This window comes from Marinifilum sp. (assembly GCF_965230805.1).
Lineage (GTDB): Bacteria > Bacteroidota > Bacteroidia > Bacteroidales > Marinifilaceae > Marinifilum.
On record NZ_OZ246019.1, the window covers coordinates 1,557,128 to 1,614,798 of the forward strand.

Sequence of the window (57,671 nt, forward strand, 5' to 3'; positions counted from 1 at the left end):
CAAAAACTCCATTCTCTACAATATAAGCAGGCGAATGAAGTTCTATCAGCTTTTCAAAATATTCCTGAACAGTATGTACGATTTGATCCTCAAATTCATCAAAGTGAAAAGGAATTTCAAATTTCATTGATTTTTTCACATGAATCATTCTTAAATCCGTACAGAGGTTGTTTGCCAAGTTTAACGCAAACTTTAAAGCCTTAAGCGAATCACCCGAAAAATCTACCGGAACCAAAATACGTTTCATTTTGCAAAGTTTTTCATTAATCTGCGATCAAAAGCAATTCCCAATTTCAACAATACCCAAAATTGGCAACAAAAAGAGAATCCTTTTCTAAACTCACTCAAAATCAATACTTTTCAAATAGCTGAATTTGCGGGATAAAAATACACAAAATTATTTAGCAACAAACACTATTTTCTCCCCAAAGCAATCTTAAAAAATGCGTCATGAGTGCGATCATAAAATTTATCAGTACAATTAAATTTACGAATTTATCACTTAATCCTATTGATCTATTTTTATCATCAAAGTTTCTATAATTCCGGCATTAGTCTAAAACGCGCATGATTAAAATAATTCTTAAACAAATACACTAATGATTATTTTGATCTTGCGACTTTCATCTAACAAATGGGAAAAACTATAAACAGAAATGCGTCATCCGCTTCTTGCCAATCAATTGAGATAATGTAACTTTGCCCGAAATTTTAAACTGAGGATATCAGAATGAGCGAAATAAGTAAGAAATTGTTTTTGGAGACCTATGGATGCCAAATGAATGTAGCAGATAGCGAAGTAGTTGCTGCAATCATGCAACATGATGGATTTGAAATTACCAAAACAAGAGAAGAAGCAGATGTAATTCTAGTAAATACATGCTCTGTTCGCGAGAATGCAGAGCAAAGAGTAAGAGGTAGAGTTCAGGGATTTTCAGAACTAAAGAAAAAGAACCCAAAATTATTAATTGGTGTTATTGGCTGCATGGCTGAACGTTTAGGCGGTAAACTTTTTGAGCAAGAAAAAAATGTTAATATTGTAGTTGGTCCTGATGCATACATGGATTTACCCATGCTAGTTGAAAAAGCTGAAAAGGGAGAAAAAGCAATCAATATCGATTTATCGCTCACTGAAACTTACAAAGACATTTGTCCTTCCAGAATAGATGAAACTGCTATTTCTGGATTTGTTTCCATCATGCGAGGATGCAATAACTTCTGCACCTACTGTATTGTTCCTTACACCAGAGGTAGAGAAAGAAGTCGCAATCCTGAAAGCATACTCAAAGAGTTGAGAGACTTGTCTGGGAGAGGTTACAAGGAAGTTACTTTGTTAGGACAAAATGTGAACTCATTCAAATTCAAAAACTCACTTGCTGAAGTGAATTTCCCGGAATTACTCGAAATGGTTGCCAAGGCCGAACCCAACATGAGAATTCGTTTTGCCACTTCGCATCCTAAAGATATGAGTGATGATACTTTAAAAATAATCGCCAAATATCCTAACATTTGTAAACACATCCATTTACCTGTTCAATCAGGAAGCGATTCGGTGTTAAAAAATATGCGCAGAAAATATACACGCGAGTGGTACATGAACAGAATCGAGGCCATCCGCCAAATTGTGCCAAATTGTGGTATTTCAACCGACATTTTCTGTGGTTTCCACAACGAAAGTGAAGAAGATTTTAATCAGACTTTGGAATTGATGAAATGGGCTAAGTACGACTTGGCTTTCATGTTTAAATACTCCGAAAGACCCGGAACTTTTGCCTATAAAAATCTGGCTGATAACATTCCTGAAGAGGTTAAAAGTGAACGTCTAACCCAGATGATCGAGCTCCAGAATCAATTGTCGCTGGAAAGCAACCAAAAAGATATTGGACAAGTTTTTGAGGTTTTGGTTGAAGGTGTTTCAAAGAAATCGGATCAAGAGTTATTCGGAAGAAGTTCTCAAAACAAAGTAATCGTATTCCCTCGCAAAGACTATAAAATTGGTGATTTGGTACAAGTAAAGGTTAGCAGTTGCACGCAAGCTACACTACGGGGAGAATCCGTATAACAACTGCTTTATAATGATTTCATGCTAAAACTGGTATAAAACCTTGAGTCATGCTTTCGCATGACTCTACATTTATTTTTTATAATAACATAAGTAAATGTTCTCCGAATGCTTTTATGGCTTTACAATTGGCCTAAAATCCTACTCAATAGTTTAAGGAACCATTGAGTATCCAAATCATTTAATGCAGTATCAGAATCTCTAGTTCTTTCCTATCGAAAATGGTTCTCTCATCCCAACAAGATCGACTAACTCCAGTACATTTTCTGAACAGTTTGCTAATGAAAAAAGTCGTTCGTTGGCCTGAGCAAGCTCAGCCATTGCTTTAAGGGCAGTTAAACCTTGTGAATCGGTAAAACTCACCCCCTTTAGATCCAGGACAATTTGCTTTCCTGATTTCTCAATAAAATCAATGATTTCCTTCTTCACCATTTCCGAAATCATAGCATTTATTCTGCGCGTTCCTTCTAAAGAAGCGATAACAGATTGTTCTTGTGTCCGAAAATTCAACATACAATTCTAATTGATTTTTAGCAATTTAGTACAAAACAAAGAAAACGGAATTTCTTAAATAATCAAGCTTAAGCTTCTTATTTATAGTTGATCCGATTTAAATATCTTAGTACGATAACGAACATGATTTTGTTCACATTCGAACAACTTTTTCATAAAAAATATACAAATTATCCTGATAACCTTGCCCTTACATTTTTTGGTATAGTATCTGATACCAAAGTCTAGTCTATAAATAATCTAATCACAATTTAAAAATTTTAATATCAGACCAATTCATTATGATTAAAAAATTATTTTTCCTCACTACATTTTTAATTGCACTTGCAAAAAGTTTACTCGCAATGGATACACCTCTATGGTTAAGGTATCCTGCTATCTCACCAAATGGTGAAACCATTGTATTCGAATATGGTGGCGATTTATTTACCGTTTCCTCTAAAGGCGGAGTAGCCTATCCGCTTACAACAAATAAAGCATACGATTACAAACCAGTTTGGTCTCCCGATGGCTCAAGCATCGCTTTTGCATCAAATCGATTTGGCAATTTTGATATCTATAAAGTTGCTGCCAATGGTGGAACTCCTGAAAGATTAACCTTTTATTCCGGGGGAGAATCTCCATCTTCGTTTACCCCTGATGGAAAGCACATTTTATTTTCTGCATTGATTAGTGATGACACTAAAAATGTAATGTTCCCTTCGGGTGCACTTTCTGAACTGTACAGTGTGCCAAGCGATGGTGGAAAAATTTCTCAGATTTTAACCACTCCTGCTCTTGACGCTCGCTACAGCAATAACATGGAATACATCCTGTATCACGACAGCAAAGGTTATGAAGATCATTGGAGAAAGCACCATACATCAGCAGTAACACGGGACATTTGGTTATACGACACCAAAAACAAAAAGCACAGCATGTTCTCTACATTTAAAGGAGAAGATTTGTATCCTGTATTTAGTGCAGACAATAGAGAAATATATTACTTATCAGAAAAATCGGGAAGTTTTAATGTTTGGAAAGCCCCTGTTTCTGATAAATCAAATCTTACCCAAATCTCAAACTTCGATACACATCCGGTTCGATTCCTAAGCATTTCGAATGACGACAAACTGTGCTATTCATACCATGGTGAAATTTACACTCAAGAAAAAGGCAAAAAACCTGTAAAACTGCAGGTAAGTTTGGCAGTTGACAACAAAGAAAATGCGGTAAGTTTTGAAAAGTTTAGCAGTGGAGCAAGCGAAATGGAAGTGTCGCCTAATGGCAAAGAGCTTGCTTTCATAGTGCGTGGTGAAGTCTTTGTTACTTCGGTTGAATACGGAACTACCAAAAGAATTACCAACACCCCCGAACAGGAACGTTCGGTTAGCTTTAGCCCCGATGGGAAAGCATTATTATACGCTTCGGAACGCAATGGAACCTGGAATCTTTATCAAACAAAATTGGTGCGCGAAGGCGAAACTCAATTCTCTAATGCTACTATTCTAAAAGAAGAAGCGATTTTGGAAACAGAAGCCGAAACTTTCCAACCTAAATTCTCGCCTGACGGAAAAGAAGTGGCCTTTCTTGAAGAAAGAGTTATCCTTAAAGTGATCAACTTAAAAACAAAGAAAGTTCGTGAGATTCTGGGCAAAAAATACAACTACTCCTATTCTGATGGCGATCAGCACTACGATTGGTCTAACGACGGAAAATGGTTCTTGGTTGATTTTTACCCCCATACTTTATTCATGTCGGATGTTGCCATTGTTGATGCCCAAGGAAATGGAAAAATGCATAACCTTACCGAGAGTGGTTACAGCGACACTAATGCCAAGTGGTCGTTAAATGGAAATGCCATGATTTGGTTTACCGATCGCCGTGGATATCGTTCTCACGGTAGCTGGGGTTCTCAATCGGATGTTTACATTCAGTTCTTCAACCAGAAAGCTTTTGACGATTTTAAATTATCGAAAGAAGAAAGAGAATTGCGTAAAGAAGAAGAAAAAGCAAAAAAAGAAAAAGACAAAAAAGAAGAAAAAGAAAAGAAAGATAAAAAAGACAAAAAGGATAGCAAGGATAAGAAAGACAAGGAAAAAGAAAAAGATCTTGATATCGAATTTTCAGGCATGGAAGATCGTCAGATTTGTTTGACAATAAATCCATCGAACCTATCGGATGCAATTTTAACTCCTGATGGAAAAAAATTGTTCTATCTAAGTAAATTCGAAGATGGTTATGATCTTTGGGTAAACGATTTGGAAAAGAAATCGACTAAAAAAATATTGGATTTGAAAGGTGGCGGTGGAGCCATGCAGTTCGATAAAAATGCAAAGAACTTATTCCTGATGTCGGGAAGAAGCATTATTAAGGTAGATGTTGCTTCGAACAAGCGCAAGAACATTAGCTATTCAGCTGAGATGTATCTCGACAAATCGAAAGAACGCGCATATATGTTCGAACATATATATAAAACCATGCTTAAAAAATTCTACGATCCGGAAATGCATCAACTCGACTGGGATTTTTACAAATCGGAATATGAAAAATTCTTGCCTCACATTAACAACAACTTCGACTATGCTGAAATGTTGAGCGAGATGTTGGGGGAATTGAATGCATCACACACTGGTTCGGGATATCGATACAGTGCAAAAAATGCTGACAAAACTGCCAAATTAGGCGCATTCTACGATTGGAACTACGAAGGCGACGGCTTAAGAATTACCGAAATCCTTGAAAAAGGACCCCTAAACCAAGCCGACTCAAAAATTAAACCTGGCGTTATTATCGAAAAAATTGATGGCACTCCCATAACAAAAGACAAGAGTCATTATCCTTTACTAAACCACAAAACAGGCAAAAAAGTTCTGTTAAGCCTTTACAGCCCTTACACGAAAAAACGTTGGGAAGAAATTGTAAAACCAGTATCAAGCATTTACAACTTACTTTACGAACGTTGGGTTAAAAGTCGTCAGGAAGAAGTAAAACGCTTGTCGAATGGTAAGATTGGTTACGTTCATGTTAGAGGAATGAACTCGCCTAGTTACAGAAAAGTTTATTCTGAGATGATTGGCAAATACGCCAACTGCGATGCAATTATAGTTGACACCAGATTTAATGGTGGTGGCTGGCTTCACGACGACTTGGTTACCTTGCTAAGTGGTAAGGTTTACTCAACCTTTTCGCCACGAGGGCAGGATCTTGGAACTGAACCCATGACCAAATGGAAAAAACCTTCGGCTGTGTTAATTAATGAAGGAAATTACTCTGATGCTTGCGGATTTCCTTATGCATATCAGACCCTTAAAATTGGCAAACTAATTGGAATGCCTGTTCCGGGAACCATGACTGCTGTTTGGTGGGAAACACTTCAGGACAGAAGCCTGTATTTTGGTATGCCAATGGTTGGCATGAAGGATATGAATGGCCATTATATCGAAAACCAACAAATTGAACCAGATATTAAAGTTCGTAATGATTACGAAATGGTGGTTCAGGGACGCGATCAGCAACTTGAAAAGGCAGTAGAACACCTGCTTGAAGAAATTAAAAAGAAATAGTCTGTGTATTTAATGATATCCTGCAAAGCACATGAAACGTTTGATTGTGCTTTCAGGAAATCATAAGGGCTAACAAAAACATGCGAGGCAGGGCTCAATACTTCTCAATTCACCTCAAATGAATTGAGCCTTGTTCTCGTTTTATTCCAATTATATAATCTCATTTGCTACCTCCGCTGCTTGTTTTTAGATGAGAAAAAAGTCAAATCAATTATACCACTTGCAAGTTTAACAGGAAACACATCGAAATTATTGGTTTAGAAATCGTATGATCCCTAAATAACGTGAGTTCGACATAAAATTCGTTCACAGTTTGATCTGATTTTGAGTAGAAATTTTCTCAGATTTTCGAAGGAATATCGGGATATTTCAAGAAGATTTGAGGAAATTTATGCCGAAAGCAGGCAAATAATGGAAAGTTCTCTTTACGACATCTTTACATTAAAAATTCCTCAAAATAGCCCGCTATTCTTTCCAAATTTTTAATGCAAATCTATCCCAAATATAACTTCCTGTGGATAGAATGTTACGTCGAAATCACGTTAAATAGGCATTCCAAAATTTCAATTCTTTGCTTTGCCTAAACTGGCATCAACTAAAAAATCATTTTTTTGCTTTGCCTAAACAGGCACGAGGCAAAAAATCAATTTTTCGAGCTTTGCCTAAACTGGCATTGCTTAAAATATCATTTTTTGCTTTTCCCATTTAGGAAATCAGAAACAAGCATGATTAAAAATATGCGGTAATGATTATTTTGATCTTGTAACTTCCATCCGACAAATAGAAAAAAATCATAAACAGGAATAAATTATTTACCTCGAACTCACGTTAGTTATTCAAGCATTTTTCGCCACAAATTGGCAATACTTTTAAAAACTTTAGGTCTGTTTTGATTTTGGTTCGAGAAAGTATCCTTAAAACTTTTTCCAAAACGTTTTGATGCAAACAGAACCGTGCCATCGTTTAAAGTGAGCTGCAACTCCTTGTGATTGTATCGTAAAATATATTCCTGATTTACCAGCAAAGAATTACTAATTGGATAGAAATTATAATCCATCATCAGCATTTCTTTATAATATCCCAAGTTACGAGTAGTAGTCAATCTATCGCCATTATTCAGATAAACGTAAGCAACAACACCGTCGGCTTCCAGATATTTTATCTCGTCAACATTTACAAACTCAACAATTCCGTTGTGCAAGTGCAATGCAATCTTATTGGTTTTGTTCAAATTATCGCCTCCTACTCTATCCAGTAAGAGTTTAATTTGACGATTAAAATATTGAGTTTTCAGTTTATCGGTTGCTTTATTCACAGCATGAATAAGATCAGTATCATCTAATGGCTTGTAAAGAAAATCGAGAGCTGAATATTTAATGGCACGCAAAGTAAATTCCTTTGCACTCTCACCAGTAATAAAGATAATCTCGAAATCGATTTTCCCTTCATCAGATAATCGTCGCAAGAGATCAAAACCTGTTCCTTTCGGCAACTGAATATCGAGAAAAATAATATCAAAATGTCGAGAAATAATATTATCGTAAGCTTCTTGAATACTAAAAGCTTGCTGAATATCCTTTATTGCTGGGCATAATTTTTCTATTCTTTGTCTGATATAGTCTGATGTATCTTTAACATCCTCAACTACTAATGCTGTGTAAACTTCTTGCATAACCAATTAGTTTAAAAATTTTACTCGAACCTCTGTCCCCTCTTCCGAATCAACATACTCAATATTTATTTGGTAATCGAGATCGTTCAGAATCTCAATCTTTTTATTAATCAGTTCCAGTCCTCTCGACTGATATAGTTTTATCGATTCTTTTTTCATTTCCTGAGATTTGGCACGACCAATTCCATCGTCTTTTATCAAACACTCTACCCCTTCGTTCAATTCTAAAAACTGCACTTGCAAAAATCCTTTTTTTTCCATAGGCTCTAAACCATGCTTAATTGCATTTTCTACCAAAGGCTGTATTATCATAGGAGGTATAGTTCTGTTTAAAATGGCATCGGAACAAATGTCAATGGCAAAATCGAATTTTTCATTACCATGTTTTACTTTCTCCAATTCGATGTACATTTTCAGCAATTCAATCTCCTCTTTTACACTAATTTCGCTACTCACAGAAGATCCCAAAAGTACTTTGGAAGATTTTATAGATGCTTCCATATAGGAACGTATCAATCGTGAAAACTTAATGAGGTATTCATTTGCCTTTTCCTGCTTGTGCAAACTGATTAGGTTCTGTACTGAAGAAAGGATATTGAAAATAAAATGTGGATTTAATTGTGCTTGCAGGGTAGCAATTTCGAGCAACTTGATCTTTCTTTCACGATCGATCATTTTTAATTTGATATGGAAACGGGAATGCACGAAAAAGCCCAGTATCAGAACCAAAAATAAAAAGCCAAAAAAGGCATGCTGGTAAAAACGAGGCTCTTTGTAGAAAGGGTTAGAAACCATTAACCTGATCGAGTCCTCTTTGTAACTGATAATATTTGGATTGCCACCTGCACGTGCCATTACATGAAAGTGATATTTGCCTGATGATAAATTCCTGTAATTTGCATAGGTTTTGGTGGTCCATTCGCTCCAATCCTCATCTACACCACTTAATTTATATCTAAAAACTGGTTTTGTAGGTAAACCGAAGCCTACTGTTTCGAAAGAAAAATCCAACTCGTTTTGCCCTTTCTCAAGTTTTATTATGGGTCGATCAAGCGAATCGGTATACCGAATACCAATATCATTTAGGGTGGAGATTCTAACATTATAAAATTCGGGCTCGAAATCAATTTTCTCTAAATCGAGTACCGATGTACTTGTTGTTGAAGGAATAAACAAGCGGCTTCCATCCAGCATAAAGCCATTCTGACAAACCTCTTCGGACAAGAAACCATTTCGGAAGTTGAAGAGGCGCATCCTGATCTCTCCCGACTGATAAAATGCCTTCAGGTCCATGACATAAATTTCCAGTGAGGTTCCAATAACCAGGTAGTTTTGATTGGGGATGATAATGCCGGTAATATTTGAATTGATAATGCCCTTATCAACCCTTTTACAATCGCGGCTGAGCTCATCGAAAAGCCAAAGTCCATCTTTCCCTCCCATCCAAATATTATTGCGGAAGTCGCGTTGAATAACAGTGGCTGCCCTCGACGGACATGATATTGCCTGGCTAAATTCCTTCTTCTTTCTATCCCATTTACAAAGGCTGGCTTTTGTGCCAATCCAGATGTTACCATCGCTATCAAACTCTAATGCAGAAGGATGGGATGTCACAAAATTTTTCGTGCTATCGTGCAGGTAAGTAATCTTTTCGTTCTCATCAATCAATCCTAATCCATGCATTTGTCCAAAAACAATCTGGCCCGATATGCTATCGTATTTGCTAATTAAGGAAATACCCGTATCAAATTTCCTGGTTTTCCTGTAATCATATTTTACAAGACCATAATGTGTCGGAAAATACAAGTTTCCCTCTCCATCTTTTGATGATCCATAGTAGTAATCAGTCTCTTTTCTGCCAAACTGCCCCGGGGCAATAATCTCTGTTTTCTTTTGGCTTTCCAGGTGGTATTTGTAGAGTGCTTCCTTATACACGGCACCATAAATTTCATTGTCACGCCCCTGAATTAAAGTCCAGACATCATTCATAAAGCTACGAGGATAATTCTTTACTGGACCATTAAATATTTGGTACAATCCATTATCCGATCCTGACCAAATATTATCATCCTCATCAAAAATTACAGGGTATGGTGCTTTGATAAAGTCGAGCTCCACCTTTTTCCCTGTGTTTGTCAGACTATCGATTAGGTAGTAGGAATAATCATTAAAATGAACATACCTTTTTACAGGTAGTGATTTAACGCTTATACTATCAACTATATTATTGGTTTTATAAATGGTGAAATACTCCTCTTTTGTTTCCGGATTGATCCATTTTAAATTGCTGTCATAATACTCGATAAACACCAATTGATCGCCCAAAGAGTTAACTGCGATATCATCTGCTTTTGTTTGAAAGTTGACTGTTTCAATTTTACCATTACAGATACTAATGATCTTATTTTGATCCTTCACACCAAGATACAACTTCCCTTCCTTCTTGCTCCAGGCAATGGAATTCATTATAGCGGGAATATCTTTTTTGTAATGATAGCTTTGTAAGGCCAGGGTATCCCTGTAATGTACCAAAGAATCCGGCGATAAAACCCAATATTCACGATCATCAGCCAATCGAACCGCCGACTGATACCTGAACTTAGTCATCAACTTCATTTCTTGTCCGTCGTAACGAAAAAGCTCATCGTAGGTTTGTACATATACCCTGCTGCGCTCATCGCTGTAAAGGTTGTAGATTCTTTTTTTAGAAAGGAAATGTTCGAACATTTCACCATTGAACTTTACCAGTCCCGACTTGGTACCTGCCCAAATGTAACCTGTTTTATCCTGATGCACTGCCATCACCTGTATTTGTGGCAAACCATCGTGAGTTGTGTAATTAATATACGGACGCTGCTGCCCCAATACCACGAGGTTTATACAGGTTAATATCAATACAAAACAGAAGTGTCTCATTTAAGTGTGAACAGATGGGTTTGGGAATAACATGCTCAAGATAAGAAATCTATCCCGAAATCTGATTTACGAGATAACAAGTGAGCAAATAGCATAACAAGTGGACTTGAACAATTAGCAATGAGTAATTAATAATTAACTATTAACTACCAATTTCCCACTTATTATCAAATTCTCCCACTTATTATTTTTTGCTATTTCCTCTGCTTCGATCAAGTTATTTTAGTTACAAATTATAAAATCCAATAAAACCGTAAACATGAAAAAATCTCTACTCTTAAGCGTAATTATTGTAACAATTTCTTTTGTTTCTCAGGCTCAGCAAAAGGTGTTACTCCAACATGCAGGAACTCCAAGTCTGCACACTACAATTTCCGATGCAATTTCGGCAGCAGTAGCCAACGACACCATCTATATTCCAGGTTTTACCTATAATGAAAGTATTACCATTGATAAGAAACTTACCATTATTGGAGCAGGACATTATCAGGATTCTACATCGGCATCGGGTATGACTCAGATTAAGGGATCAATCAATTTTAACACGGGTTGCGACCAGACTAAGGTAGAAGGAGTTTATCTCAGTAGTTCTGTAAACACAAGCAGTCAAACGATTAATGAAATCAAATTAATCAGATCACGAATTGGTGGATTGGTTTCACTAACAGGCACAATCGACGGATTTACAATCTCAGAATGTGTTCTTATTGGTGGAATCAATTCAACTTCGAATGGAACTGCAACAAATATTCTTGTTGAAAATTCTATTGTCCAGGGAAACATCAGGTATTTTAGAAACACCTCAAAAGTGCAACATTGTGTACTGCTGGTTAAGAATAGTGGAAGTTCCACAGCAGGACATAATTTCTACAGTTGTGAAGGAATGAATATCAATTCCAATGTAATTCTCGATCAGTACGCGAGCATCCCTAACACTTGCACTTTCACAAACAATTTGTTCCGAGTAAATTATGCTACTCATATGGATGTGGATGATACCAATAACATCTTCGATCAGGACATCACAAGCATTTTTGAACATCTTGAAACCGATCAGGAATACAAGTTTCATTTTGGAAACGATTATCATCTGCAATCTTCATCGCCAGGTGTAGGTGCAGCTTCTGACGGCACCAACATTGGAATCTACGGAAGTGCAATTCCATATAAAGCATCTGCAGTACCATCTAATCCACATTTTTTTAAGGTGAACATTGCCACCGAAAATGATGCGGATGGCAAACTAAGTGTAGAACTAGGTGTGCAGGCTCAAGAGCGCTAATTCCTTTACAGTCGATGTATCGAAACATCGAAAGATACCTTTTAAACAAATATGATAACATGGTATACAATGGAGGAAATTAGCATGAGAAAAATACTATATCTCTGCATTCTGTGGCTCATCACTCTGCCAGTGATGGCTCAGAATCAGATTAGAGAATATGAATATTGGATCGATGGTGATATTGCCAATCGTCAGCTTGTAGTATTGTCTTCTCCCTCAAGCGAAGTCAATATTAGCGAACTGCTGGATATCAACGCCCTGGTTGATGGTTTGCATTCGGTAGAAATTCGGTTCAAAGATTCAAATAATGCCTGGAGCAGTGTTGTTAACAAGCAATTTGTAAAAAGAACTGCAAGTACAGCATCGCATCAACTTTCCAAAATGGAATATTGGTTTGATAACGACATTGCAAATGCAGTAACAACAAGCTTTACACCAACGGATCAATTGAATCATAGCGAACTGATCGATTTATCGTCGCTAAGTGATGGAGTACACCTGCTTAGTTACAGGATTCAAGATGAAAGCAAAGCTTGGTCGTCGGTTGTTTCCAAACAGTTTATCAAGCGCGAAGCAATTACCACTGCTCAACAACTAAATACAATCCAATATTGGTTCGATAATGACATTGAAAATTCAGTAACAAGCACTTTTGTTGCAACAGACGAATTGAATCATTCCGAACTGATTGATTTAACAGGCCTAAGTGATGGGATTCATTTGATAAGTTATCGAATTAAAGCCGGGTCGAATACCTGGAGTACTGTTGTTTCCAAACAATTTATCAAACGAGAAGGAAATACACAGGCACGTCAACTTACAAAAGTACAGTACTGGTTCGATAATGATATCGAAAATGTGGTAAGCAACAATATTGCTTCCACAGATCGATTAGACATGAATGAACTAATTGATTTAGCCGATTTAACAGAAGGATTACACACGATCCATGCCCGTGTTATGGACGAAAGCAACATTTGGTCTACGGTGGTGAGCAAGCAATTTGTAAAACGTCCTGCGCTGATAGCTGCAAAGCTTCAACAATATAGGTACTGGCTCAACGATGATATTAAAAATGCGGAATTGATAAATATTGATCCGCTTACCGAACAGTTTTCAGTCAATGAAATGGTGGATATCTTATCCATCCCTCCCGGAGCGGATCAAAGCATTTGCTACCAGTTTAAAGATGATCAGGGCAATTGGAGTGTACCAGTGAGCCAAACCATTAACCGAATAGCTGTTGTTAAAGCAAGCTTTACCGCCGACATTACAGAGCACTGCGGACCAACAACGGTTCAGTTCACCAACAATTCTACCGATGGTGAAACTTACCAGTGGGATTTCGGCGATGGCAATACAAGTACAGAAGAAAATCCAAATCACACATATGAAGCATCCGGTTCGTTTACCGTTTCGTTAACCACTACAAACGACACTTATTCCAAATCGGATGTTTCTACTATGACCGATTTTATTACCATACATACAATCCCAACAGTTGATTTAGGCGCTGATATTCAAATATGCGAAGGCAGCGAACATACCTTTAGTATTGCTAATAGTTTTGAGCAGTACTTCTGGAACGATGCAAGCGGAAGCAACGAATTCACAACCGGCATAGCAGGTGATTACACGCTACGTGTAGTAGATGCCAATGGCTGCGAGGCCAGCGACCTTGCCAACTTGTCCTTCTTTACTACCCCAACAGTCGATTTGGGTGCTGATATTCAAATCTGCGAAGGCAGTGAACATACTTTTAGCGTTGAAGACAACTTTGTTCAGTACTTCTGGAACGATGTAGAAGGAAGCAATGAGTTTACAGGCTCGACCGAAGGCAATATTACCCTTCGAGTGGTGGATGCCAATGCTTGCGAAGCCAGCGATATGGTGAACCTTTCCTTCTTTCCTGCTCCCACAGTTAATTTGGGTGCCGATATTCAAATCTGCGAAGGCAGTGAACATACCTTTAGCGTTGAAGACAACTTTATTCAATACTTCTGGAACGATGTGGAAGGCAGCAATGAACTGATTGCAAATGCTGAAGGAAATTACACTCTGCGAGTAGTAGATGCCAATGGCTGCGAGGCCAGCGATGTGGTGAACTTATCATTCTTTTCTTCTCCAACAGTTAATTTGGGTAATGATATTCAAATCTGCGAAGGCAACGAACATACATTTAGCGTTGAAGACAACTTTGTTCAATACTTCTGGAATGATATAGAAGGTAGCAATGAACTCATTGCTAATGTTGAAGGTAATTATGCCCTAAGAGTTATTGATGCAAATGGATGCGAAGCTACTGATGCGGTTAACCTTTCGTTCTTCACAAATCCTATTATTGACTTAGGTGATGATGTAGCCATTTGCGATGGGGATGAACACACATTTAGTGTAGAAGACAATTTCGCTCAATACTTCTGGAATGATTTGGAAGGAAGCAATGAACTGATAGCAGACACCGAAGGGAATTACACCCTTCATGTAATAGATGCAAATGGTTGTGAAGCCAGCGATCAGGCCACACTTAGTATTAACGATCTGCCAATCGTTGATTTAGGTGATGACCAAACAGCTTGCAAAGGCGAAGAAATAGTTTTATCAGTTGAGGACAACCACTCTAAATATTTCTGGAATAACACAGAAGGATCGAGCCAGATAACGGTAACTGCTAATGGAGATTATCAATTGAGGGTAGTAGATAATAATGGATGTGAAGCTAATGATGCAGTTACCGTTACTTTTCTGGATGTTCCGGATATTGATCTGGGTAACGATGTGGATGTTTGTGAAGGAGAAACTTTCTCGTTCAATGTATCAGATCAATATGCCCAATACTTCTGGAACGATGTGGAAGGAAACCATACTTTCGATGTGTCTGCCACTGGAACATACACGCTAAGAGTGGTGGCCGATAATGGCTGTTCGGCAAGCGATGAAGCCAGTGTAACTTTCCAGGATTTACCTGTACAACCTGTGGTAAGCTATTTAGATGGTATTCTTTCCTCTAGCTATGAAGAGGAATACCAGTGGTACCTGAATAATGAAATTTTAAGTGGGCAAACTTCGCAGGAATTTACTCCTGAGCAGGATGGTAATTACTCGGTGGAAGTTTGGAGTCAATATGGCTGTAAATCGGAACGGTCTGAAAAAGTTGAAGTTATCCTTGTAGGCATTGAAGATTTAATCAAAGAAAACATCAGTATATATCCAAACCCAACCAAGGGTAAAGTGGTTATTGATTTAAGTAAAAACTTCGATTACAATACCGATATTCAATTGAAATTATTCGATGCAAGTGGTAAACTAATTATTCAACAGAAATTAAACCCTATAACCACAATTGACTTAAGTTCGTACTCGGCCGGTCTGTACTTTATTCACTTTATAAACCAGAGCGAAATCCTAAGCTTTAAAATCATTAGGCAATAGCTAGTAGTAGTACATTTTAAGTTAGCTCGAAAGGAATCTGTTGTTTAGTGACAGGTTCCTTTCTTTTTAAATTCAATTCCTATGGGGTTCTTATCCTTAGTACTCCAAACCCCTTGCCCTTATACGGAAGAACAATCGAACCTTATAAGGAAGGACAATCAATCCTTATAAGGAAGAACAATCGAACCTTATAAGGATAAGGTGTAGGTAGAATACAGATATGATTTTTGCGTTAAACTTTTAGGGGCTAATCATTGTTTATAGAAAAGTAGTTTTCAAAATGCAATAATATAATTACCTTAAAGTAAACCTTAAAATGCTCATATGAATCCGACACAATATATCGATGGCCGTTACCTCTACTTCGCCTTTCTGGCTGGTGCCAATAAGTTGATTAAAAACCTGAATGAGCTGAATCGCATAAATGTGTACCCAGTTGCCGATAAAGATACGGGTAGCAATATGGCTTCTACCATGCGATCGGTAATGGATCGCATATCACCTAATGTTTCCTATAAACTAATGGTTGATCAGATTGCAGAAGCGGCACAAGTGGGTGCAAGGGGGAATTCAGGAATCATTATGGCTCAGTTTCTATTCGGATTAAGTTGTGAAACATCGCAGAAGAAAAGCATCAGTTTCCTGGAGTTTGTAGAGAGCATTCAGTCTTCCATTCCCTACATGTATGAATCTATCGGCAATCCGGTTGAAGGAACCATGCTCACGGTAATCAAAGACTGGTCGGATTTTCTCTATTCGAAACGAAAGCAGCTCGAAGAGTTCAAACAAGTGCTGAACGAGTCGATGCAGGTATTGGATACATCACTTAAAAAAACAACAGATCAGCTGGCTGTTTTAAAAAAGCACAATATTGTTGATGCTGGTGCCAAAGGTTTTGTGGTATTTATCGAAGGAGTTATGGATTTTGTAAATCATGGCATTATTGATAGAATAAAAGCACCTAAGCTCATCCCTTCGCTAAGCGAATCCTTCGATCATCTTGAAGATTTAAACTACAGGTATTGCACCGAAGCAATCATAAAGAATTCCACCCGATCACTATCTGAAATAAAAGGTGTTTTAAACAATCATGGCGATTCCATTGTAGTTAACGGAGGAAAGAGTAGCTGTAGAATTCATGTGCATACCAATAAGCCTTCCGAACTTTTTCACAACTTGGAGAGCTTTGCCACCATTACAGCACCCAAGGTGGATGATATGATCAAACAGAGTGAAATCAGTAAGAACCAGAAATGGAAAATAGGGATTGTTACCGATTCAACTTGTGATTTGTCTCAGGAACTCATCGATTTCTACCAAGTGAATGTAATGCCTATGCACCTGGCATTCGGCGACAGCCAATACCTTGATGGGGTAACTTTAAAAGCCAAAGAGTTTTATGAGCTTTTAGATCAATCGGAACATTTTCCGAAAACTTCTCAAATCAATGAATATAGTTTTGTAAACACCTACTCTCAAATGGCTCAAAACTACGATGCCATTATCTCCATTCACCTTTCTGAGAAATTTAGTGGAACCTTTAGAAGTGCTCAAAAAGCTGGGGAAAGGGTTCAAAAAGAATTGCACATTCCCATTCATGTAATCAATTCAAGAAATGTTTCCGGGGGATTAGGTCTGGCTGTTCTGCGTATCGCGAAAGCAATTGAGAAAGGAGAAAATATTAATACAATTCTTTCGAATGTAGATTCCTGGCTAAACAAAACCAAAATATTTGTAAGCGTAAAAAGTTTGAACGCTATGATTAAAGGAGGTCGTGTTCCTGCTGTCGTTGGGAAATTTGCCATGTTTTTACGAATCAATCCAATAGTATCACTAAACGAATTGGGCGAATCTAAATTGTTTGGACAGGCCATCGGACAGAAAGCGAATATCAATAAAGTAATTAAGCATGTACTAAAATTGCAGGAAGATCAGAAAATCTGGAATTATATTATTCTACATGCCAATAATTACGAGGTGGCACAAAAATATGGCAATCGTTTAAACATTCTCTTAGGCAAAGCTCCGGTTGAAGTAATCAACATTTCGCCTGTTATTGGTATGAATGCAGGCGAAGGTTCCGTTGCTGTTGCTTTTCAGTATGAATAAAATTCAAAGCGAAAACAAAATCAATAACTTATTTGTTTAAAAGGAGAACATTTAGCTAAAGAATTATGATTTTATATCTCAATGCAAGCATCTTGATTATCGTGTTGGTAACACTTCTGTGGATGTACAGTGTATCCATTAAAAATGTAAGTATCGTTGATATTTTCTGGGGTTTTGGCTTTGTGGTAATCGCAACCTATCTGTTTTTTACGACCGAAGCAATATCCTTGCGACAAATGATTTTATCGATCTTGGTTGCCATTTGGGGGTTGCGACTCACCATCCATTTATTCATAAGGAATGTGGGCAAACCTGAGGATTTCAGGTATCAAAAATTCAGGAAAGATTATGGTGCACATCGCTATTGGTGGTTCAGTTATTTTCAGGTTTTTCTTTTGCAGGGAATACTAATGCTGATGATTGCCTCTCCTCTGTTTGGGGTATTTATGGCAGAAGAAAATATTCCTTTAAATATGTTTGACTTTGTGGCTATTGCCATTTGGCTTATCGGTATTAGTTTCGAAGCCGGCGGAGATTATCAGCTAGCCAAGTTTAAAAGCCAAAAACAAAACAAGGATGAAGTGCTATCGAGCGGATTCTGGAAATATACCAGGCATCCTAATTATTTTGGTGATGCGGCAGTTTGGTGGAGTTATGCATTATTTGCCATAGCAGCCCAACAATATTGGTTTGTTTTGGGATCCATTTTAATGACATTTTTAATCATTAAAATCTCTGGTGTAGCCATGCTGGAAAAAAGTTTAAGCACCGATAAACCTGCCTACAAAGATTATAAAAAAAGAACCAGTGCATTCTTCCCTTGGTTCCCTAAAAAACAAGTACAATAAATCATTCTCGGCATGTATCTTACATCAAAACATATCAAATTACAATCTTATAACAAACATTATTTTTGTTTACAGTTTAAGACCTTACTTGTAGTACTCACATTTATTTTTCCCGTATCAGCAATGGCAAACAAATCCAAAGAATTACAAAAAGGCGATCAAATTCCTGCCTTTCAGCTCCAAAATCAGGATGGCAAAATGATCAATATCAAAGATTATATCGGCAAACAAAACCTTGTAATTTACTTCTACCCTAAGGATGACACTCCGGGTTGTACCAAGCAGGCTTGTACTTTTCGTGATCAATATGAAGATTTTAATGATTTAAATGCCGAAGTATTTGGCATTAGCAGTCAGTCGGTGAGCAGTCATAAAGAATTTGCAGAAAAGCACAGACTGAATTTTAATCTGCTTTGCGATGAGAATAATGAAATTCGCAAGTTATTTGGTGTTCCAACCAACTTTTTTGGTCTTTTGCCCGGAAGAGTTACCTATGTTGCTGACCGATCAGGTAAAATTGTTTATATCTTTAATTCACAATTCAGAGCAGAAGAACATATCGAACAAGCCAAAAACATTTTAAAACAACTCGAATGACATTTTGGAACTACGCACTTATCCTCTTAGCCTACTCATTGGGTTCTTTTCCTGCCGGATATATCTATACCAAAATTACAACAGGTAAAGACATTCGGAGTTTTGGCAGTGGCAATATCGGTTCAACCAATGTAAAAAGAATTGCGGGCAGTAAAATTTCAATGTACACCCAAATTACAGATATGCTGAAGGGTTTGATTCCTGTTTTACTTGTTATTCTTATTTACCGATATCAATTCCTAAATATTTCTCCTTTACTGATTTACTTTGTAGCATTGGCCGCAATACTAGGACACAACTTTAGTTTTGTATTGAAGTTTAAAGGTGGAAAAGGAGTAAATACCACACTGGGTGCATCAGTATTAATTGCACCTATTTCCGTACTCATTTCTGTTGCAGTTTATTTTATTGTGAAAAAGGGATTTAAGTTTGTATCCTTAGGATCGTTGGCAATTGCAGTTTGTTTGCCATTATCGGCATATATACTTGGGCACGAGCAAAATACCATACTTTATTTATTGGCATGTACCCTGCTTATATTTGTTAGGCATACTGCAAATATTAAAAGGCTCCTTAAAGGAACTGAATTGAGTTAGTTAAGTCCATTCTGCTATTTTCAAATGTTGTTGGGAGATTAATTTTTCAGAAAAATTAATGTCTTTCCCTAAAAAGTGGGAATCTTGTAGTCATTTCCCAATCAAGGGGTGACTATTTACATTTTGTAAGTTAGTCACCCCTTGATTTAACTGGAATTGATATCTTGCCTACTTCCAATATTTGCTTAACTTAAATCAAATTTCAAATCAGATAACAATGAACTTTGAGAAAGACTACCTATACCACATATATAACCAAGGCAACAATCGACAAAATATTTTCTTCAATAGAGACAATTATCTTCTTTTTCTTCGGAAAATGCAAAAGTACATCACTCCTTATTCTGATATTATTGCATGGTGCTTAATGCCTAATCATTTTCATATGATGATAAATGTTCGTGAAGTCAATATATCATTAAAGGACATAACTAATGGGAAAGTATTAAATCCTGAACAAGCTAAAATAGTTCGTAGCATAAACGATTCTATTGCAATTTTACTTCGATCCTATACACGAGCCATCAACAAAGCAGAAAATCGCAGCGGTTCCTTATTTCGAATGACAACCAAAGCAAATTGTCTAAATAAAATTGATAAAGTATCAGCAGCATGGTTCATACAAAATGGAATTACTCAGATTGATCTGTCGCCTAAAGATTATCCGAAAGTCTGTTTTGATTATATCCATCAAAATCCTGTTAAGGCTGGTCTAGTAACAAGGAGTACTGATTGGGAATTTTCTTCTGCAAAAGATTATGCTTCTATTAGAAATGGGAAACTTGTAAATAAAATTAAGGCAGAAGAGTTGGGGTTATTGGATTCTTTAGTCACTGGGTGACTGACTTACAAAATGTAAATAGTCACCCTTTGACTTAAAAAAAAAGACCTGCCCAAAACGAATCGAACAAGCCTTTTACTAGTGTAGTGGTTAATCACCGAATCTATTTTTCCAATTGTTCGGTAAGTTTCTTTATAACTTGTTTGGCATCCCCCACGATACCCAAATCAGCTACCTGGAAAATTGGAGCATCTTTATCTCTGTTCACAGCAATAATCAAATCTGATTCTTCCATACCTGCAACGTGTTGAATTGCTCCTGAAATCCCAAATGCGAAATACAAGTCGGGACGAACAGTTTTACCTGTTTGACCTACCTGACGTTCGTGTCCAATATAACCAGCATCAACCATTGCACGAGAAGCAGAAACTTCAGCATCCAATGCATCTGCCAATCCATCCATAGCTTCAAAGCCTTCTTTGTTACCGATTCCACGACCACCTGAAACCAAAATTCTTGCTTCAGTAATATCAATTAGGTCGGTATCTTCTTTCACAGTTTCCAACAACTTCACTTTAAACTTCTCGGTCTTGAATTTCACCTCGTAGTTTACCACTTCGCCAGTACGGCTTTCGTCGGCATCCATTGCGAACAATACACCCGGACGAACTGTACCCATTTGTGGGCGGTGGTTTTTACAAACGATGGTTGCCATTAGGTTACCACCGAAAGCCGGACGAGTCATTAGCAACTCTTTCTTTGCTCCAACTTCGATTTTGGTACAATCTGCAGTTAAACCAGTTGCTGCACGTGCCGATACTCTTGGTCCTAAATCGCGACCTAAAGTAGTTGCACCAATCAACATCGATTCTGGTTTTCTGTCTTCAATAATCTGGCAAATTGCCTGTGTATATGGTTCTGTAGTGTACTCTTTCAATTCAGGAGCATCAACAACAATTACCTCATCGGCACCACGAGCAATAAGGCTCTGTGCCTGGTCGGCAATATTGTGTCCCAATAACATTGCATACACTTTGTCGTTCAACTCATCAGCTAATTTTCTAGCCTGTCCTAACAACTCTAAAGCTACATTCTGAATAACACCTTCACGTTGTTCAATGAAAACGTAAATCCCTTTGTAATCTTCTAAATTCATGGCTATATATTAGTTAAGAATGAATTTCTCTTTTAATTTCTTGATGATGATTCCTACTGCCTCATCAGTCTCTACCTCGTACAATTCACCTGCTGGTTTTAAACCACGGGCAAATGCTTTGTGTACACTGGTTGGAGATCCTTTAAGTCCCAGATCTTTCTCATCAACTTCAATTTCGTTGAATCCCCAAACCTCAACTTCTTTCTGGTAAGCATCAACAATACCACCAACACTCATGTAACGTGGGTTGTTTGCCGACGAAAGAACAGTTACCACACATGGTGCTTCCACCTCTAGCATCTGGTATCCTTCTTCGATATGACGCTTCATGGTGAAAGTTTTGTCACCGTCGAATTTCAAATCTTCAAGGTATGATACCTGAGGCAAATCAAGATGTTCAGCAATCTGAGGGCCTACCTGAGCAGTGTCACCATCAATCGCTTGACGACCTGTGATCAACAAATCGAAATCGATCTTTCTTAAAGCACCTGCCAAAGCATGAGATGTAGCCAAAGTATCTGCTCCTGCAAATTTTCTGTCAGTCAAATGGATTGCACGATCAACACCCATAGCGAAGGCCTCACGAAGAATCAAATCAGCTTGAGGAGGTCCCATGGTAATTACAGTTACATGAGCCCCTTTTTCATCTTTTAATTGAAGTGCCATTTCCAAACCACTTTTATCATCAGGGTTCATAATACTTGGCACACCATCACGGATCAAAGTACCCGTTTTTGGATCTATTTTAATTTCGGTAGTATCCGGTACCTGCTTAATACAGACAACTATATTCATTTTTTTCTTTTTGAGTATCAAGTATTGAGATGTTAGTATCAAGAAAGATTACTATATCCATACCTAATGTGTGATACTTAAAATTCAATTATTTGTATTTCATATCAGTTAGAAGTACCGATCATGCAAAATCATTTGTCTTGATACTCGATACTTGTGTCTTGATACTTATTTTAACATATTCGCTGAAATCACCATTCTCTGAACTTCGGAAGTTCCTTCGTAGATCTCAGTGATCTTTGCATCACGCATCATACGCTCAACAGGATATTCTCTTGTATAACCGTATCCACCATGAAGCTGAACTGCTTTGTTGGTAACTTCCATTGCAGTTTCAGCAGCATAAAGCTTACACATTGCCGCATCAACCGAATAAGAAAACTTCTGATCTTTCTTGTTAGCCGCTTTGCGAACCAACATACGAGAAGCTTCGGTTTTGGTATTCATATCAGCCAACTGGAATTGTGTGTTCTGGAAACCTGAAATCGGACGACCGAACTGCTTTCTTTCCTTCACGTAGCGAACAGTTTCGTTGATTGCACCCTGAGCAATGCCCAATGCCTGAGCAGCAATACCAATACGACCACCATCCAAAGTTTTCATAGCAATACCGAATCCTTTGTTCAGTTTACCCAGCATGTTCTCTTTAGGAAGCACTACATTTTCGAAAATCAACTCACAAGTTGCCGAACCACGGATACCCATTTTCTTCTCTTTCTTCCCGATAGAGAAACCAGGTGTTCCTTTTTCTATGATAAAAGCAGAAATACCACGAGTTCCTTTCGACTTGTCAGTCATTGCAAAAATCACGTAAACGTGAGCAAATTCTGCATTGGTAATAAAAATCTTACTACCATTAATGATATAGTTATCACCGTCTTCAACAGCAGTAGTTTGCTGACCAGCAGCATCGGTACCTGCATTAGGCTCAGTCAGTCCAAAAGCACCAATCCACTCACCAGAAGCAAGTTTAGGCAGATATTTTTGTTTCTGAGCTTCGGTACCATTTTCCATTATAGGAGCAGCACATAGCGAAGTATGCGCAGATACAATAACACCTGTAGTAGCACAAACTGCCGATAATTCTTCAACAGCCATTGAGTACATTACATTGTTACCACCAGCACCACCATACTGCTTTGGAATTGGAATACCCATAATTCCAATCTTCGCCATTTTCTCTACTGTTTCGATAGGAAAACGTTCCTGCTCATCTACCTCAGCAGCCAAAGGCTTTACTTCTCTCTCAGCAAAATCTTTAATCATTTGCTGAAACAACACTTGTTCTTTTGTTAAGCTAAAATCCATTCTTTTATTTAGATCATAGATTTGAGAATCGAGATATGAGAAAAAACAATATCCGGACATGAGAGAAATCTCATATCTAACATCTCATACCTCCTATCTATTTACACGTTTTTTAATATAATTGCAGTACCCATACCACCACCAATACAAAGTGAAGCCAAACCGTACTCTTTACCGGTACGCTTCATTTCGTGAATCAAACTAACGGTAATACGTGTTCCTGATGCACCAATTGGGTGACCTAAAGCAATAGCTCCACCATTAACATTGCATCTTTCTTTAAAAAAATCCATGTCAACATTATGATCTTCGCACAATTGCTTCACAACTCCTAATGATTGAGCAGCAAAAGCTTCATTCAATTCAAGCACTTCCATTTGCTCTAATTTCATGTCAGCTTTATTCAAAACATTAGCTACAGCAGGAACAGGACCCATACCCATAATTGCAGGATCTACACCACCTTGTCCGGTAGCAACGATTTCTACTAATGGAGTAAAACCATGCTCTTTTACTGCCTCTTCAGATACAACCAATACAAAAGCAGCACCATCGTTAATCCCTGAAGCATTGCCAGCAGTTACAGTTCCATTCTTTCTTAAATGCAGGACGTAATCCACCTAATTTCTCTTCGCTGGTTCTTCTATTGATAAACTCATCAGCATCAAATACTATTGTTTCTCTGCGAGATTTGATCTCTACGGGAACAATTTCATTTTTGAAGTTCCCTGCATCCTGAGCTGCTGCAGCTTTTTGCTGGGATGCAAATGCAAATACATCTTGCTCTTCGCGAGTCAAGTTGTATTTCTCAGCAATGTTTTCTGCTGTAATACCCATGTGATATCCTTCAAAAGCATCAGTCAAACCATCAAATACCATGTGGTCAACTGCTTTTAAATCCATCATTTTGTGTCCTCCACGAACCTGACCTGGCATAACAAAACCTGAATTCGACATGTTTTCTGTACCACCAGCAAGAATCATGTTAGCTTCACCCGACTTGATGTTAGCATAAGCAAGGTTGATAGTCTTCATTCCAGAACCACAAATCATGTTGATTCCGTAAGCAGGAACTTCCTGTGGAATACCCGCTTTGATAGAAGCCTGACGAGCAACACCCTGACCTTGACCAGCCGAAAGAATGTTACCAACAATTACTTCGTCTAGTTTTGATGCTTCAACACCAGTTTCTTCAACAATATTTTTGATTACTGTAGCGGCTAAATCAGCAGCTTTAACAGGAGTTAATGTTCCTAAAAATTTCCCGATTGCAGTACGTTTTGCTGCAACAATATATACTTTGCTCATTTTTTTTAGATTTTGAGATTTGAGATTATAGATGTGAGATTTGAGAATTGTTTTATTTCTCTTTTCTGATATCTCATATCTATTATCTCATATCTAATTCTTTCTCATTTCAATTAAGTCTTCAGCAATAATCAGCTTTGCATCTGTTGCCTCCTGAATTTGCTCCAAAGTGAATAATGGATTGTACTCTTTAAGTAAAATACCTTCTTGCACCACTTCCAATACACCCATTTCTGTGATAATCAGATTTACCTGACCAGCAGCTGTAAGTGGCAAATTGCATTCCTTCAAGATTTTGTGGCGTCCTTTGGCGGTGTGTTCCATAGCAAGAATAACACGCTTGGCTCCAACAATAAGATCCATTGCTCCTCCCATACCAGGAGTTAATCTACCAGGAATTATCCAATTGGCGAGGTTACCTAGCTCATCAACCTGCAAAGCTCCAAGAATGGTAACATCAACATGACCACCTCTAATGATTCCAAAAGAAACAGAACTATCGAAACTGCTAGCTCCTTCTTTACAAGTGATGTATCCACCTCCTGCATTTACAAAATCAGGATCTTCTTCTCCTTCAGCAGGAGCAGCACCCATACCAAGCATTCCATTCTCTGATTGTAAAACCACATTTACATCAGATGAAACATAGTTAGGGATAATTGTAGGTAAACCGATTCCAAGATTTACCACATCGCCATCGTTTAATTCGAGAGCAGCTCTTTTAGCAATAACCTCTCTGATTTCTTTTTTATCCATGTTTTATTAGTTATTGGTCAGTTTGACTATATACTATCCATTCAATCTTCTGCTTAATTCCTGAGCAGCATAAGAAGCTACATCATCAGCATACTTGTTCATTCCGAAACCTGCATCGTAACCAAGTTCTTTTGCAAGTTCGTGAGAGATACGAGGACCTCCACAAATCAAGATTACCTTTTCACGTAATCCTTCTGCCTCCATTAGTTCCACTAATTCTGTAAGGTTTTTAATATGAACATCCTTTTGAGTTACCGTTTGTGATACCAAAAGAACATCAGCTTCAAACTCAATAGCTTTAGCAATAAATTCTTCATTTGGCACCTGGCTACCCATGTTCAAGGCTTCCATCATTTCATATCTTTCCAAGCCATAATGACCTGCAAATCCTTTCATATTCATAATTGCATCGATTCCCACTGTGTGTGCATCGGTACCTGTACTAGCACCAATTACTCGAATAGGACGACCAATATTTTCTTTTACAAAATCATCAGTTTCATGCATATCCATAGTAGTTGATTCTACTTTTGGTACATGAATACTGGTGTAATCAACAGTGTGATTACAATTTCCATAGCAATTGAAAAAAGTAAATCCTTCCATTAATTCCTGCACCATAACAACCTGTGGATTTTCAAAACCCATTTTACGCATCATCTGCTTGGCTGCTTCAATAGCTTCTTCACCTTTGGCAACAGGAAGAGTAAAACTAACCTGAGTTTTACCATCGTTCATGGTATCACCATAAGGTTTGATCTTGGTTAGATCTAACGTTTTATCAAAATCGTTGGAATCAGTTGAATAAAGACCTCCACTCATTTTTTTATCTTTTTTTAGATATGAGATTTGAGATAATAGATATGAGATTTCTCAAAATCTAAACTCTCACTTCTCATGTCTCATTTCTAAAATCTATTTCTTATGCAATATTTCAATGAAAGGATTGAAGTAGTTGTTTCCTTTTTCTACAACACCATCTAATCCTTTACCACCATCTAAAGGACGCTTGATATCAGCGAAAATTCCTTTTTCAAGAGCAGTAAACAATCCTTCTTTCTCGATTTTTTCAACCAATTCGGTTGCATCATCAAGAACTTTAGCAGCTCTCTTGCGAATGATACCACCTTCTTTGAATTCCATTTCGTCACCAATGCTCTTCATGTTGTTGAAGATGTACTTGGCATTCTCGATAGAAAGATATCTATCGGACATGAAAGGTGTGTGAATTGCTTCAGTTAGCATTCCAAGCAACTGAATTCCTTGTCCTGTCCAAATTGAAATCTGATTGAATAACGCATCCTGAACATTTCCTTTGAAAATGTTACCAGTCATAAATTTCGTTGGAGGCATATATTTTAGAGGAGCTTTCGGGAAAATCTCTCTGATCATTTGAGCTTGTGCAAGCTCAAAAAGGAAACCATTTTCTAAATCAGGAGTCATCTCAAAAGCGTGACCTAATCCCATTTGTTCTTCAGGTAAACCTGCTACCAATGCCAATTGCTCGTTGATAAAATCGGAAGCCAATACAGTATGAGCCTCATCGAAAGCATCAGCAGTTGTAAGGTAATTGTCCTCACCAGTATTGATAATTACACCTGCAAAACCGTTCAGTAATCTTGAGAAGTACTGGTCAACAATTGTACGTTGCATGTTAATATCACGGAATAGAATACCATATAGTGCATCGTTCAACATTACGTCCAAACCTTCGATTGCTCCCATTGCAGCAATTTCTGGCATACATAAACCAGAACAGTAGTTACACAAACGAATGTAACGACCTTCTTCCTCTCCTACCTTATCCAAGGCAGTACGCATAATGCGGAAGTTTTCCTGAGTAGCAACAGTTCCACCAAAACCTTCGGTAGTTGCACCATAAGGAACGTAATCCAACAAAGACTGACCTGTTGTTCGAATTACAGCAATAATATCAGCACCCTGACGAGCTGCCGCTTCAGCCTGAACAACATCTTCGTAGATGTTACCTGTAGCTACAATTACATATAAATATGGCTTATTTCCTTCACCAATTGTATTGATATAATTGTCTCTTTTCGCCTTACGATCTCTGATTACCTGAATGCTCTTTTCAACAAAAGGTTGAATTGCGCTCTGAATTTCTTCAGAAGTATGAACTGGAAGTGTGGTGATATCCAATTCGCCAGCAGCAATCTTTTCAGCAATTTGCTGTGGGTTCGATCCTGTTTCCAAAACAGCATTTCCCAAAAAGAACATTACACCTTCACTCAATACTCCTTTGTCCTTCAATTCATCAACCACAACATTAGGAAGTGGCACTTCGTTGTTATCAACTCCATCGATTCCTAAAAGACGACACAAAGTACGCTCAACAGCAACGGTTGAGTAGTTGTCTACGAATTTCTGAACATCATCTGCAATTCGCTTCGACACCTCTTTGGCGTGTCCAACTTTTTCAAAATCAAGACCTAGTTTACTCCTTTGCATATTCAATTTATCCATTTTACTTTTAGATTTGAGATCTAAGATTTTAGATTTGAGAAAGGTTGTTTTACTCCTTCTTAACTAATCTCACATCTCATTTCTAACATCTAATTTCTATTAATACTAGCTTTTTTATTCAATTGATTTTGTGCTCCTTCTACTATCTTATTATTGATTCCCAATAATGATGCAATTCGAAGCGCTTCGTGAGGAACTTCCCCTGTGTTGTCCTCAACCAACGAATAATCCATATAACTGTTTATATTCTTCCCGGTGATTCTCTGATCACCCAAATCCTTATCCAGACCCTTAACACGTAATTTTCTGAACCTGGAGTATAATCCACTGTAGTGCGTTGTAATTACACTACGGGTGTTGTTTTGGTAAAAAATATCGGCAACAGCATTTACAATTGCCAATCCTTCTACCGGGTTTGTGGTTCTTGCCAACTCGTCAACCAATACCAATACATTTTCATGCGATTGAGACATCTCAACCATTTGGTTTACATTCATCATTTCTGAGGCGAATGATGATAAACCATTCAATTCTGATTGCTCATCACCAACAGAAAGCATGATTTGATCGACCAAAGAAATTTGAGCTGATTTAGCCGGAACATAAAATCCAAATTGACACAGATACTGACAAAGAGCCAATGTTTTTAAAACAACGGTTTTGCCTGCCATATTTGCACCTGTAATCAAACAAACAGATTTTTGAAGCTCAATGTCAATTGCTTGATACTGCTTCTTCTGCTTTTCTAGTTCATTTTTAATAAAAGGGTTGAACATACCTTTATAATGTGTATCAACCTTTGTTATCTGTGGCTGAACTAAATTCAATTGAACTGCCTGCATTGCCTTTGCAATCAACAAATCCAAATGTGCAAGTTCCTTTACTGCATAAGCCAAATCGCTTGCAAAGCTTCGGATCTTGGTACAAATCTCTTCACGAACTTTCGACTCAATTTCCTCAGCTTTACAGAACAAGTCTTCTAACTTCTCTTCTGAATCTCCGTTCGTTGATTTGGCAAGTTTCAATTTCTTTCTTGCTTCTGCCAATTGTGATGAATACTCATCGTAAATGTAAAAAGATGGAATTCCTGTATTTTGAGGATCAAGAATTTCAACCAATCCGCTTAAGTTTGGTAATTCAATTACTACCTGTTTTAACTCCTTTTGCAGATTTAAAATTCCCTGACAATTCATTGCAAAAGATTTAATCTCGAACAGTTCAACATCGTCCAAAACCAAGCTTGCTTTCAAATTGCTTACACTAGCTCGAATTTCTTTTAAGTGAGAAAGTTTATTCTGAATAGCTGAAATTATCTTTTCATCTTTTTCAATAGAATTTACAGTTTGCTTAAGCAATGCATATTCAATATTCAGTTCAGCTTCGAAGCAGAACATATCAGTATCCAACAGGAATCTCTTTCCCATTGGCGATTTCAAATCCAACTCTTCAGCCAGATATTGCAATCCTTTTATTTCTGATATTGCTTTACGAAACTGCATTCTCAATCTTCTTTACATCGTAAACCGGCACTTGTAATTTTGTTTCCAAAGCCAGTTTTAATTCATCTGAATTTAATCTATAACCATCGGGTGAAACCGGATTAATGGTAATCGCCAACAAATTGGTTTTATCTAATACCTGAATTCTTCCTCCTTTTTTAATAAAGGCATAATAGGTTTCAGGATTTGCAAAGACTCTTGTAAAGTCTCTAATAATTAGTCTAATTTTATCAACCTGCTTTTGATTCTTCAGGAAATCTAAAAACTGATCGGTTATTGCTCCACTCACAAAAAAATCGGTTCCAAACTGAAATAGTTGGTCCTTTTTATTTTTGATCATCAATACAGAAGCAATACCTGTATCTTTTATTTCTCCTGTCTCATTAATAACCCAGATGCCATTCTCTATTCCTCTTAATTTAGATTTCAAATCTGAATCGATCTCAGGTAATTGAATCAAATCATACACATACTGTGTTTTGAATACCAATTGAGGAATATTTGCTGATAAAGCTGCTCCTGTTGCCAAAATCATGGCTTCGGTTACTGCAGGTGATCCCAAACTCTTGCGCGACAATGCTCCGTCCACAATGGTAAGATCAACACCTTTTGTTTTTAAATCAGCAATCAGCCTGACAATTTCGCTATTATTAGCTGGTCCTGATAACATTACTTTCCCTGAATGAATTGTCTTTGCTGTTACCAATCGTCCTAAACTGGTCGATTGAGAAGAGACATCAACTACTTCTGAAAACAATCTGCGTTTCGCGTAATGAATTTCCGAAGTCACGAACATCATTCCTTCACTCAATTCAATTTCAGGCTTATGTGTTTGTGTGACTTGATCACGACTTTCACCGTCAATACCAATGGAAGTCAAAGCAATTTGCTTATGGCTGCCCCTTAATCGGGACAGCACATAATTCAAACACTCGGTTTTCCCGGTATTCTTTTCAAGTCCTACAATAGAAAGACTTTTATAGTTTTCTATGTCCTTAAGAAAGGGCATCAGTCTTTTTGTTTCTTTCTTTTCTTGCCAAATGATCTGGTTCGATTGACAATTTTTCCCCATTCAACAATGAAGCAACACCTTCGTGTTTTTCATCCATTGTACAATCAGGACAAGTACAATTGTCATCGTAATGAGTAGGCTCAGTATAAGTGGTAATTACACCTTCGAAGTTTCTCAACACCACTTTACCTGGACTTTGTGAAACAACGTATTGAGGCATAACTGGAGTCTTTCCACCACCACCTGGAGCATCAACTACAAAAGTTGGAACAGCAAAACCAGAAGTATGACCACGAAGGTTCTCGATAATCTCGATACCTTTTGATACTGGTGTTCTGAAATGCTCAAGTCCCATTGAAAGGTCACACTGATAAATGTAGTATGGACGAATACGGTTCTTAACAAGATTGTGCATCAATTTTTTCATAATGTGAACACAGTCGTTAATACCTTTCAACAACACTGATTGGTTACCCAATGGCACACCAGCATTTGCTAAACGCGCTACCGCCTCCTCTGCTTCTGGAGTAATTTCATCTGAGTGATTGAAATGAGTATTCAACCAAACTGGATGATATTTCTTCAACATGTTAACCAAATCTTCTGTAATACGCTGAGGTAATACAACAGGTGTGCGGCTACCAATACGGATAATTTCAACGTGAGGAATTTCTCTTAGTCGGCTGATGATATACTCTAATTTATCATCGCTGATTAATAAAGCATCACCACCAGATAGAACAACGTCTCGAACTTGTGGAGTGTTAGCAATGTATTCAATTGCTCTCTCGATATTATCCTGAGGAGTTGATGCATCAGACTGACCAGCAAAACGACGACGGGTACAGTGACGACAATACATTGAACACATATCTGTAATCAGGAACAATACACGATCCGGATAACGGTGGGTTAATCCCGGAACCGGTGAATCCTCATCCTCGTGTAATGGATCCAACAAATCAGCATCAGCTTTATGAACCTCTGCTCCTGTAGGAATAGCCTGCTTACGAACCGGGCAATTTGGATTTTCTTGATCAATCAAAGTCAAATAATATGGAGTAATTGCCATACGCAATGTTTCCAATGACTTCTTAACTCCTTCTTCCTCTTCTTCTGTTAAGTGAATGTATTTCTTTAGTTGCTCTAAAGTTTCAATACGATTTCTTACCTGCCATTTCCAGTCGTTCCACTGAATGTCGGTTACCTCTGGAAATAATTCCTTTCTTCTATTGTTGTTAGCCATTATACGTATAGTTTTTCGAACAACTCTCTAATTCCTTCTGATTTTCTTACGATATCTAGAGTTAGGTCGGCATGGCCAATAGCATATCCGTTACCTACAATCATGTCAACATCTTTTCCAACACCTTCAGCTCCTAATGCCGCTTTAGTGAATGAAGTTGCCATAGAGAAGAAGTAAACACACCCTCTGTCTTTTGTAATCAGGATAGATGACATTTCAGTAGAAGCTACATTCACATTATTAATTACAACGTCGCAACCTTCTTCACCTGAAATTTCAGTTACACGAGTGTAAATATCCATTACATCAGTTGCATCGCCAATTAATACCTCGTGAGCCAAACCAAGATCTTTGATACGCTGTGCATTCTCTTCTGAATATTCCACAACGATTACCTTGCCTTTAGGTCCAACTTTTTCCATTGCCTGGTAGCAACAAAGCACACCCGATTTACCACCACCCCCGATGATGCATACCGTGTCGCCTTCTTTAACCAAACGATCAACCTGAGCAGGAGCTCCAGCAACATCTAAAGCAGCTAAAGCCAATTTTTCGGGAATATCGTTCGGAAGAACTGCATACAAACCACTCTCGAATAAAATTGCTTCTGCATCAACATCAACTTGATCGTTAGAAACATTAATATTCTTGATTTTGTTAATTTTTAAAGGAGTTAATGAAAGAGAAACCAAAGTTGCAATCTTATCACCAACCTTTAAATCCTGATTCGGAAAGTTTGGACCAACTTCCTTAATGGTACCAATCAACATTCCACCCGAACCCGTAACAGGGTTTTGCATTTTACCTCTTTCACCAACAATAGAAAGAATCATCTCTTCCATTTTTGCAGTATCGGCATCGCAAGCCCCTTTAATTTGCGTAAAACTTGCCGAGTCGATATTCAAAGTCTGAACATCAATCAACAATTCGTTGTCGTAAATCGACATGGTATTATCCAACTTTTTAGCTGGTTGTGGAAGAGTACCTTTTGGTTCAAGTACCCTGTGAGTTCCGTATTTATTTCCTTTGTTCATTTTTCTATTATAAAGCTGTTGGCTATTAGCTGTCAGACATTAGTTATTTTCATTATGGAAATCGCTAAAAGCCAATGGCATTTTATCTTTGTTTTAACCCTAAAATTTCTCTTGCCTCAGCCGGATTAGCAATTTCGCGACCCAATTCATTGGCCAAACGAACTACTTTCTCAACCAATTGACCATTCGATTCAGCTACCTGACCTTTTGCGATCATGGTGTTATCTTCGAATCCTACACGAACGTGACCGCCATCGATAATGGCAGCAACAGCCAATGGGAATTCGTAACGACCAATACCCGCAACTGTATAAGTAGCATCAGCAGGAATAGATCCACGCAGGAATGTAAAATCGCGAAGTGTACCAGAAATCCCCCCATTCACACCCATTACAAAATCAAAGTGCATAGGCGACTGAATGTATCCTTTCTTGTGCAAGCGAAGAGCCATGTCAATCATCGACTTATCAAACACTTCCAACTCAGGCTTAATGCCTCTCTCGATCATTTTCTCACCAAAATATTTGATCGTATTTTCAGTATTCTCAAAAATCTCGTCTCCCCCAAAATTTAAAGTACCACAATCTAAAGTTGCCATTTCAGGATTCAATTCAGTAGGCTGAAGTCTTTCATCATTACTCATTCCTACTGCGCCACCTGTAGAAGGCTGAATAATAACATCAGGACACTCTTTATAAATAGCATCCATAACTGCCTTGAAACGATCTTTGTCTTGAGTAGGTGTACCATCATCTTCACGAACATGAAGGTGAATAATACTTGCACCGGCTTCGTAAGCTAATTTCGCTTCACGTACACATTCTTCAACTGTATAAGGAACATTAGGATTATGCTCTTTTGTTACTTCGGCGCCGCAAATTGCAGCTGTGATGATCAATTTTTCCATGGCAGTATACTATTTACGTTGACAATTTTTAGGTGTAACACAAGTTCCCGTAGCGCGACAAACCACTACAGGCTCTTCAAGAAAATCTGCTGCAGATTCAGAGATATCAGTTCTAGGAACGATTACTTTGCGAGCTTCGAAAGACATTTTACGGCTCGAATTTCCTTCTTTGATAATTTCACCTACTGCTTCGATGTAGTCACCTGCATAAACAGGAGCCAAAAATTCAACATTTTCGTAACCAGCGAACAATCCCTCGTCACCATCACGACGAATCAATAATTCAGTTGCTACATCACCAAATAACTGAAGCATTTTTGCTCCATCTACAAGATTACCACCATAATGAGCATCATGAGAGCTCATACGCATTCTAATCATTGCCTTTTCCATTTGTCTATATTAGTTTAGTTGTTGTTTACGATATAATCCACAAAAATTGAAGGAGTTCTAACTTGCTCAGGGCTAATTTCTCCTACTTCAACCACTTTTTCAGCCTCAGCAATTACCAAATCGGCTGCAGTAGCCATTAATGGATTAAAATTTTGAGTTGTACCTTTGTAAATCAGGTTTCCTTCTTTGTCGCTAACGCTTGCTCCTAATAATGCAACATCAGCACGCAATGGCTTTTCAAGCAGAAAGTCCTTTCCATCAATATTAATTACTTCCTTACCTTCAGCCACAATGGTTCCAAGTCCAGTTGGAGTAAGAACACCACCAAGACCAGCTCCTCCTGAACGCACACGCTCTGCAAGTGTTCCTTGAGGACTAAATTCAACCTCTATTTCCCCATTGTTCATTTGTTCTATAGTTGCAGAATTGGTTCCGATGTGAGAAGTGATCACCTTTTTCACTTGCTTGTTCGAGATTAATTTACCCAAGCCCTTATCGATAAAAGCAGTATCATTGCAAATGATAGTTAAATTTTTAACACCTGAAGAAACAATAAAATCCATAAGATTATTTGGTGTTCCTACGGCCATAAAACCACCGATCATGATGGTCATTCCATCTTTTAGCTTATCAACAGCGTCGATCATTGAGATTATCTTGTTCATTGGAATATTATTTTGTGGATTTCATCTCAACCCAACATTACTGTGGAAAATCAGAAATCACATAGATTAATTCATTCACAAAGATATAGGAATAATTAATACTTGGAAACGATTGCACTCGTCGATATTTAGACTCGATCTAAATGGAATTTCCTTGTTTAGTATTTTACTTTTACTCATTCTAAACAAGATGGAAAATTGAATTAAATACGTTAAAATTACATTTATGGATGTTGTATTTTTAACATTATTGTGTGTTTTTTCCTCAGCCAACCCAGAAGAACTATGCTGTAAAACATGTTTGATGTGAAAAAATCTTAGTTTTTTTTAGAGTAAGATCAAAAAAAAGAGGTCAAATCCAACTGACTCGACCTCATAATCTTCGCATTGTTTTTTATTATATCTCTGTTTTTCTAACTGTTCTGGTTAACCCAAACAAGGGGCTAGTTAAAAATTTAACCTTTTCTATATAGCCTAACCTGCCTAAAACCAAGAAGTAACAGACAAATCAACTTAATAACTTCCATTACAACATATAAAAGATGGACAGAACTTTCTTGAGCTTGCATTCCCTGCATAATAAGAACAGCATGTTCATTCAGTTCAGGCAACAAATATCCGGATTGAGCCACTACGAAAGTAAATATTGTCAATCCATATACCACAACAAATTTATCTGTATAGTAAACAAAAACATATACCAATGTTATCGCTGTAAAAATGCGTTCCACCAAATTTAATGCTCCAAACACATGAACGCCAACATCTAAAGCTGTTGCAAGCTCTAAAGATTCAGCCCGAAACTTAACCCAAGACTCCATAAAACTAATAGCCAGAATAAATCCTACCCATATAAACGTTACAACGAATCCATATTTAATGTACCTACCCATTTTCCGATTTTTTATTTTGAATGATTAAAAATAAGAAAAGATTGAATATGTCAGACTTCTGAAGTGGATATTCTTAATCAAAATCAGCTTAGCCAAAAAAAAGGCTCCATTATTAACGAAGCCCCTTTTAAACATTTATTCCAAACACTAATCCCTTCTGCCCATATAAAGCATCACATAATACATTAGCGTTGCCAATGAGGAAAGCGCAGCTATAATATAGGTATAAGCAGCCCAACGCAATGCATCGTCAGCACTCTTCTGTGATTCGTAAGTTGTTATCCCTGTTGTTTTCAACCATTTTAATGCCCTGTTACTAGCATCAATTTCAACTGGTAAGGTAATAATACTAAACAAAGTAGTTGCTGCAAACATTACAATTCCAGCAAGTAATAACTGAGGAAAAGAATTAATCATGATGATACCTGCCAGCAGAATCCACTGCACCCATTTTGAGCTAAAACTCACTACTGGAACCAAAGCCGATCTCATTTGCAGCCACGAGTAAGCCTGTGCATGCTGAATTGCATGTCCTGTTTCATGTGCCGCAACAGCAGCTGCTGCCACATTCCGTCCATGATACACTTCTTGACTTAAATTAATGGTTCTTTCAGCAGGATTATAATGATCAGACAATTGCCCATCAACCGAACCAATTCTCACTCCACTTATCCCATGATCCCTTAGCATCTTCTCAACTACTTCTCGTCCACTCATCCCGTTAGAGGTTGGAATTTGAGAGTATTTATGAAATCGTGACTTGAGCTGATTACTTACCAACCAACTCAATAATGTAAATCCTATAAAAATTATCCAAATCATTTTCGTTTCATTTTGAATTCGGAAAATCACTTTCAAATTCTTTGCCAATGTATAAGCACCCATAAATTAATGCCGATTTGTCAGTTTAATCACAAAATTCAAGCATGTATCAGTATGCTAATCACAATCCTAAACTTCTAATTTAAAAATCCAAATGTTTGAATTTCAGATAGATTTAACGCCAACGAAGCCAAAAAAATTTATCATTTTCATAGATTTACACATATAATGCTTATTTTTGCATCTCCTTAAAAACAAATTCAACCGTAGAATGATCACCGAATCAGATTTTGATGACATAAGACCGTACAACGATTCAGAAGTAGTTGAAGTACTAAATCGCCTTATTCAAGAAGAGTCTTTTGTTAAATTCGCTCAGCAATTATTCCCTGGCTTCTCGGAAGAAATGCTGATTAAAACTTTAAGCGAAGTAAAAAGCATAAAAGACTTTCAAAGTAAATTTATCGTACGCTTAGCTCAATATATTATTGACAATACTACAAAAGGCATTACAATAGATGGACTGGATAATCTTGATCCAAACGAAAGTTATCTATTCATTTCTGATCATCGTGATATAATTTTAGACTCCGCTTTATTAAATGTAATGCTGTTTACAAGTGGTTTTGAAACAACAGAAATTGCCATCGGAAGTAATCTTTTAATTCAACCCTGGATTGAAGATTTGGTTAAGCTTAACAAAAGCTTTGTTGTTAACAGAAATGTCTCTGTTCGACAGATGCTTCTTAGTTCTAAGCAACTTTCAAACTACATAAACTATGCTATAAACACTAAAAAATCATCCATTTGGATTGCCCAAAGAGAAGGAAGAACAAAAGATGGCGACGACAGAACACAGCAAAGCTTATTAAAAATGCTACAAATGAGTGGAGGCAAAAACTTTAGCTCTCACTTTAAAAATTTAAGAATTGTTCCTGTTGCCATTTCATATGAATACGAACCTTGCGACGCACTAAAAACTCTCGAAGTTCACCTTAAGGAAACTAACGATGGCTACCAAAAAACTGCCAAAGATGACTTAAGAAGCATGATTCGTGGGATGCTTAACGAGAAAGGCCGCGTTCATTTCCATATTGGTAAACCAATATCAGAAATGATAGATGTAATCGAAACGATGGATGAAAGCAGAGACAAATACAAAGCCCTTGCTGATTTAATTGATTACCGAATTCACAAAAACTACAAACTGTGGCCCGATAATTACATTGCTTACGATATCGTAAACAATAGCAACGAATTCCTGGATAAATATACCATTGAGGAAAAAGAATTATTCCTTAAACATATGGAGAAGAAGATTGCAACCATTGAAGATCGCGGTAAAGATTTAGAAAGATTACATCAAATCTTTTTCGAGATCTATGCAAATCCTGTTAAAAACAGACTAGAATTGACAAAACCAGATTTTATTTCAGACTAAAGAACTCTTTAAAATTTAACTTTCAGCATTTAATATGAAAAAATGAAGCCTAACTTAGTTTTGTGCTGATAAAAAATTCTAACCCAAATTTAATCATCATATAATTCGCATAAGGCTTCCTTCTGAAAATCTTTTATTTTGTAATTCCTTTTTATTGATTGATATTTTTAATAATTTCGATCAGCACAAATCAATATATTATAAATATGAAATTGATAAAGTTTCTTCTGATCATGTCTACCTTTTTAATTATGGTAGCCGCTATTTTTAATCTTTTAAATGCCAGTAGCGAATTGCCTGATCGAACAGGAATATACATCGAACTTGTTGTGATGTTCATCCTTACCCTTTCGATGGTACTTTTAAACAACGTGGAAAAAAAGATGAAACAAATGGAAAACAAAAAGGATCAGGAGCTATAACAGCTCCTTTTTTTATACCTGTAACCTGCAAGTTTTAAACTTTAAAAAAATAAAAATCCTGAATTAGCAAAATCCTAAATAATGTTAAGACTTGTTAAAACACTAATTATTTCAGAAAAGAAAGTGGTAAATTCGAGCACAGGCTCATAAACAAAAACTAAAAACAAATGCTTGAACAAACAAAAATTGTATTATCTAATGTCAGCTTTGACTTAAGCTTATTTAGAAAAGAACTTATTAAGGCTCTTAAATGGTTACAGCCATCAGAAGTTGCCGATCTTAAAAATTGGTGCTCGGAAAATTTTTCAGGAAGATTTGATGAAATTGTATCTGAGGTTCTCCATCCACAATTGTGTTTATAATAATTACAACAAATATTACAGAGAGGTTTATAGCAAACCTCTCTTTTTTTGTTTTTGTAAATTCCTGTAATTGAACTGCTTCCTATTTGAAAAATTAGCTTAACTTGGCAGCAGTAAAAATTATAGAAAATGATAAAGTTTAAGCGTCACATTAAAGTTGATAATCAAGTCTTTGAAACTTGGTTTGGGATGGATATCAAAAAGAAAGGCAACAAGCCAAATGTAAGTATCTTTTACTATACCGACGACCCAAACGAAGCACTAAGCGTTCATCAGTTAATAAAAGGAAACTTTACAAGCAAGGATGAAGCTGTAAAATATGGTACACGATTCATGAGGCGAATGTATCAAGATATGTTGAAGCGAGAAGATTTATCAGCAGAAGAAAACGAAGAAGAAACAATATTATAGCAACAAAAAACCCGATCGATTGATCGGGTTTTGCTTTATTTAAACTTTTATTTATTCTTTTCGGTAATCCAATCCCAACTCAATCATTTGCTCATCGGCAATTGCAGAAGGCGAATCGATCATTACATCGCGACCTGAGTTGTTCTTAGGGAATGCTATTACATCGCGAATGGATTCGATTCCTGCAAACAATGATGCCAATCTATCAAAACCAAAAGCAATACCACCATGAGGAGGTGCACCATATTGAAAAGCATCCATCAAGAAACCAAACTGAGCTTTTGCTTCCTCATCGGTAAATCCAAGATGCTTGAACATTTGTGCCTGTAATTCTGTATCGTGAATACGAATAGAGCCACCACCAATTTCAACACCATTAATAACAAGGTCGTAAGCATTGGCACGAACTTTTCCGGGATCAGTTTCCAACAAGTGAAAATCTTTCTGCTTAGGAGAGGTAAACGGATGATGCATTGCATGGAATCTTTTCGAATCCTCATCCCACTCTAAAAGAGGAAAATCGACAACCCATAAGGGTTTAAATACATTGCTATCACGCAAGCCAAGTTGAGTTCCCATTTCCAAACGCAACTCGCAAAGTTGAGACAAAACAGCAGATTTGTCACCTACCAAAATCAAGATCAAATCACCTGGTTTTGCATTACAAGCCTCAGCCCATTTTTGAAGATCCTCAGCACTATAAAACTTGTCTACAGAAGATTTAAACGATCCATCTTCGTTGTATTTCACGTAAACCAAGCCTTTAGCTCCAATTTGAGGACGCTTTACAAAATCGGTTAATTGATCCAACTGCTTGCGAGTATATTTTGCACATCCTTCAGCGCAAATTGCACCAATATATTCTGCCTCATCGAATACCTTAAAGTCGTTTCCTTTTGCGATTACACTAAGATCAATAAATTTCATATCGAAACGAATATCCGGCTTATCGCTACCATAGCATTCCATTGCTTCAGCATAATCCATGCGTGGGAAATCGTAATCAATATTCACATTCCTCAGTTTTTTGAACAAGTGCTTTGTTAATCCTTCGAAAGTATCAAGGATATCATCCTGCTCAACAAATGCCATTTCGCAATCGATCTGTGTAAACTCTGGCTGACGATCGGCACGTAAATCCTCATCGCGGAAGCATTTTACAATCTGATAATACCGGTCGAAACCCGAAATCATCAACAATTGCTTAAATACTTGTGGCGACTGTGGCAAAGCATAAAACTCGCCCGGATTCATTCTTGATGGAACAATAAAGTCGCGCGCGCCTTCAGGGGTAGATTTAATCAGTACAGGAGTTTCTGTTTCGATAAAATTTAATTGGTCAAGGTAGTTACGAACTTCGATACCCATTTTGTGACGCATCACAAGATTTTCGCGCACACAAGAGCGACGCAAATCAAGGTAACGATACTTCATTCTCAACTCATCACCACCATCGGTATCATCTTCAATTGTGAATGGAGGCAAAGCCGATTTGCTTAATACATCAAGTTTTTCAGCTATTATTTCTACATCACCTGTAGACATTTTACTGTTTTTACTTTCTCTTTCGGCAAGCTTTCCTGTAATGGCAACAACAAATTCGCGACCCAATTTACGGGCTTGCTCACACAATTCAGCATTTGTTTCCATATTGAAAACAAACTGAGTAACTCCGTAACGATCTCGAAGATCGACGAAAGTCATTCCTCCCAAATCACGTGCTTTTTGCACCCAACCACTTAATGTTACCGTTTCGTTTACATTCTCAATTCTTAATTCTCCGCAAGTATGAGTTCTGTACATCTTTTACCAATTAATTGAATTAAATTAGCTTTTAGCCTTTAGCTATTAGCTCTTAGCTTTTAAAATTCTTCACCAGAAAATTCGAATCATATCGTCAATTCTTATACTGAGTTATTCTTTATTACTGGTTTTGTTAACTTTGCGAAAATAATAACAATTTGCGAAACCGAATAGCTTTCATTAACAGATTTGTAAAAAAGATTTTCTATGAATTCAAGCGATACAATTGCGCCATTTTCTGATGAATATTTTATGAAACAAGCCATGCAGGAAGCACATAAAGCCTTTGAAGCTGATGAGATACCTGTGGGTGCAATAATTGTGTGCAACAATAGGATTATAGCTAAAGCACATAACCTGACCGAGCGACTGAATGATGTTACCGCCCATGCCGAAATGCAAGCCATCACAGCAGCAGCAAATTATCTGGGCGGAAAATATTTAAAAGACTGTACCCTATATGTTACTTTAGAGCCTTGCAATATGTGTGCGGGTGCATTGGCATGGTCGCAAATCTACAGAATTGTTTATGGTGCAAGTGATGAAAAAAGAGGTTTCTCAAAATTCTCGCCTCCTATGCTCCATCCAAAAACGGAAGTTCTGTCTGGCATATTAGAGCAAGAAAGCACTGATTTAATCCGAGATTTCTTTGCAAAAAAAAGAAATTAAATAATCCAATACATAACAAAGCATTTCTTTAAAAAAAGATTATTTTTGACCCCGGCTAAAAAAGTGATAAAGGCTTGTGTCGCAATTAAAGTTGGCACAATTCTGCAAAGCACACTGCCATCCAAGCATTTTTATTTCCATTCTCTTTTTAGAAAGCGAGTTATGCGCAGAACTAAATCTGTAACAGTTTTGATACAGAAAACGATTATCTTTATTCTTAAAATAAAATAGAAAATACCATGAGTGCACACAACGAAGCGAAAATGGGCGAAATTGCCGAAACTATTCTTTTGCCAGGCGATCCATTGCGAGCAAAATATATTGCTGACAACTTTCTTGAAGATGTTACTTGCTACAATAAAGTAAGAAACATGCTCGGATTTACAGGAACATACAAGGGTAAACGAATTTCGATACAAGGAACAGGAATGGGAGTACCTTCCATCTCGATATATTCTCATGAACTGATTAACCAATATGGCGTTAAAAATTTAATTAGAATAGGAACTTGTGGATCATTTAACAATGATGTTCAGGTTCGTGATGTTGTATTATCAATGACTTCGTGCACCGATTCTGCTATTAACAAAAATTTGTTTAGAGGCATGGATTATGCTCCTTGTGCAGATTTTGGCCTTTTAAGCGATGCCTACCAGGCTGCGCTTGACAAAGGTGTGAATGTTCAAGTTGGAGCAACTTTAACTTCTGACATTTTCTATCACGACCTTGACAATAATCCTGAGCCATTTAAAATTTGGGCAGATTACGGCGTTCTTGCTGTGGAGATGGAAGCTACGGCTTTATACACTCTTGCTGCGCGTTATAAAGCAAAAGCTCTGGCAATTATGACTGTAAGCGATCACATTCTTACAGGAGAAGAAACCAGTGCCGATGAGCGTCAGACCACCTTGAACACAATGATTGAAATTGGTTTGGAAACTGCAATTAGGCAATAATTTAAGGTCGAACTCACGTTAAATTAGATCAGATACATTTAAAATTTACGAAATGGAGGAGCTGTTGGTGCTCCTCTTCCTTTTTGGGAAAATTTTAAATTAAATTTGTACAAGGCATAAAAACCTGAAAACTTATTGGTTTCCAGGTTTAACAACTTTAGTTTCTTTCAAAGACTTTTCTTATTCCTGAGAAACTTCTTTATCCTTTTCGGATTTTGTCATCCTAGTTCGAATAGCAGTATTGGTATCATCAATATAGATAAAAACCAATTGAGCAAACTCCTCAAAATGCTCCGGATCTTTCTTACTCATAACATTAAGATAAGGTAGAATTTCATCGTTAATCAAATCCATTACAACATTTTTTTGCTTTGATGCAGGCAGCAAATCCTCAATTGCAGACTTTTCATCCTTGCTCAACTTGTAAATGGCATCTAATTCGTTGTTGACCTTCTCTAGCTCTAAGAGTGATTCTGCAAAAACAGGAATAGAATCAACAACCTCTTTTAAATCTTTTTCTTTAAAATCATTAATTAAAGACTTTGATAGATAAATCTGTTTGCCATAGCCCAATCGATGAAGCTGATTGTTATGAGCATCGAACTTATCCATAATAATACTGGCATTTTTAGCAATAAGCTCTACAGGAGAGTAGGTAAATGCTACTGCAAGATTTTTAGAGTAAAGAAAATTTCTGTCAAATTTCTTATCCAGATCTTTCAAACTTTTAGTATAAGATAGTTTTCTAACTTCGCCAGTAATGGCTAATAAATGGTTCGACTCTGTTTCAGTAGTATCTAAAACCCCCTTAAAGTATAGATCAAATTCCCAATCTCTTTTTTTTGATTCATCAATAATTTCTGTTGATACACTCCCTGTATCATTTGAATCGGCATTAGCCAATAACTGCTTTAACATTACAAAATGATTTAATTAATTACACTTAATATTTATACGAATAAAGGTAACGTTAATTCAAATAATTACAACATAAACGAGTCTGTTATAAAAAATAAAAACAAAGCATAATACATGATATATCTCCTTTTGTAAGTCGTTAATAATCGTTATTTTTTAAAGCTGCCAGTCGCAATCATGATGTAATCAAATTCAATTATTTTTTTGTATACATACTCCTATCCTTAACCAGTATTTGTTGTCGAACTCACGTTGAATAATCCAAAAGCTCAGCAACAAGCTGCGAGAGCATTTTTCGGTTACAAAAAGCCGAACAACAGCCTGCGAGAGCAAAAAAATGAGGGCAATTTGCTTCTCGCAGGCTGTTGTATGCATTTTTTTGCCGTAATTTGGCTCTCGCAGCTTGCGAGAAGGAAAAAATGAGGGCGATTTGGCTCTCGCAAGTTGTTGTTGTCATTTTCATGTTCCGAGCAAGCCCTCGCAAGTTGTTGTTCTAATAATTACCTTAACATTTGTACAATTACACATTGTATTACTCCTTTTTTCGAGCCTACCTATGGCATTGCAATATGTTTGTGCCCGGAATTTATATATTGTCTTGATAATCCCTTAAATTATAGCAATCCAACGGCACAATGCTTTGTTGGTGATTTTTTAAAATGAGTGAAGAAAGATACTTGTTTTATAAAAATCAAAGGGTGACTATTTACATTTTGTAAGCTAGTGTGAAGAGTGTTAATAAAACGAATTAAAGTTTTTGAAAATATTTTTCTTTTTACAAGGCAAGGTTTACAGGCATAGCCGTAGCTACGGCGAAAAAGCTTAACGAAGTAGAAAGGAAAATAGGTCAAAAAATTAGTTCGGGGAATTAGCATTCTTTACACTAGCCACCCTTTGAATTACGATAAGTTATCTTTACCAACGTGAGTTCGACGTAAAATTCTATCCACAGAAAGTTATATTTGCGATAGATTTGCATTAAAAATTTGGAAAGAATAGCGGGCTATTTGAGAAAATTTCTACTCAAAATCAGATCAAACTGTGAACGAATTTTACCTCGAACTCACGCTTATTAGAACTATTTTTCTTCAACAGTAAATCCCAAGTTTTTTAACTCTTTCCAAAAATTAGGGTAAGATTTGTTCACCACTTCCGGATCGTTTATTACAACATCGTTTCGCAACATGGCAACCGGAGCAAAAGCCATCGCCATTCTATGATCATGATAGGTTTCAATCACAATATTCGCATCTTCCTTTTTGCGATCTCCATCCCAGGCCAATTCTCCATCTGCTGGTTCATAAAGCACATATCCCAATTTCGAGAGCTCGACAATTAAAGCAAAAATTCTATCGGTTTCTTTAATTTTTAAGGTTTCCAATCCTTTAAAATGAAAAGGAATATCTTTTAAACAGGAACACACAGCAAAAGTTTGTGCCAAATCGGGCATCTGCAAGAAATCGAAAACCAACTTTTTGCAATCGCTCTCCTTCTTTTCAATAAACATTCCTCGCTTCGAGAACTGAGTTTTCACTCCTAATTTTTCAAAAACAGGCATCAATCCCGAATCCCCCTGAAAGCTATTCTTTTTCAATCCATCCAAATACAATTTGCCTTCCCCGGCCAAAGCTATAAACGACCACCAGTACGATGCACCCGACCAATCGCCTTCAACTGTATAAGGAATTCTTTTGTACTCTTGCTTGCTTACAAATATCTCTTGTCCTTTAAATTCCGATTTTACCCCAAACTCTTCCATAATATTCAGAGTCATTTCGATGTACGATCGGGATACAATATCACCCTTCAGCTTAATTCGCAAACCATTCTCTAAAGTTGGAGCAATTAATAAAAGAGCAGAGATGTATTGCGAACTGGTATCTCCTTTTAGTTCTACTTCCTTGCCGGTGATATTCGATCCAAATATTTTTAAAGGAGGGTATCCTTCTTTCTCCAGATAACAAATTTGTGCACCCAACGAATTCAAAGCATCAACCAAAACACCAATTGGCCTCTCCTTCATTCTATTCGACCCGGTTAAAGTCCACTCTCCCACAATCTTCGACAAATAAGCGGTTAAAAAACGCATAGTCGTTCCCGCATGTCCAACATCAAAAGTATTGGTATTAGATAACAAGATATTCTTCATGGCCTTCGAATCGTCGCAATCCGAAAGGTTTTTTATTGGCTCAAAGCTATTGCTCAAGGCATTAATAATCTGAACACGATTCGAAATACTTTTTGATGATGGAAGCACAACTCTTCCTTCCAGAACTTTATTGGTTTTAGAAATGGAGTATTTCATTTGCTATTGAATTTCAGGTTAAAAAATAAGCCAACAATTAAAAATGATTGCCGGCCAAAATATCATTATCAATTAAACCTTTTAAAAATGGAACAAAGATTCAACTTCGAAATCAGTATTTAGCTTATTTCGACCTTTTAAAAAGTCAAGTTCAACAAGAAAATTTACAAAAACCTTTTTAACACCACATTTTTCAAGCAAATTAATTGATGCTGCAGCCGTGCCACCTGTTGCCAATAAATCGTCGTGCAACAAAACAACATCATTTTCATTTAAGGCATCCTGATGAATGTGAATTTCATCCTCGCCATACTCTAAAGTATATTTTTCTGAAAAAGTAGCTGCCGGCAATTTACCTGGCTTACGAATAGGTACAAATCCTGCATTTAATTTGTATGCCAACACAGTTCCTAAAATAAAACCACGACTCTCCAAGCCAACAATTTTTGTAATTCCTCTATCTTTATATTGATTGTATAATGTGTCTACCAATGTTGCCAGATGCTTTTCTTCTTTCAACATTGTAGTAATATCTTTAAAAACGATTCCTTCCTTTGGGAAGTTAATCACGTCTCTTATCGAATCTTTTGCTTCTTGAAGTCTTGCTTCCATTTTTATTTTATTTTTCTCGGGAGTAAAAACACCATTCCGTTTTTCGTTCAAACACAGCAATTCGGAAGAAGTGGAACCTTCACCCCCTCATCACTTAATTATTCAAAATATTTACCTGATAAAGTGTGGGATAATCCCGGGTAAAAATAGAAAAGTCCATTTAAATAAGCATTATAAATTGAAAAAATCGCACAAACTTTTTGCAGAGAATTAAAGAGCATGAGTTCGACCAAAAATCAAGATCATTTAAGAATATATTTTGTATTCGTCCCTTGTTCGATATTGATTAGTTTTTACCTTTGAATTTGAATTACACACAAAAAATATGACAATTAACAATCAAAATCGCGCAAGCTGGATCAAGCTTTCTTATTATCTGCTTATCTTTTTATTTCTGGCTACCATTGTTTTATTATTGTATTTAAATGTTAACAAACCATATCAAATCATAGGAATAATGAGTGCTGTTTTCTTATTGATTATTGTTTTTTCATTTCATTTAAATTTTAATTTCCTGATATATAAGGAAGGTGATGACAAGATAATACTAAGGTACTATCCGCTACATCCATTTCATGATAACTTTAAATCCATCGAAATACCTAAAAATCTATTGGCTAAATTCGAAATAGAAAACAAAACTTTTGGATTAAAACCAAAGCTTTCCTTATTCCAAATCACCGATAAAGGAATTGCAAAATATCCACCCGTATGCTTATCTGCATTTTCTAAAACCGAAAGAAAACAAATCATTCAATCTCTTTCGAGGATTAGCAAAGAAAAGTAATATCAACACACCATTTTAAAATATAAATCGTTAACCATACGATTAACAAACACTTTATAAGAATGAAATTTAGAACTCTTTTAGCATTTTTGTTATGCGCACTATCTCTATCTTCCTTTGCTCAAGAAAAAGATTTACGCCTTAGCATTGGAATTCCACTAGGCAAATATGGTAAATTCGATCACAAGTTTGCAGGATCGGATGAAAGCAATCATCCATCTTTACTAATCCAACTCGAAAAAGAATGGCAAGACAATTTAGACATTGGAGCTTATCTTGGGTATGCAGGCCAAAAACATGAATACAATTTTGGACATAGCAAAACAACATATAATTATTACCGTTTTGGAAGTGTTCTTACTTACGAATTAAATGATTGGTTATCGGATATGAACCTCTCAACGGGATATGACATTGATTTATATGCCTCAATAAAAGTCGGCTTATCACTAGAACACAAAAAATTTGAAAGTCTTTCTCCGGATGCCAGTTCAAATCCGGTATTTTCAGATCGCACATCCAATGAATTATTAGTTGACTTGGGATTGGTTCTTGGTGCTCGTTATCATCTTTCCAGTCAATTTGGCTTATTTACAGAAATAGGTTGGGCTAATGCCGGCTTTTTAAGCCTGGGAACCACATTTACTTTATAAATATTTTGTAAGTTCACATCCTCATTATTACCCCTCTTTCAATTAATGTATGGATGAAATTTATAAAATAGCATTAAGCTTTATCAGTGGCTTTGGACCTGTCAATCTTAAAAAAGCCATTGCATACACCGGAGATATTCAAGCTTTTTTTACCGAGAAAAGTCAAAACCTATTAAAAATTCCTGGCATTGGTCAGGCATGTATTCAAAAATTAGACAGGAAATCAGCTCTTATTCAAGCCGAAGAGGAGATGAAGTTTATGGAACGAAATAAAATAGAGATCGCCTTCTATTTGGATAAGAACTACCCCAAAAGATTGCTTTCCTGTCCTGATTCTCCTTGCGTATTATATTATAAGGGAAATGCCAATTTTAATGAAGTAAGAAACATCAGCATTGTAGGAACCCGCAATGCCAGTGAATATGGTAAAAATCAATGCAACACTCTTATTCAAGAGCTTTCAAAAAAATCAATTAAAACAAATATTATAAGCGGTTTAGCTTATGGCATTGATATCTGTGCGCACAAAGCAGCCATGCGATTTCAGCTGCCTACGATAGCAGCCATCGGTCACGGTTTTCAACAAATGTATCCGGCACAGCACAAGAAGTACGCTCAGGAAATTATAAATAACAATGGAGCAATTGTCAGTGAATTTACTTCGAAAAGCAAATTCGACCCTAAAAATTTTGTTCGCCGCAACAGGATCATTGCTGGCATGTCGGAGGCAACCATTGTAATAGAATCAGCAAGAAAAGGAGGCTCATTAGTAACTGCTCAAATTGCCAATTCATATAATAGAGATGTATTTGCCTTCCCCGGAAGAATCAGCGACCAATATTCCGAAGGCTGTAATTTTCTTATCAAAACAAATCAGGCACACCTGATAGAAAATATTAATGATTTGGAATACATACTGGGCTGGGATGAACAAGTGCATAAAGCAAAAGAAATACAAACAAAACTTTTTGTTGATCTTACAAAGGAAGAAGAACAAATAATTTCAGCACTTAAAGATTCTGAAAAAACACCAATCGATCTTATTTGCTTAAAAAGTTCTTTGCCCATGAGTAAGGTATCAAGCTTACTCTTAAAATTAGAATTTGATGGCATGATTAAATCTCACCCCGGAAAAATCTACTCTCTAAATCCATGAGAATTGTCATTTTTTCGTGCTTCATGTTGTAGAACAGAAATAGCCAGTTTGCAAACAATTGTTTTTCTGCACTTTAGCTTTTGCGAAAACGTTGTAAAAAAAAAGAGCTTTTAATTTGGGATTATGAAAATTTATATACATTTGACCCCAAGAAACTAATAATTAAAACACAACAAACAATTTTAATTTCATAACAAGTTTGGATATGGAAGCAAAGATAATTGAATTCATGGATAGCCTTAAGGCTACAACTCCAGGTGAAGCTGAGTTCCATCAGGCAGTACAAGAAGTAGTAGAAACAGTTTGGGAAACTTATGATGCTAACCCAAAGTATAAAGCAGCTAAGATTCTTGAAAAAATGTGTGAGCCTGAGCGCGTAATCATGTTCCGCGTACCATGGATTAACGATAACGGCGAAGTTGAAATCAACCGTGGATATCGCGTTGAGTTCAATAGTGCAATTGGACCTTACAAAGGTGGTTTACGTTTTCACCCTTCAGTAACATTAAGTGCATTAAAATTCTTAGGTTTCGAGCAAACTTTCAAGAATTCATTAACTACTCTTCCGATGGGTGGTGGTAAAGGTGGTTCTGACTTCAATGCAAAAGGAAGATCAGACAACGAAATCATGCGTTTCTGCCAAAGTTTTATGACTGAGCTTTGCAAACACATTGGTCCTAACACCGACGTACCTGCCGGTGATATAGGTGTAGGTGGTCGCGAGATTGGATACCTATTCGGACAGTACAAGAGAATTCGTAACGAGTTTACTGGTGTACTAACTGGTAAAGGCCTTGAGTACGGTGGATCATTAATTCGTCCTGAAGCTACTGGTTTCGGTGCTGTTTACTTTGCTCAACACATGTTGGCTGAAAACAACGAAGATTTCAAAGGTAAAACGGTTGCTCTTTCAGGATTCGGTAACGTAACTTGGGGTGCTGCTCTTAAATTGGTTGAGCTAGGTGCTAAAGTTGTTACAGTTTCGGGTCCTGACGGATACGTATACGACAAGGAAGGCTTAGACGCTGAAAAAATTGATTACTTGCTAGATCTTAGAGCTTCTAACAACGACGTTGTTGCTCCTTACGCTGAAAAATTTGGTGCAGAATTCTTCCCTGGTAAAAAACCTTGGGAATGTAAGGTAGACTTGGCTTTCCCATGTGCAATTCAAAATGAGTTGAACGAAGAAGATGCGAAGCAATTAGTTGAAAACGGTTGTAAATATGTTGTAGAAACTTCAAACATGGGATGTACTGCTGAAGCGATGTTATACTTGGTAGAGAATGCCGCATTCGCTCCTGGTAAAGCTGCTAACGCTGGTGGTGTTGCTGTTTCAGGTTTGGAAATGTCACAAAACTCTATGCGTTACAGTTGGTCAGCCGAAGAAGTTGACGAAAAACTGGGTCGTATCATGAAAGACATTCATGATACATGTGTACGTTTTGGTAAAGAAAACGGTCACATCAACTACGTTAAAGGTGCTAACATTGGTGGGTTCGTTAAAGTTGCCGAAGCAATGCTTGCACAAGGTTGCGTATAATGATATACAATCACGCCTAAATATAAAAAGCCGGCCGAGCCGGCTTTTTTTTGTTGATTTCTATTCAAATTCCTTTTGTATTCCTCTTTCGATTCAATAAGTTTGAACCAAAAATAAAGGCATGAATTTAATCGATACGCATTCACATATTTACTCCAAGGAATTTAATGGGGATATTCATGAAACCATTAAAAGGTCAAAAGAAGCAGGAGTAGGAAAAATTTTACTTCCCAATATCGACTCTGAATCTATTGAACCTTTGCACCAGTTGGAAAAGATGTTTCCCGGATATTGCATTCCCATGATGGGCTTGCACCCAACATCGGTCAAGGAAAATTATCAGAAAGAACTTGAACTTTGCAAAAATTGGTTGGAATCTAAAAAGTACTGTGCGATCGGTGAAATAGGAATCGATCTGTATTGGGACAAAAGCTTTTTAACTGAACAGCAAATTGCTTTCGACACCCAGATCAATTGGGCATTGAAATACGATTTGCCCATTGTGATTCATTCCAGGGAATCTTTCAATGAAATCTTCGAAATTTTGGAAAATTATAAAACTTCCCCCTTAAAAGGTGTGTTCCATAGTTTTTCGGGAAAGCTAGAGCAGGCCACTAAAGCAATCGAATTAGGTTTTTTTCTGGGCATTAATGGCATTGTTACTTTTAAAAATTCGGGTTTAGACAAAACCATTGCCAATATACCACTAGAAAATCTAATGCTGGAAACCGATGCACCATATCTAGCTCCAGTTCCCAAAAGAGGAAAACGTAACGAAAGTTCATATGTTACATTCACAGCAAATAAAATTGCCGAGATTTATCGAACCGATATCTGTAATGTAGCTAAAGTCACAAGTCAAAATGCTAGAACATTGTTCAAATTATAATATACTTCCTAATGGACAACAAACAAACCTCTATATTAATATTGTACACCGGCGGAACAATTGGCATGGTAAATGATCCTAAAACAGGTTCTTTAATCCCATTTGATTTTAATCACATAGTAAAACAAGTCCCGGAATTAATGGAGTTCGGATATGAACTCAACTCCATTGCTTTTGAGCCATTAATCGATTCTTCAAATTTAGATCCTGATGTATGGATTAGAATTGCAGAACTGATTGAAAAAAACTACAAAAATTACGATGGATTTGTGGTGCTACATGGAACAGACACAATGTCATTTACCGCATCAGCATTAAGCTTTATGCTCGATAATTTACAAAAACCAGTAATATTAACGGGATCCCAACTGCCAATAGGAACGTTAAGAACTGATGGAAAAGAAAACTTAATAACAGCCATTGAGATTGCCGCCGCTTATAAAAATGGCCAAGCCATGGTACCTGAAGTTTGTATTGTATTCGAAAATCAATTATTCAGAGGCAATCGTACCACAAAGCATAATGCAGAACACTTTAATGCCTTCCATTCATACAATTATCCAGATCTAGCGAAAATAGGTATCAACATCAATTATAATTATTCGGCAATACATTACCCGAGTCATTCGAAAAATTTAGAAATAAGCACAGAATTTGATACCAACATTGCCATTCTAAAAATATTCCCCGGAATTACTAAACAGGTGGTAGATTCAATTATAAATATTGATGGCTTAAAAGGAGTGGTAATGGAAACTTATGGTGCTGGCAATGCTCCAACCGACAAATGGTTTATTGAATCAATCAAGAATGCGATTAACAGAGGTATCGTAATTTATAACATCACTCAATGTGCAGCAGGCAACGTTGAAATGGGGCTTTACGAAACAAGTTTAGAGCTACTTAAAGCAGGTGTTATAAGTGGGCACGACATCACATCAGAAGCAGCAATTACTAAACTAATGTTCACCTTAGGAAAAAAGCTAAAGCTTGAACAAACCAAATTGCTTTTAAATAAATCGTTAAAGGGAGAATTAACACAATAGAATATTTGTTTTTCGCATTTTTTTTGTAATTTGGTGCACTGTTTAAAGCATTCTATATTACATAAAACCCTAAGCAAGAGTGTTTGAAAGCATTATAAATAGAATAGTTTATAGAAGAATATATAAACAACTAACTTATTAGTTGTTTTAGAAATCACAATCGTTTAATTTTGTAAAAAATAATTTCGTTAATTAAAATTTGAAAAACAGACTATGAAAAAGTTATTTGCATTTATAGCAGTTATCGGAATGCTATCATTCAATGTAGTTGCTCAGGACGAGACAGCAGAAACTACCGTGGATACAACTCAGGTTGCAGAAGAAACTACTGTTGAAGAGACTGCTGCTCCAATTATGGAAGAAGAAGTAATTGAAAGTACCTCTTTCCACAAAGTTGTTAAGAAGCAGTTCATCCAAGGTGGTGCAATGTTTATGAGCTTCGTATTGTTGGCTCTTATCTTAGGTCTAGCTTTGTCAATTGAAAGAATCATTTACTTGAACCTTTCAACAACAAACACTAAGAAATTAATTGCTAACCTTGAAGATGCATTAAACAACGGAGGCGTTGAAGCAGCTAAAGAAGTTTGTAGAAATACTCGCGGTCCTATCGCAAGCATTTTCTACCAAGGTCTTGACCGTATTGATGAAGGTATCGAAGTAGTAGAAAAATCAGTTGTTTCTTACGGATCAGTTCAAATGGGTCTATTGGAAAAAGGTCTTTCTTGGATCTCTTTGATGATTGGTTTGGCTCCTATGTTAGGATTTATGGGTACAGTAATCGGTATGATCGGTGCATTTGACTCGATTCAGTCTATGGGTACTATTTCTCCAGCAGCTGTAGCAGGTGGTATTAAAGTAGCCTTGATTACAACTGTATCTGGTTTGATCGTAGCTATGATCCTTCAGGTATTCTACAACTACTGTACTGCAAAAATCGACAGTATCGTAAACAACATGGAAGATGCTTCAATCTCTCTTCTTGATATCCTTGTAAAGTACAACTTGAAAAAATAACATTAGACTATGTCAAATACATTGAGTAAATATTTAAATATTCTTACCATTGTAATGCTTGGTCTTACTGCCGTTTTTGTGGCCATGTTTTACTTTGGTGGAGAAATCCCAAATCAGGCGTATCCAACTCCTGTTTACAGTGATCTTTTGATCAATTGGGCGAAGATTCTTTGCTTCGCAACTGCAGGATTATCTATCCTTTTCCCAATTATTCAATTGGTAACTAATCCTAAGGGTGCAGTAAAAGGATTGATGGGATTGGTATTACTAGGATTGGTTATCTTGGTGTCTTACAGTATGTCTGATGCTACTTTGTTAGAACTACCTGGTTACACAGGAACTGACAACAACCCTGCTTCGCTACAGTTTGCAGATACAGTTTTATACACTATGTACATTTTAGGTGTAGGAACAATTGTTGCAATTGTAGTAACTGAAATTATTAGAAGATTACGTTAAGAATATGATCCGAATTTACGGATTCGGATCGCAATACCTTTATTATGGCAAGAAAAACACCAGAGATTAACTCAAGTTCGATGGCCGATATTGCATTCTTGTTGCTGATTTTCTTCTTGGTATCAACTACCATGGACGTGGATACAGGTATCTATAAAAAGTTACCTCCAATGCCGGAAAAAGATCAAGTTGATGAAGATGTGAAGGTTAAGAAACGTAATGTTCTAGCAATATTGGTAAACCGTAACAACGAGTTGTTGGTAAATGGTGAATTACTTGATATTTCACAATTGCGTGAAAAAACCAAGGAATTTATCTTGAACCCAAACAACGATGAAAACCTTCCTGAAAAACAAACTAAAACAGTTCCTTTCTTTGGAGATGTTCAAGTTTCTAAAGGATTGGTTTCATTGCAGAATGACCGTGGTACGAGTTACGAAACATATATCAGAGTGCAAGATGAGCTTGCAATTGCTGGTCGTGAAATTAAAGACGAAAAAGCAATGCAAAAATGGGGAAAAGTTTATAGTGAGTTGACGAAAGAACAACAAGATGCTGTAAAAAAATACGTTCCTCTGCAAGTTTCTGAAGCTGAACCTAAAAACGTAGGAGGAAAGTAGATGTCAAAATTTAGAAAAGAAGGCGGTAAGGAACTTCCTGCAATTTCAACAGCGTCGCTTCCTGATATTGTATTCATGCTTTTATTCTTCTTCATGGTATCAACTACCATGCGTGATGTAGAATTGAACGTAAGCTATGTACAGCCTCAGGCTAAGGAACTGACTAAGCTGGAAAAGAAAGATTTGGTTAGTAACATCCATGTTGGTGTTCCACTAAGCAAGTATAGAAAAACTTTTGGATCAGAACCTAGAATCCAGCTGAACGATAGTTTTGCAACCGTTGACGATATTCAATCTTTTATCGCTTCAGAAAGAGAAGCAAGAAAAGAAGAGTTGCGTAACAAGTTGACAACATCTCTAAAAGTTGACAGATACACTAAAATGGGTATTATTGTTGACATTAAACAAGAATTAAGAAAGGCAAGTGCTTTGAAGCTGAATTATTCAGCATTACAAGGTGCAGAAGAAAATTAATATTTTCGAGCTTTAAGATTTAAAAGGAGTCCATCAGGGCTCCTTTTTTTATGACTAAAAATAAGTGCACAAAAAAGCCTGAAGTACTATACCAGTATTACTTCAGGCATTTGTGATCCCGGCGGGATTCAAACCCACGACCTTCAGAACCGGAATCTGACGTTCTATTCATCTGAACTACGGGACCAATTGCGAGCACAAATTTATAAAATTATTTTATTCCTCTCTCCTACTGCAACTCTCAATATAAAATTGTTTTCCCTAAAAGGTGTAAATCACTATTAACCAATTTCTAATAAATACACCATATGACTCCAAAACAGCTCCTATATTTATAAACTTTTACTAATTTTGCGAACTAAATACATTGAAATCATCAAACATTATCAATACTACAATGGAGTACACATTCAAAGAAATAGAACAAAAATGGCAAAAATACTGGAACGACAATAAAACCTATAGGGTTGATGTAGATGCGGACAAGCCAAAATTTTATGTGCTTGACATGTTCCCATACCCATCTGGAGCGGGATTACATGTTGGTCACCCTCTAGGTTACATCGCTTCAGATATCTATTCTCGTTACAAAACTCTAAGAGGTTTTAATGTACTCCACCCAATGGGATATGATGCTTATGGACTGCCAGCAGAACAATACGCTATTCAAACCGGACAGCATCCTGCCATTACAACTGAGCAAAATATTACTCGTTACAGAGAACAGTTGGATAAAATCGGCTTCTCTTTCGATTGGGACAGAGAAGTGCGTACTTGTGATCCTGAATATTACAAATGGACACAGTGGGCATTTATTCAAATGTTCAATCACTATTTCGATAACGAAACAGAAAAAGCCCAACCAATTTCAGCATTGGTAGCGAAATTCGAAACAGAAGGAAATGCCAATGTAAATGCAGTCTGCTCGGAAACTGATATTTTCACAGCTGAAGAGTGGAAAAAGTTATCAAATAAAGACCAACAAGAAATTCTTTTGAATTATCGTTTGGCTTACCTTGCCGATACAATGGTAAACTGGTGTCCTGAATTAGGAACCGTTTTGGCCAACGATGAAGTAAAAGATGGGTTATCTGAGAGAGGTGGTCATCCTGTTGTTCAAAAGAAAATGCGTCAATGGTCGCTTCGAGTATCTGCATACGCTAAAAGATTATTGGATGGTCTTGACAATTTGGAATGGACGGATTCTTTGAAAGAAATTCAGAAAAACTGGATTGGTCGTTCGGTAGGTGCCGAAGTAAATTTTGGTGTAAAAGATTCAGACATCAAAATGGAAATCTTTACCACTCGACCTGATACAATTTTTGGAGTTACTTTCATGGTTCTTGCCCCGGAAAGTGAATTGGTTGATACTTTAACCACTCCTGAGTTCCGAGCAAAAGTTGATGCATATATTGAAGCTACAAAGAAGAAAACCGAAAGAGAACGTTTGGCTGATGTAAAAACGGTTAGCGGCGAGTTCACTGGTGCTTATGCAATTCATCCATTTACAGGAGAAGAAATTCCAATCTGGGTAAGCGATTATGTATTGGCAGGATATGGAACCGGTGCTATTATGGCAGTACCAGCTCACGATAGCCGTGACTATGCATTTGCAAAACATTTCGATTTGCCAATTATCCAAGTAGTATCTGGTGGAGATATTTCTGAAGAATCATACGATGCTAAGGAAGGAAAATCGATGAACTCGGATTTCCTAAACGGATTAGATGTTAAGGATGCGATTGTAAAAGCAAATGAAGAGATAGAAGCAAGAAGCTTAGGTAAGAAAAAAATCAACTATCGCCTAAGAGATGCGATATTCTCTCGTCAACGATATTGGGGAGAACCATTCCCTGTATATTTCAAAGAGAACATGCCTTACATGATGGAGATGGATAAGTTGCCTTTGGAATTACCAGAAATTGACAAGTATTTGCCAACCGAAAGTGGTGAGCCACCTTTGGGACGTGCGAAAGACTGGACCACAGCCGAAGGCTATTCCATTGAATTGAATACCATGCCAGGTTTTGCAGGATCATCAGCTTATTATTTGCGCTATATGGATCCTCGAAACAACAACGAATTGGTTTCTAAAGAAGCTAACGAATACTGGCAAGATGTTGATTTGTATATCGGTGGAACAGAGCATGCAACGGGACACTTGATTTATTCACGCTTTTGGAACAAGTTCTTATTCGACATCAATGAGGTTTGTAAAGATGAACCATTCAAAAAGTTGATCAACCAAGGGATGATTCAGGGACGATCAAACTTTGTATACCGAGTAAAAAACTCCAACAAATTTGTTTCATACGGATTAAGAAAGGAATACGAAACAACTGCTATTCATGTTGACGTTAACATTGTAAAAAACGATATTTTAGATACATACGCATTCAAAGCCTGGAGACCAGAATTCCAAGATGCTGAGTTTATTCTTGAAGATAACAAATACATTTGTGGTTGGGCTATTGAGAAGATGTCGAAGTCGATGTTTAAC

51 protein-coding genes and 1 tRNA gene (2 of these 52 running past the window's edge) are annotated in these 57,671 nt (G+C 37.0%); 26 read left to right on the top strand and 26 right to left on the bottom strand.

Features of this window, described 5'->3' with window-relative positions:
• Window positions 1-247, bottom strand: partial view of a universal stress protein gene (locus ACO05S_RS06130; protein ID WP_421920642.1) — the beginning only. Its footprint begins 590 nt before the window's first position; only the first 247 of its 837 coding nucleotides appear in the window; its start codon is at window positions 245-247; the stop codon falls past the left edge of the window.
• A gap of 483 nt (window positions 248-730) precedes the next feature.
• Between ACO05S_RS06130 and miaB the strand changes: the two genes are divergently transcribed.
• Window positions 731-2,062 (top strand): tRNA (N6-isopentenyl adenosine(37)-C2)-methylthiotransferase MiaB, encoded by a 1,332-nt coding sequence (gene miaB, locus ACO05S_RS06135; RefSeq protein ID WP_421920643.1) that lies wholly within the window; start codon window positions 731-733, stop codon window positions 2,060-2,062.
• A 201-nt stretch (window positions 2,063-2,263) separates the two neighbouring features.
• On the opposite strand, the gene ACO05S_RS06140 is transcribed toward miaB, so the two are convergent.
• Entirely contained in the window at window positions 2,264-2,575 is a 312-nt protein-coding gene (locus ACO05S_RS06140; protein ID WP_421920644.1) for an STAS domain-containing protein, read from the bottom strand.
• A 344-nt stretch (window positions 2,576-2,919) separates the two neighbouring features.
• On the opposite strand from ACO05S_RS06140, the gene ACO05S_RS06145 reads away from it, so the two are divergent.
• Window positions 2,920-6,120, top strand: coding sequence for a S41 family peptidase (locus ACO05S_RS06145; protein WP_421920645.1), 3,201 nt, complete (start codon window positions 2,920-2,922; stop codon window positions 6,118-6,120).
• Window positions 6,121-6,952: 832 nt separating this feature from the next.
• Here the strand turns inward: ACO05S_RS06145 and ACO05S_RS06150 are convergent.
• Both ACO05S_RS06150 and ACO05S_RS06155 read right to left on the bottom strand, forming a co-directional pair.
• The gene (locus ACO05S_RS06150) at window positions 6,953-7,792 is read right to left on the bottom strand and encodes a LytR/AlgR family response regulator transcription factor (RefSeq protein ID WP_421920646.1); all 840 of its coding nucleotides are present in this window, start codon (window positions 7,790-7,792) and stop codon (window positions 6,953-6,955) included.
• Window positions 7,793-7,798: 6 nt separating this feature from the next.
• Window positions 7,799-10,708, bottom strand: a complete 2,910-nt coding sequence (locus ACO05S_RS06155) for a histidine kinase (protein WP_421920647.1) — start codon at window positions 10,706-10,708, stop codon at window positions 7,799-7,801.
• A gap of 259 nt (window positions 10,709-10,967) precedes the next feature.
• Here ACO05S_RS06155 and ACO05S_RS06160 point away from each other — a divergent pair, with 259 nt between their 5' ends.
• The 7 genes from ACO05S_RS06160 (at window position 10,968) to ACO05S_RS06190 (ending at window position 20,416) form a co-directional block, all read left to right on the top strand.
• A complete protein-coding gene (locus ACO05S_RS06160) occupies window positions 10,968-11,990 on the top strand; it encodes a hypothetical protein (protein ID WP_421920648.1) in 1,023 nt (340 codons plus the stop codon).
• An 84-nt stretch (window positions 11,991-12,074) separates the two neighbouring features.
• Complete coding sequence (locus tag ACO05S_RS06165; RefSeq protein WP_421920649.1) at window positions 12,075-15,425, top strand: PKD domain-containing protein; 3,351 nt, start codon at window positions 12,075-12,077, stop codon at window positions 15,423-15,425.
• Window positions 15,426-15,749: 324 nt separating this feature from the next.
• Window positions 15,750-17,534 (top strand): DegV family protein, encoded by a 1,785-nt coding sequence (locus ACO05S_RS06170; RefSeq protein WP_421920650.1) that lies wholly within the window; start codon window positions 15,750-15,752, stop codon window positions 17,532-17,534.
• A 65-nt stretch (window positions 17,535-17,599) separates the two neighbouring features.
• Entirely contained in the window at window positions 17,600-18,382 is a 783-nt protein-coding gene (locus ACO05S_RS06175) for a DUF1295 domain-containing protein (protein WP_421920651.1), read from the top strand.
• Window positions 18,383-18,505: 123 nt separating this feature from the next.
• On the top strand, window positions 18,506-18,979 hold the full coding sequence (locus ACO05S_RS06180; protein ID WP_421920652.1) for a peroxiredoxin: 474 nt from the start codon (window positions 18,506-18,508) through the stop codon (window positions 18,977-18,979).
• Window positions 18,976-19,575 carry a glycerol-3-phosphate 1-O-acyltransferase PlsY gene (gene plsY, locus ACO05S_RS06185; RefSeq protein WP_421920653.1) on the top strand — a complete coding sequence of 200 codons (600 nt, stop codon included), beginning with the start codon at window positions 18,976-18,978 and terminating at the stop codon, window positions 19,573-19,575. The genes ACO05S_RS06180 and plsY overlap by 4 nt, the downstream gene beginning before the upstream one ends.
• A 217-nt stretch (window positions 19,576-19,792) precedes the next feature.
• Window positions 19,793-20,416 carry a transposase gene (locus tag ACO05S_RS06190; RefSeq protein WP_421920654.1) on the top strand — a complete coding sequence of 208 codons (624 nt, stop codon included), beginning with the start codon at window positions 19,793-19,795 and terminating at the stop codon, window positions 20,414-20,416.
• A gap of 103 nt (window positions 20,417-20,519) precedes the next feature.
• Here the strand turns inward: ACO05S_RS06190 and ACO05S_RS06195 are convergent, their stop codons facing one another.
• From ACO05S_RS06195 to ACO05S_RS06275, 17 genes are all read right to left on the bottom strand, one after another.
• Window positions 20,520-21,512: an electron transfer flavoprotein subunit alpha/FixB family protein gene (locus tag ACO05S_RS06195; protein WP_421920655.1), complete on the bottom strand. Its 993-nt coding sequence runs from the start codon at window positions 21,510-21,512 to the stop codon at window positions 20,520-20,522.
• 9 nt (window positions 21,513-21,521) lie between these two features.
• Window positions 21,522-22,307, bottom strand: coding sequence for an electron transfer flavoprotein subunit beta/FixA family protein (locus tag ACO05S_RS06200; protein ID WP_421920656.1), 786 nt, complete (start codon window positions 22,305-22,307; stop codon window positions 21,522-21,524).
• A 168-nt stretch (window positions 22,308-22,475) separates the two neighbouring features.
• Window positions 22,476-23,615 carry an acyl-CoA dehydrogenase gene (locus tag ACO05S_RS06205; RefSeq protein WP_421920657.1) on the bottom strand — a complete coding sequence of 380 codons (1,140 nt, stop codon included), beginning with the start codon at window positions 23,613-23,615 and terminating at the stop codon, window positions 22,476-22,478.
• Between the two features lie 101 nt (window positions 23,616-23,716).
• Window positions 23,717-24,235, bottom strand: a complete 519-nt coding sequence (locus ACO05S_RS06210; protein ID WP_421920658.1) for a thiolase family protein — start codon at window positions 24,233-24,235, stop codon at window positions 23,717-23,719.
• The gene (locus ACO05S_RS06215) at window positions 24,171-24,923 is read right to left on the bottom strand and encodes a beta-ketoacyl synthase N-terminal-like domain-containing protein (RefSeq protein ID WP_421920659.1); all 753 of its coding nucleotides are present in this window, start codon (window positions 24,921-24,923) and stop codon (window positions 24,171-24,173) included. The genes ACO05S_RS06210 and ACO05S_RS06215 overlap by 65 nt, the downstream gene beginning before the upstream one ends.
• Before the next feature lie 93 nt (window positions 24,924-25,016).
• A complete protein-coding gene (locus ACO05S_RS06220; protein WP_421920660.1) occupies window positions 25,017-25,679 on the bottom strand; it encodes a 3-oxoacid CoA-transferase subunit B in 663 nt (220 codons plus the stop codon).
• Window positions 25,680-25,712: 33 nt separating this feature from the next.
• Window positions 25,713-26,501 carry an OAM dimerization domain-containing protein gene (locus ACO05S_RS06225; RefSeq protein ID WP_421920661.1) on the bottom strand — a complete coding sequence of 263 codons (789 nt, stop codon included), beginning with the start codon at window positions 26,499-26,501 and terminating at the stop codon, window positions 25,713-25,715.
• 93 nt (window positions 26,502-26,594) lie between these two features.
• Window positions 26,595-28,163 carry a lysine 5,6-aminomutase subunit alpha gene (locus ACO05S_RS06230; RefSeq protein ID WP_421920662.1) on the bottom strand — a complete coding sequence of 523 codons (1,569 nt, stop codon included), beginning with the start codon at window positions 28,161-28,163 and terminating at the stop codon, window positions 26,595-26,597.
• Between the two features lie 89 nt (window positions 28,164-28,252).
• On the bottom strand, window positions 28,253-29,662 hold the full coding sequence (locus ACO05S_RS06235; protein WP_421920663.1) for a MutS-related protein: 1,410 nt from the start codon (window positions 29,660-29,662) through the stop codon (window positions 28,253-28,255).
• Window positions 29,649-30,671, bottom strand: a complete 1,023-nt coding sequence (locus ACO05S_RS06240) for a hypothetical protein (RefSeq protein ID WP_421920664.1) — start codon at window positions 30,669-30,671, stop codon at window positions 29,649-29,651. The genes ACO05S_RS06235 and ACO05S_RS06240 overlap by 14 nt, the downstream gene beginning before the upstream one ends.
• On the bottom strand, window positions 30,658-31,920 hold the full coding sequence (gene ablA / locus ACO05S_RS06245) for a lysine 2,3-aminomutase (protein WP_421920665.1): 1,263 nt from the start codon (window positions 31,918-31,920) through the stop codon (window positions 30,658-30,660). The genes ACO05S_RS06240 and ablA overlap by 14 nt, the downstream gene beginning before the upstream one ends.
• Entirely contained in the window at window positions 31,920-32,954 is a 1,035-nt protein-coding gene (locus ACO05S_RS06250) for a zinc-binding dehydrogenase (RefSeq protein WP_421920666.1), read from the bottom strand. The genes ablA and ACO05S_RS06250 overlap by 1 nt, the downstream gene beginning before the upstream one ends.
• Window positions 32,955-33,036: 82 nt before the next feature.
• On the bottom strand, window positions 33,037-33,861 hold the full coding sequence (locus ACO05S_RS06255; RefSeq protein WP_421920667.1) for a 3-keto-5-aminohexanoate cleavage protein: 825 nt from the start codon (window positions 33,859-33,861) through the stop codon (window positions 33,037-33,039).
• A gap of 9 nt (window positions 33,862-33,870) precedes the next feature.
• A complete protein-coding gene (locus ACO05S_RS06260) occupies window positions 33,871-34,254 on the bottom strand; it encodes a hotdog domain-containing protein (protein WP_171595325.1) in 384 nt (127 codons plus the stop codon).
• A 14-nt stretch (window positions 34,255-34,268) separates the two neighbouring features.
• Window positions 34,269-34,919, bottom strand: coding sequence for a CoA transferase subunit A (locus tag ACO05S_RS06265; protein WP_421920668.1), 651 nt, complete (start codon window positions 34,917-34,919; stop codon window positions 34,269-34,271).
• Between the two features lie 455 nt (window positions 34,920-35,374).
• Window positions 35,375-35,812, bottom strand: coding sequence for a hypothetical protein (locus ACO05S_RS06270; protein WP_421920669.1), 438 nt, complete (start codon window positions 35,810-35,812; stop codon window positions 35,375-35,377).
• A gap of 147 nt (window positions 35,813-35,959) precedes the next feature.
• Complete coding sequence (locus tag ACO05S_RS06275; protein ID WP_421920670.1) at window positions 35,960-36,634, bottom strand: zinc metallopeptidase; 675 nt, start codon at window positions 36,632-36,634, stop codon at window positions 35,960-35,962.
• 271 nt (window positions 36,635-36,905) lie between these two features.
• On the opposite strand from ACO05S_RS06275, the gene ACO05S_RS06280 reads away from it, so the two are divergent.
• The 4 genes from ACO05S_RS06280 to ACO05S_RS06295 all read left to right on the top strand — a co-directional run bounded on the left by ACO05S_RS06280 (window position 36,906) and on the right by ACO05S_RS06295 (window position 39,270).
• Complete coding sequence (locus ACO05S_RS06280; RefSeq protein WP_421920671.1) at window positions 36,906-38,075, top strand: 1-acyl-sn-glycerol-3-phosphate acyltransferase; 1,170 nt, start codon at window positions 36,906-36,908, stop codon at window positions 38,073-38,075.
• Between the two features lie 206 nt (window positions 38,076-38,281).
• Window positions 38,282-38,497: a hypothetical protein gene (locus ACO05S_RS06285; protein WP_421920672.1), complete on the top strand. Its 216-nt coding sequence runs from the start codon at window positions 38,282-38,284 to the stop codon at window positions 38,495-38,497.
• 167 nt (window positions 38,498-38,664) lie between these two features.
• Window positions 38,665-38,859 carry a hypothetical protein gene (locus ACO05S_RS06290; protein WP_421920673.1) on the top strand — a complete coding sequence of 65 codons (195 nt, stop codon included), beginning with the start codon at window positions 38,665-38,667 and terminating at the stop codon, window positions 38,857-38,859.
• A 129-nt stretch (window positions 38,860-38,988) separates the two neighbouring features.
• Window positions 38,989-39,270, top strand: a complete 282-nt coding sequence (locus tag ACO05S_RS06295) for a hypothetical protein (RefSeq protein WP_421920674.1) — start codon at window positions 38,989-38,991, stop codon at window positions 39,268-39,270.
• Window positions 39,271-39,321: 51 nt separating this feature from the next.
• Here the strand turns inward: ACO05S_RS06295 and aspS are convergent, their stop codons facing one another.
• Window positions 39,322-41,073 (bottom strand): aspartate--tRNA ligase, encoded by a 1,752-nt coding sequence (gene aspS, locus ACO05S_RS06300; protein WP_421920675.1) that lies wholly within the window; start codon window positions 41,071-41,073, stop codon window positions 39,322-39,324.
• A gap of 207 nt (window positions 41,074-41,280) precedes the next feature.
• Between aspS and ACO05S_RS06305 the strand changes: the two genes are divergently transcribed.
• Window positions 41,281-41,742 carry a nucleoside deaminase gene (locus ACO05S_RS06305; RefSeq protein WP_421920676.1) on the top strand — a complete coding sequence of 154 codons (462 nt, stop codon included), beginning with the start codon at window positions 41,281-41,283 and terminating at the stop codon, window positions 41,740-41,742.
• A 239-nt stretch (window positions 41,743-41,981) separates the two neighbouring features.
• Window positions 41,982-42,698 carry a purine-nucleoside phosphorylase gene (deoD, locus tag ACO05S_RS06310; protein ID WP_421920677.1) on the top strand — a complete coding sequence of 239 codons (717 nt, stop codon included), beginning with the start codon at window positions 41,982-41,984 and terminating at the stop codon, window positions 42,696-42,698.
• Window positions 42,699-42,878: 180 nt separating this feature from the next.
• Here the strand turns inward: deoD and ACO05S_RS06315 are convergent, their stop codons facing one another.
• From ACO05S_RS06315 to ACO05S_RS06325, 3 genes are all read right to left on the bottom strand, one after another.
• A complete protein-coding gene (locus tag ACO05S_RS06315) occupies window positions 42,879-43,616 on the bottom strand; it encodes a DUF6261 family protein (RefSeq protein ID WP_421920678.1) in 738 nt (245 codons plus the stop codon).
• A gap of 1,078 nt (window positions 43,617-44,694) precedes the next feature.
• Complete coding sequence (locus ACO05S_RS06320) at window positions 44,695-45,921, bottom strand: 3-phosphoshikimate 1-carboxyvinyltransferase (protein WP_421920679.1); 1,227 nt, start codon at window positions 45,919-45,921, stop codon at window positions 44,695-44,697.
• A gap of 81 nt (window positions 45,922-46,002) precedes the next feature.
• Complete coding sequence (locus ACO05S_RS06325; protein ID WP_421920680.1) at window positions 46,003-46,533, bottom strand: adenine phosphoribosyltransferase; 531 nt, start codon at window positions 46,531-46,533, stop codon at window positions 46,003-46,005.
• Between the two features lie 325 nt (window positions 46,534-46,858).
• Between ACO05S_RS06325 and ACO05S_RS06330 the strand changes: the two genes are divergently transcribed.
• From ACO05S_RS06330 to ACO05S_RS06375, 10 genes are all read left to right on the top strand, one after another.
• On the top strand, window positions 46,859-47,320 hold the full coding sequence (locus tag ACO05S_RS06330; protein ID WP_421920681.1) for a hypothetical protein: 462 nt from the start codon (window positions 46,859-46,861) through the stop codon (window positions 47,318-47,320).
• 62 nt (window positions 47,321-47,382) lie between these two features.
• A complete protein-coding gene (locus tag ACO05S_RS06335; protein WP_421920682.1) occupies window positions 47,383-47,973 on the top strand; it encodes an outer membrane beta-barrel protein in 591 nt (196 codons plus the stop codon).
• Window positions 47,974-48,022: 49 nt separating this feature from the next.
• On the top strand, window positions 48,023-49,129 hold the full coding sequence (dprA, locus tag ACO05S_RS06340; protein WP_421920683.1) for a DNA-processing protein DprA: 1,107 nt from the start codon (window positions 48,023-48,025) through the stop codon (window positions 49,127-49,129).
• A 205-nt stretch (window positions 49,130-49,334) separates the two neighbouring features.
• A complete protein-coding gene (gdhA, locus tag ACO05S_RS06345; RefSeq protein ID WP_421920684.1) occupies window positions 49,335-50,669 on the top strand; it encodes an NADP-specific glutamate dehydrogenase in 1,335 nt (444 codons plus the stop codon).
• Window positions 50,670-50,790: 121 nt separating this feature from the next.
• Window positions 50,791-51,558: a TatD family hydrolase gene (locus ACO05S_RS06350; protein WP_421920685.1), complete on the top strand. Its 768-nt coding sequence runs from the start codon at window positions 50,791-50,793 to the stop codon at window positions 51,556-51,558.
• Between the two features lie 11 nt (window positions 51,559-51,569).
• The gene (locus tag ACO05S_RS06355; RefSeq protein ID WP_421920686.1) at window positions 51,570-52,604 is read left to right on the top strand and encodes an asparaginase; all 1,035 of its coding nucleotides are present in this window, start codon (window positions 51,570-51,572) and stop codon (window positions 52,602-52,604) included.
• A 213-nt stretch (window positions 52,605-52,817) separates the two neighbouring features.
• Complete coding sequence (locus ACO05S_RS06360; RefSeq protein ID WP_421920687.1) at window positions 52,818-53,618, top strand: MotA/TolQ/ExbB proton channel family protein; 801 nt, start codon at window positions 52,818-52,820, stop codon at window positions 53,616-53,618.
• A gap of 9 nt (window positions 53,619-53,627) precedes the next feature.
• Window positions 53,628-54,077: a hypothetical protein gene (locus tag ACO05S_RS06365; RefSeq protein WP_421920688.1), complete on the top strand. Its 450-nt coding sequence runs from the start codon at window positions 53,628-53,630 to the stop codon at window positions 54,075-54,077.
• A 44-nt stretch (window positions 54,078-54,121) separates the two neighbouring features.
• Complete coding sequence (locus ACO05S_RS06370) at window positions 54,122-54,697, top strand: ExbD/TolR family protein (protein ID WP_421920689.1); 576 nt, start codon at window positions 54,122-54,124, stop codon at window positions 54,695-54,697.
• Window positions 54,698-55,171, top strand: coding sequence for an ExbD/TolR family protein (locus tag ACO05S_RS06375; RefSeq protein WP_421920690.1), 474 nt, complete (start codon window positions 54,698-54,700; stop codon window positions 55,169-55,171).
• A 113-nt stretch (window positions 55,172-55,284) separates the two neighbouring features.
• Here the strand turns inward: ACO05S_RS06375 and ACO05S_RS06380 are convergent.
• Window positions 55,285-55,358 (bottom strand) — tRNA-Arg (locus ACO05S_RS06380).
• Between the two features lie 210 nt (window positions 55,359-55,568).
• Here ACO05S_RS06380 and leuS point away from each other — a divergent pair.
• Window positions 55,569-57,671, top strand: partial view of a leucine--tRNA ligase gene (leuS, locus tag ACO05S_RS06385; protein WP_421920691.1) — the 5' portion only. It continues 657 nt past the right edge of the window; 2,103 of the gene's 2,760 nt are visible here — the first part of the coding sequence; its start codon is at window positions 55,569-55,571; its stop codon lies beyond the right edge, outside the window.

What these genes read in the sequence shown, in the direction of transcription:
- ACO05S_RS06235 (WP_421920663.1), bottom strand. Translation starts at nt 29,662, where the DNA reads ATGCAGTTTCGTAAAGCAATATCAGAAATAAAAGGATTGCAATATCTG.
- ACO05S_RS06295 (WP_421920674.1), top strand. Translation starts at nt 38,989, where the DNA reads ATGATAAAGTTTAAGCGTCACATTAAAGTTGATAATCAAGTCTTTGAA.
- ACO05S_RS06155 (WP_421920647.1), bottom strand. Translation starts at nt 10,708, where the DNA reads ATGAGACACTTCTGTTTTGTATTGATATTAACCTGTATAAACCTCGTG.
- ACO05S_RS06280 (WP_421920671.1), top strand. Translation starts at nt 36,906, where the DNA reads ATGATCACCGAATCAGATTTTGATGACATAAGACCGTACAACGATTCA.
- ACO05S_RS06165 (WP_421920649.1), top strand. Translation starts at nt 12,075, where the DNA reads ATGAGAAAAATACTATATCTCTGCATTCTGTGGCTCATCACTCTGCCA.
- ACO05S_RS06290 (WP_421920673.1), top strand. Translation starts at nt 38,665, where the DNA reads ATGCTTGAACAAACAAAAATTGTATTATCTAATGTCAGCTTTGACTTA.
- ACO05S_RS06330 (WP_421920681.1), top strand. Translation starts at nt 46,859, where the DNA reads ATGACAATTAACAATCAAAATCGCGCAAGCTGGATCAAGCTTTCTTAT.
- ACO05S_RS06355 (WP_421920686.1), top strand. Translation starts at nt 51,570, where the DNA reads ATGGACAACAAACAAACCTCTATATTAATATTGTACACCGGCGGAACA.
- ACO05S_RS06140 (WP_421920644.1), bottom strand. Translation starts at nt 2,575, where the DNA reads ATGTTGAATTTTCGGACACAAGAACAATCTGTTATCGCTTCTTTAGAA.
- ACO05S_RS06230 (WP_421920662.1), bottom strand. Translation starts at nt 28,163, where the DNA reads ATGGATAAATTGAATATGCAAAGGAGTAAACTAGGTCTTGATTTTGAA.
- ACO05S_RS06170 (WP_421920650.1), top strand. Translation starts at nt 15,750, where the DNA reads ATGAATCCGACACAATATATCGATGGCCGTTACCTCTACTTCGCCTTT.
- ACO05S_RS06260 (WP_171595325.1), bottom strand. Translation starts at nt 34,254, where the DNA reads ATGGAAAAGGCAATGATTAGAATGCGTATGAGCTCTCATGATGCTCAT.
- ACO05S_RS06205 (WP_421920657.1), bottom strand. Translation starts at nt 23,615, where the DNA reads ATGGATTTTAGCTTAACAAAAGAACAAGTGTTGTTTCAGCAAATGATT.
- ACO05S_RS06195 (WP_421920655.1), bottom strand. Translation starts at nt 21,512, where the DNA reads ATGAATTTAGAAGATTACAAAGGGATTTACGTTTTCATTGAACAACGT.
- ACO05S_RS06315 (WP_421920678.1), bottom strand. Translation starts at nt 43,616, where the DNA reads ATGTTAAAGCAGTTATTGGCTAATGCCGATTCAAATGATACAGGGAGT.
- ACO05S_RS06305 (WP_421920676.1), top strand. Translation starts at nt 41,281, where the DNA reads ATGAATTCAAGCGATACAATTGCGCCATTTTCTGATGAATATTTTATG.
- ACO05S_RS06200 (WP_421920656.1), bottom strand. Translation starts at nt 22,307, where the DNA reads ATGAATATAGTTGTCTGTATTAAGCAGGTACCGGATACTACCGAAATT.
- ACO05S_RS06335 (WP_421920682.1), top strand. Translation starts at nt 47,383, where the DNA reads ATGAAATTTAGAACTCTTTTAGCATTTTTGTTATGCGCACTATCTCTA.
- ACO05S_RS06255 (WP_421920667.1), bottom strand. Translation starts at nt 33,861, where the DNA reads ATGGAAAAATTGATCATCACAGCTGCAATTTGCGGCGCCGAAGTAACA.
- ACO05S_RS06250 (WP_421920666.1), bottom strand. Translation starts at nt 32,954, where the DNA reads ATGAACAAAGGAAATAAATACGGAACTCACAGGGTACTTGAACCAAAA.
- ACO05S_RS06270 (WP_421920669.1), bottom strand. Translation starts at nt 35,812, where the DNA reads ATGGGTAGGTACATTAAATATGGATTCGTTGTAACGTTTATATGGGTA.
- ACO05S_RS06320 (WP_421920679.1), bottom strand. Translation starts at nt 45,921, where the DNA reads ATGAAATACTCCATTTCTAAAACCAATAAAGTTCTGGAAGGAAGAGTT.
- ACO05S_RS06175 (WP_421920651.1), top strand. Translation starts at nt 17,600, where the DNA reads ATGATTTTATATCTCAATGCAAGCATCTTGATTATCGTGTTGGTAACA.
- ACO05S_RS06220 (WP_421920660.1), bottom strand. Translation starts at nt 25,679, where the DNA reads ATGGATAAAAAAGAAATCAGAGAGGTTATTGCTAAAAGAGCTGCTCTC.
- ACO05S_RS06160 (WP_421920648.1), top strand. Translation starts at nt 10,968, where the DNA reads ATGAAAAAATCTCTACTCTTAAGCGTAATTATTGTAACAATTTCTTTT.
- plsY (WP_421920653.1), top strand. Translation starts at nt 18,976, where the DNA reads ATGACATTTTGGAACTACGCACTTATCCTCTTAGCCTACTCATTGGGT.
- ACO05S_RS06240 (WP_421920664.1), bottom strand. Translation starts at nt 30,671, where the DNA reads ATGCCCTTTCTTAAGGACATAGAAAACTATAAAAGTCTTTCTATTGTA.
- deoD (WP_421920677.1), top strand. Translation starts at nt 41,982, where the DNA reads ATGAGTGCACACAACGAAGCGAAAATGGGCGAAATTGCCGAAACTATT.
- ACO05S_RS06180 (WP_421920652.1), top strand. Translation starts at nt 18,506, where the DNA reads ATGGCAAACAAATCCAAAGAATTACAAAAAGGCGATCAAATTCCTGCC.
- ACO05S_RS06225 (WP_421920661.1), bottom strand. Translation starts at nt 26,501, where the DNA reads ATGAGTGGAGGTCTTTATTCAACTGATTCCAACGATTTTGATAAAACG.
- ACO05S_RS06365 (WP_421920688.1), top strand. Translation starts at nt 53,628, where the DNA reads ATGTCAAATACATTGAGTAAATATTTAAATATTCTTACCATTGTAATG.
- aspS (WP_421920675.1), bottom strand. Translation starts at nt 41,073, where the DNA reads ATGTACAGAACTCATACTTGCGGAGAATTAAGAATTGAGAATGTAAAC.
- ACO05S_RS06275 (WP_421920670.1), bottom strand. Translation starts at nt 36,634, where the DNA reads ATGATTTGGATAATTTTTATAGGATTTACATTATTGAGTTGGTTGGTA.
- ACO05S_RS06265 (WP_421920668.1), bottom strand. Translation starts at nt 34,919, where the DNA reads ATGAACAAGATAATCTCAATGATCGACGCTGTTGATAAGCTAAAAGAT.
- ACO05S_RS06285 (WP_421920672.1), top strand. Translation starts at nt 38,282, where the DNA reads ATGAAATTGATAAAGTTTCTTCTGATCATGTCTACCTTTTTAATTATG.
- ablA (WP_421920665.1), bottom strand. Translation starts at nt 31,920, where the DNA reads ATGGCTAACAACAATAGAAGAAAGGAATTATTTCCAGAGGTAACCGAC.
- ACO05S_RS06375 (WP_421920690.1), top strand. Translation starts at nt 54,698, where the DNA reads ATGTCAAAATTTAGAAAAGAAGGCGGTAAGGAACTTCCTGCAATTTCA.
- ACO05S_RS06150 (WP_421920646.1), bottom strand. Translation starts at nt 7,792, where the DNA reads ATGCAAGAAGTTTACACAGCATTAGTAGTTGAGGATGTTAAAGATACA.
- ACO05S_RS06325 (WP_421920680.1), bottom strand. Translation starts at nt 46,533, where the DNA reads ATGGAAGCAAGACTTCAAGAAGCAAAAGATTCGATAAGAGACGTGATT.
- ACO05S_RS06370 (WP_421920689.1), top strand. Translation starts at nt 54,122, where the DNA reads ATGGCAAGAAAAACACCAGAGATTAACTCAAGTTCGATGGCCGATATT.
- ACO05S_RS06360 (WP_421920687.1), top strand. Translation starts at nt 52,818, where the DNA reads ATGAAAAAGTTATTTGCATTTATAGCAGTTATCGGAATGCTATCATTC.
- ACO05S_RS06350 (WP_421920685.1), top strand. Translation starts at nt 50,791, where the DNA reads ATGAATTTAATCGATACGCATTCACATATTTACTCCAAGGAATTTAAT.
- miaB (WP_421920643.1), top strand. Translation starts at nt 731, where the DNA reads ATGAGCGAAATAAGTAAGAAATTGTTTTTGGAGACCTATGGATGCCAA.
- ACO05S_RS06190 (WP_421920654.1), top strand. Translation starts at nt 19,793, where the DNA reads ATGAACTTTGAGAAAGACTACCTATACCACATATATAACCAAGGCAAC.
- dprA (WP_421920683.1), top strand. Translation starts at nt 48,023, where the DNA reads ATGGATGAAATTTATAAAATAGCATTAAGCTTTATCAGTGGCTTTGGA.
- ACO05S_RS06145 (WP_421920645.1), top strand. Translation starts at nt 2,920, where the DNA reads ATGGATACACCTCTATGGTTAAGGTATCCTGCTATCTCACCAAATGGT.
- ACO05S_RS06215 (WP_421920659.1), bottom strand. Translation starts at nt 24,923, where the DNA reads ATGAGCAAAGTATATATTGTTGCAGCAAAACGTACTGCAATCGGGAAA.
- gdhA (WP_421920684.1), top strand. Translation starts at nt 49,335, where the DNA reads ATGGAAGCAAAGATAATTGAATTCATGGATAGCCTTAAGGCTACAACT.